The organism is Amycolatopsis iheyensis, assembly GCF_024703995.1.
GTDB lineage: Bacteria > Actinomycetota > Actinomycetes > Mycobacteriales > Pseudonocardiaceae > Amycolatopsis > Amycolatopsis iheyensis.
In genome coordinates this window covers 1-55,021 of the sequence record NZ_JAMXQV010000044.1, presented here as the reverse complement: position 1 = coordinate 55,021, position 55,021 = coordinate 1, and the positions used below count along the sequence as shown (strand labels likewise).

The following is a 55,021-nucleotide window of genomic DNA, read 5'->3' as shown; positions in this document are numbered from 1 at the left end:
TGCCGCAGGCGGCCGGGATCTACCTGCTCACCACGACGGCGTGGACCGCGGCGGAACGCGCACTGCTACGACGCGGCTCGTGAGCGGCGCCAGCCGGCGACAGCCTCTTCGACATCCACCAGCGCCACCGTGAGCGGCGGACCGGTGTGGTGGTTGAGGTAGGCCTGCCGGATCCGCGTGTTGAGGTCCTCGACGACGTCCCGCACCTGCCGTTCGGTCCGCTCCCGCGTGAGCCGCTCGGGCAGGTCCTGGACCTCGCGCTTGAGCGCGAGCGCCGGCGGCAGCAACGCCTTCGTGTCGTGGCCGCCCTTGCGGACCTCGCGCAGCACCCAGTCGGTGGCCGCGTCGTTGCCGGTGGGCTTCGGCAGCGGCTTCCCGGTGCCGGGCAGGTCGTCGAACTCGCCGCGCTCCCGGGCGTCGTCGATCTGGCGGTCCACCCACCAGCGGAAGGAGACCTTGGGTGGCTTGCGAGACGTCATCGGTGGCACCCCCTCGTCCGGTTCCCAGGGTAGTCTCCCGGGCGGAGGAGCGAGGGGAACGCATGACCGTCGAACGCACTGGCGCCGAGGACGTCGACCGGACGCTCGCGCTGCTCTGGCGCGCCCGGGGCGGATCCGCCGAACCGACCAGGGGCCGCCGCCCGACGTTGACGATCGAGCGTATCGTCGCCGCGGCGATCACCGTCGCGGACGCCGACGGCCTGGCCGCCGCCTCGATGCACCGCGTCGCCAAGGAGCTCGGCGCCGGCACGATGACGCTCTACACCTACGTGCCCGGCAAGGCCGAGCTGGTGGACCTGATGGTCGACGACGTGCTCGTCGAACGGCGGCTGCCCGGGCCGGGCGAGCCGCGGCCGGGCGACTGGCGCGAGCAGGTGGCCCTCTACGCGCTGCGGACGCGCGAGGCGTACCGGAAACACCCGTGGCTGTGCGAGGTTTCGCGCGTCCGGCCGCCGCTGGGGCCGGGCCAGCTGGCCGGGCAGGAGTACCTGCTGTCCATCATGGACGAACTGGGCCTGCCCCCGCGGCAGGCCGTCGCCGCGGCCAACGGGATCGGCACGTACGTCGACGCGAACGCCGCGCTGGGCGCGGAGAACACCCGCCTCGAGCGCAGCACCGGCCAGTCGACCGAGGCGTGGTGGCACCAGCGGTCGTCGTTCTGGGAGGACTACTTCGTCGTCGACGCGCACCCGGCGATGAACCGCATCTGGCTCGGCGGCGGCTTCGACGAAAGCGCGAAGGGCCAGGGCGAAGCGGCCTACGAGTTCGGGCTGAACCGCATGCTCGACGGCATCCAGGCGCTGGTCGGCTAGCGTCGGCTGCGCCAGCGCAGCCGACGGCGCTCCTGCCGGGGCACCGAGGGCGCCGCCGGTCCCGCGTCACCGCGCAGGATGTCCCGGCACAGCGGGTCGAACCGGCCCGGCGCCTCGATCATCGGCGCCGCGAGCACCACGTGCCCGCAGACCGCCCGGAACCGCCCGTCCCGCCGCCCGGCCGCGAACTCGTCCTCGGTGACGGCGTGGGTGTAGCCGTCGGTGTCGCACCGGATGTGCACCAGGAACGGCTCCACCGGGCTCACCCCGTCGGGCTGGTCGTCGTGGATGCGGCCGGCGTCTCGGCCGAGCCGGCCGGGGTGCTGCTCGGTGCGGTGGTGCTGGTGCTGGTGGTCGGTGTGGTGCTCGTGGTCTCCGGCGGCGGCGTCGTGGTGGACGACGGCGGCGTGGTCGTCGGGGTGGTCGTGGCCGGCGACTTCGAGGTGGTCGGCGACGTGCTGGTCGTCGGGGTCGTCGACGTGCCCGGCAGCGAAGTGCCCGGCGGGGTCGTGACCGGCGGCGCGGGCGGGGCCGGGACACCGACGGGGGCGCCGGCCGCGGCGGCGTCGGGCGCGTTGGGGGTGCCGATCGGCACCTGGCTGTCCGGCAGCTGGGCCACGCCGCTGCGGTAGGCCGACGCCCACGCCATTACAGTGTCCACATAGGACTGCGAGTTGTTGTAGCGGCGTACGGCGAGCCGCTGCCCGGCGTCCGTCGAGAGGTCGAGCCCGCCCGAGCACAGGTAGCGCGCGGTGGCCAGGGCCTCGTCGTAGATGTTGTTCGGGTTCGAGACGCCATCGCCGTTGCCGTCGGAGGCGTAGCCCTTCCACGTCGCCGGGATGAACTGCGTCGGGCCGACCGCGCGGTCCCACACCGCGTCACCGTCGTACTTGCCGCCGTCGGTGTCCGGGATGGCGGCGAACGCGCCGGCGCCGTTGAGCACCGGGCCGAGGATCGGCTCCAGGGTGTCGCCGTTCGCGTTGACGTACCCGCCGCGGGCGTGGTTCGACTCGATGCGCCCGATGCTCGCGATGAGCGCCCAGTCGAGGTGGCAGCCCGGCTGCTCCTTGGCCAGGATGTCAGCGGCGTTCTTGTACGCCTTGAGCATGCTCGCCGGGATGCCGAGCGGGCCGGAGATGCCCGCCGACCCGGCGCGCCCGCCGGGCACGACCAACGGCGTCGGCAGCGGCGGCTGGGGCAGGCTGCCGTCGACGGCGATCGGCGGCATGACGACGTTGGGCGGCTGCAGCGGCGCGGCCTGGTCCGGGAGCGAACCGCCGGCGTCGGCGATCACGACCGGCGCGGGCAAGCCCGTGGTCAGCGTGGGCAGCACGACGAGCGCCCCACCGGCGAGCGCGGCCGCGGTCCGGTGGACCGCACGCGTGCCCTTGCGACGTGGCCGGTGCTTCGGCATCCTCGTCCCCGCTTCCCTCGATCTCCGCTGATCGCCTCACCCGATCGGCCCGGCGGTACTGGCCGGTAGGAGCAAGCTATCCGATGGAACCAAACTTTGGCGAATAGCACAGCAAAATCGGAGCGACGGAGAGAAGTTCGTCCTGATGGCACAAAACCTTCGTAGGGAATCTGTCACATTCACCAGGACTTAACGGGTTCCTGAGGAGAGTTTGGCCAGCAGCGCCGCCGGGACCGCGATCCCACGCGCTCGCACGTCCGAAGAAAACCGCCGGACGAGCGAATCCGACGGCGTCGCGGTGAACATGACGACATCGCGGTGCAGCGCGGGCTTAAGCCGCCGCAGCGCACCGGCGAACGTGCGGGCCAGCGCGGTCGTCGGGACCAACGCCACCCCCAAGCCGGCCGCCGCGAGCTCGGCCGCGGTTCCCGCTTGTTTCGTCCGCATCACCGCGCCGAGCGCGCTCCCGCGTCGCGCCGCCTCCTCGTCGAGCCAGCCACCGAGTCCGTTGTCCGGGTGGTAGTGCACGACCGGCAGCCCGTCGAGGTCGGCCATCGGCACCGCCGCCCGGGTCGCGAGCGGGTGGTCCGGGGCCAGCGCCAGGACGATCTCCTCGCGCCCGACCAGCTCCACCGGCCCGGTCCAACGGCTCGGGCGCGGCCCGACCGCGACGTCCGCTTCGCTCGCCTCCAGTGCCATGACCAGCGCGTTCGCGCTCGTGGTCTCGGTCAACGCGACCAGCACGTCCGGGCGATGCCGGTGCCAAGCGCGCAGCACCGGCGCGAGCAACCCGGCGGTCATGCTCTCCGCGCACGCGACCCGGAGGCTGCCTCGTCCGCCGCCGGCGACCGCACGGCCGGTCCGGACCACCCGCTCGGCGGCGGCCAGCGCGGCCCGCGCGTCGGCCAGGACCGCCCGCCCCGCGGCGGTCGGCCGCACCCCGCGCGGCAGCCGTTCGAGCACCGGCGTGCCGAGTTCCCGCTCGAGCGCGGCGATCTGGTGCGACAGCGCGGGCTGCGAGAGGTGCAGCCGCGCGGCCGCCTCGGTGATCGAGCCGGCGTCGAGCACGGCGACCAGGCACTCGAGCGACCGCAACGTAGGCATTCGCAGATTCTATCGCAACCATAGAAAACATTCGGATCGCAAGGGGATGAATCCGCGGCCGCGGTGTGCTGAAACCGGAGTGCGAAACGGAAGGAGCACGGAAATGACGTTCGAAGGAAAACGCTTGGTCGTCGTCGGCGGCGGATCGGGGATCGCCCGCCGGATCGCGGCGGACGCGCACGCGGCGGGCGCCGAAGTCGTCTTGGCCGGCCGGAATCCGGCGCGGCTCACCGAACCCGGCGTCCGGCCCGCTTTCGCCGATCTGGCGGACGAATCGTCGCTCGAAGCGCTCGCCGAAACGGTCGGCGAACTCGACTACCTGGTCGCGCTCGGCTCGGCGCCGGCGAACGGGCCGCTCGAATCGCTGGAGCGGGACGCCGTCACCAAGGCTTTCGACGCCAAGGTGATCGGGCCCCTGTTGCTGGCCAAGCACTTCGCGCCGCGGTTCCGGGACGGTGGTGCCATCGCGTTGTTCTCGGGAATCGCCGCCTGGCGGCCGACGCGCGAGCGCGCGGTCATGGCCACCACGAACGGTGCGGTGGCGTTCCTCGCCGAGGCGCTCGCGGTCGAACTCGCCCCGATCCGCGTCGTCGCGATTTCGCCCGGCATCGTCGATTCCGGCGCGTGGGACCGCCTCGGCGACGCGAAGGACGAGTTCTTCCGGCGAACCGCGGAAGCCAATCCGGCCCGCCGCGTCGGCGGCACCGCGGACGTTTCCGCGGCGACGCTCCACGCGCTGGCGAACCCGTTCGTCACGGGATCCGTCCTGCACGTCGACGGCGGCGGCCGGCTCGCCTGAAACGCTGGGTGAACGAGCCTTTACAGCGGACTGAACCATTCCTATGATCGGCCGACCGGACGCAGCGCCCGCGCCCGGTCGGCCCATGGTGGAGGGTTTGATGGCACGCAGGGCTCCGCGCGGCGAGCAGGTCACCGTCGCCGAACTGCTGGTCCGGTCTGCGCCGGTGCCGGACCGCTACCGCACGGCGGACACACACGCACGCCACCGCGAGAAACCGCAGGTCCTGCGGTCCCTGGCCCGGCTCCGGGTGCTCTCGGTGGTCGCCGGCGCGCTGGCGTTGACCGGCGGGGTCGCCACGGCGGTGTCGATGCCGGTCCAGCGCAGCGGAGGTGCGGTCTGGCCGCCGGTCGGCTTGGAGCCACCCGCGGTCGCGCTGGTGCCGTTGCCGGCGAAAGTCTCGGTGCCGCCCGCGAAGCCGGCTCCGGAATCCGTAACACCGCCCGCCGGGAATAACGACATTCCCCCGGCTGCCGCGGTCGCGGAGCCGAATTCCGGAACCGCAGCCGTTCATCGCGGGAATCTCGCGAAGGCGGTCAAGATCATCGGCAAGGTGAAACCACTGGCGAAGCTGCCGAAGCCGCCCAACCCCGAGAAAGTCCAGAGCCCGCCGAAGAAAGCGGCACCGGTGCGCCACGAGATCCCGGACTTCGCGCTGTGGTGGCGCGGGTGGGCGGGCGGCCAGGACCGGCCGATTGCCGACCCGGGCCGCCGCGACACCGGCCACCACGGCTGCGGCGGCGGCCGGCACCGCCGGTGACGTCAGACCTCGAGCGGGATCTGGTACTGCATGAACCCCTTGTCGACGGCGACCTGGTCGTAGAGCCGCCTGGCGGTCGTGTTGGAAGTCTGCGTGTGCCAGTAGACGCGGACACATCCCCGCGCCCGCGCCCAGTCGGCGACGGCTTCGATCAGCGCGCGCCCGACCCCGCGCCCGCGGGCTTTCGCGTCGGTGAACAGGTCCTGCAGGTAGCAGACGTCGGCGGAAGTCGTGCTGACGTGCGTGAAGAAGTGCACGATGCCGACGAGTTCGCCGTCGAGCCGCGCGCCGAGCGCGTGCATCCGCTCGCCACTCGCGAACTCGCGCCACGCGCGGTCCATCAGTTCCGGCGCGAGCGTCCTGCCGTAGAAAGTGTTGTAGCCGGCGAACAGGTTCTCCCAGGCTGCGCGGTCGTCCGCGGTGAGGCCCCCAAGGGTGATCATGCGCCGAGGCTAACGCGGTGGTTGACCGGTTCGATGAACACACCGGACACAACTGGTGAGTAAGGTGACGAACCCGAATCTGATTCATAGAATCGGCAGCCGGCCCGTCCCGGCCGGCACCGATCAGCGGAGGTTCCCGATGGCGCGCACGGCGCACCGTGCCAGTGGCAAGCCCGTCACCGTGGGGGAGCTGATGCTGCGGCCGGACGTCCGCGGCAGACGTCGACCCGAAGATCTCGAAGTGCTCGAACTCGCCTACCGGATGCGCCGGCGGATCGGCCCGGAGCCGCTCGTCGCGCCGACGCCGCGCTCCCGCGCGCTCGCCGTCGTCACCGGGCTTTGGCGGCGCAAGCCGCGGTAGCCCTCCCGCGCTCTCCCCGCAGGCCACCCTCCCCGAGGGTGGCCTTTTTCGTGCGCCTCGCGCATCGCTGATGCGCGAACTTGCACACTATGACGATTGACGACGCACAAAACTGCACCTAACGTGACAGCTGTTGCGCACAACCGGCACGGATGGGGAGCTGATGAGCGGGACCTTGATGGCGGCGGAGATCGCCAGCCAGCCCGGCTGCTGGCGCCAGGCGGGCACGCTCGCCGCGGCGAACACCGGGTGGCTGCCCGCCCCGGGCACCCGGGTGGCGATCGTCGGCTGCGGGACGTCGTGGTTCATCGGCCAGGCGTACGCGGCCCTGCGGGAAAGCGCCGGGCTCGGCGAGACAGACGCCTTCGCCGCCTCCGAGTTCCCGGCCGGCCGCGGCTACGACCACGTGCTCGCGCTGAGCCGCTCGGGCACGACGACCGAGGTGCACACCCTGCTCGCGAAGCTGCGCGGCCAGGTGAAGACCACCGCGATCACCGGCGTGCCCGCCGCGATCGCGGACGCCGCCGACGCGATCGTCGACCTGTCCGCGGTGGACGAACGCTCGGTCGTGCAGACCCGGTTCGCCACGACCGCCCTCGCGATGTTGCGCGCGCACCTGGGCGAAGACCTGACCGGCGTCATCGCGCAAGCGGAAGAAGTGCTGGCCGCGCCGCTGCCCGCGGAGCTGACCGAGGCGGAGCAGATCAGCTTCCTCGGCACCGGCTGGTCGGTCGGGATCGCGAACGAGGCCGCGCTCAAGTTCCGCGAGGCGTGTCTGCTGTGGACGGAGTCGTACCCGGCGTGGGACTACCGGCACGGCCCGATCAGCATCAGCGAGCCGGGCCGGGTGACCTGGATGTTCGGTCGCGCACCGGCCGGCCTGGCCGACGACGTCCGCCGCGCGGGCGGCACGTTCGTCGAGAGCGGCCTCGACCCGCTCGCCGACCTCGTGCGCGCGCAGCTCGTGGCCGGCGCGATGGCCCGGCGCAAAGGGCTGGACCCGGACAGTCCCCGCAGCCTGACGCGATCCGTCGTCCTCACATGATCGTCACCGTGACGCCGAACACCGCGCTCGACGTCACGTACACGGTGGACGAGCTGAGGCCCGGCGCGGTGCACCGAGCGCGGGAGGTCCGGCACCGCGCGGGCGGCAAGGGCGTCAACGTCGCCCGGGTGCTGCACGCATTGGGAGTCGACGTCCGCGCGGTCGTGACGGCAGGCGGCGCGACCGGCACCGCGGTAGCGGCGGACCTCGCAGCCGCCGGCCTGGCCGCGGACGTGGTCCCGATCGCGGGCGAAACCCGCCGCACCACGACGATCCTCGGCAGCGGCGGAGCAACGCTCCTCAACGAACCGGGACCCGAGCTCGGCTCGGCCGAGTGGACGGCGCTGGCCGCGGCGGTCGCGCGGAGCCGGCCGGAGGTACTGGTGTGTTCAGGCAGCCTGCCACCCGGCGCACCAGCCGACGCCTACGGGCGACTGCTCGCGAGCTGCCCCTCGGGCTCCGGGCCGCCCGCCACGTGGTTGTCCATCTTGGACACGTCCGGGCCAGCGCTGCTCACCGGGCTGGCCGGGAAGCCGACCGTGGTCAAACCGAACATCGAAGAACTGCGCGAGGTCACCGGCCTCGAAGACCCCGTCGCGGCAGCCACCGAGCTACGGCGCGCGGGTGCCGGCGCAGTAGTCGTCTCACTCGGCGCCGAAGGGCTGCTCGCGGTCACGCCCGCGGGCACCTGGCAGGCGACACCGTCCACCGCGCTCACCGGCAACAGCACGGGCGCGGGGGACGCCGTGGTCGCGGCCCTGGCCCTCGGGCTGAGCCGCCGCGAGCCGTGGCCGGAGCTGCTGCGCCGTGCGGTCGCGCTGTCCGGCGCGGCGGTGCTCGGCCCACTCGCCGGCGATGTCGACCTCGCGCACTACCACCGGGAACGGGAGCTGGTCGCGGTGCGCGCCCAGCCGGAACGGGAGTCCTGATGCCGCTGGTGGCTACCGGCGAGATCGTTGCGGAGGCAGCGTCTGCCCGGCGGGGCTGCGGTGCCTTCAACGCGATCCAGCTCGAACACATCACCGCGATCGTGGAGGGCGCGGCACTGGCCGGCGCCCCGGTGATCGTGCAGCTCAGCCAGAACGCCGTGCGCTACCACGGCGCACTGGCGCCGATCGGCGGCGCCGCGCTGGCCGCAGCCCGCGCGGCCGAGGCCCGTGTCGCCGTGCACCTCGACCACGCTGAGTCGCGCGAGCTGGTGCGCGAAGCCGTCGCACTCGGCTTCGGCTCCGTCATGTTCGACGCGTCCAAACTGGACTACGCGGCCAACGTGCGCGAGACCCGCGAGGTCGCCGCGTTCTGCCACGACCACGGCGTCTGGGTGGAGGCCGAGCTGGGCGAGATCGGCGGCAAGGACGGTGTGCACGCACCGGGCGCCCGCACTGACCCGGACGAGGCGGCGGAGTTCGCCGCGGCCACGGGCGTCGACGCGCTCGCCGTCGCCGTCGGCAGCTCGCACGCGATGCTGACCCGGGACGCCACTTTGGACTTCGACCTGATCGCGCGGCTGCGCGCTCGCGTGCCGGTGCCGCTGGTGCTGCACGGCTCATCCGGCGTGTCCGACGAGGGGCTCGCCGAAGCCGTGCGGGCGGGGATGACGAAGGTCAACATCGCCACCCAGCTCAACAAGGTGTTCACCGCAGCCGCGGCGGGCGACTGGCGAGCCCACCCCGAGCGCGTCGACCCACGCAAGTACTTGGGCGCGGGCCGAGACGCCGTGACGGCCGAAGTGCGCCGGTTGCTGCAGGTGCTTGTGTTGACAGATGCGTGAAAGCAAACGAAACTGCGCACTAACGCGCAGAATCTGCGTGATATTCGATCTCGATCCAGGTGGTGGCGGATGCGACGAAGCAAAGTCATGGCGTGTGCGGTGGGGGCCTCACTCCTCCTGGCGGGTTGCGGCGGTGGCGCCGACGTCGGCGGCGGAACCGGCGAGAACGCACTGCCCGGCGTCGACCAGTACCTCAACGCCCCGTGTCCCGAAGCCGCCGTCAAACCGGCCACGGACAAGGAGTTCACCTACTGGGCCATGTGGACTGCCGACGAGCCCCAGGGCAAGGTCCTGCAGAAGGCGGTCAAGTGCTTCCAGGAGAAGACCGGCGTCAAGGTGAACGTCCAGTGGCTCGGACGCAAGGCCTACACGCAGAACCTGGTGCCCGCGCTGAACACCGACACGGTGCCGGATCTGTTCGACCAGGACGTCAGCAAGGTCGGCGCGGCGATCATGACCCCGGGCGGCACGCAGAGCGTCGACGACGTCTTCGCGATGAAGGTCGGTGAGGGCGACAAGACCGTCAAGGACGTGCTGTCCGCGAGCTCGTACGACTTCCCGCAGAACAAGGACCACGAGGGCCACAACTTCATGGTCCCCTACACCGTGCAGTCCAGCGCCTGGTGGTTCAACAAGGACGCCGGCGACGTCCAGCAGCCGAAGACGATGGACGAGCTGACCGCGTTGTTCGACAAGGCGAAGGCCGACGGCAAGGCGGCGATCAGCCAGGACGGCGACATCCCGTTCTACAACATGTACTTCTTCACGCAGCTCGCCGAGCGCTTCGTCGGCTCGGGTGGGCTCAACAAGGCCGCGACGGACAAGACCGGCCAGGCCTGGAAGACCGACCCCGGCTTCCTCAAAGCGGCGACCGAAACCGCGAAGCTCCCGAAGTACTTCATCGACGGCTGGGACGCGGCGAAGTTCCCGCAGGTGCAGCAACGCTGGGCCGACGGCGACTCGCGCTACCTCTACGTCGGCACCTGGGCGCCGAGCGAGACTCGCGAGTACCTGGACAAGCAGGGCGCAGGCACGAAAATCAACTACGGCTCGTTCCAGTTCCCGATGCCGACCGGTGCCACGCACGACACCGTCGAGCAGATGTCGATCGGCTTCGCGGTGACGAAGAAGGCCAAGCACGCCGAGGCCGCGAAGGCGTTCATCGCGTACTTCCTGAACAAGGACATCCTCTCGGGCATCCCGGCGGTGGCCGACAACCTCGTGCCCCGCGCGGACCTCGCCGTGCCGGACGACCTCAAGCAGGTCAAGGCCGCGATGGACGACCCGAAGAAGGAGCACGTCCTGCAGTACGACGGGCTCGACGGAATCGCCGGCGGCAAGTGGCAGACCGACGTCTTCGACCCGGCGGACACCGCGTTGTTGAAGGGTCAGATCAGCCCGCAGCAGTTCGTCGACCAGCTGGCGGCCAAGGGCGCCGAGTTCTGGAAGAGCCAAGGCTGATGGCGACACTCACGACAACGCCGGCGGCGCGGGTCGCGGAAACCCGCACCGCCGGCGGCGCGCACCTGCGCCGCAAGAAACGGCTGTTCTGGCCGTTCGCGGCGCCCGCGCTGACGCTGTACCTGGCCTTTCTGGTGTTGCCGACACTCGCCACGGTGGTGCTGAGCTTCACCAGCTGGGCCGGCGCCGGGGACACGCCGCAGCCCAACGGCGTCACGAACTACACGCGGATGTGGGCGAGCGACTCGTTCCAGTACGCCTTCCGCAACACGCTGGTGTATGTCTTCCTGGGTGGCATCGGCACGTTCGCGCTGGCGTTCCTGTTCACGATGGTGCTGCGCGACATGCGCGGCGGCAAGATCGTCCGGGCCATCCTGTTCTTCCCGAACATCGTCGCGCCGGTGGCCCTCGGGATGTTCCTCGGGTTCGTGTTCAAGTACCAGCCGGGCAAGCAGGGGCTGGCGAACTACGTCCTGGAGCACATCGGCGCCGACGCGGCGAAGTTCCTGGCCCCGGCCAACGTGACCGGCGTGGTGACGGCGTCGTTGATCTGGGCCAGCTCGGGTTTCTACATCACGATCCTGATGGCGGCGGTGGACCGCATCCCGCCATATCTGTACGAGGACGCGGAGCTCGGCGGCGCGTCACCATGGCAGAAGTTCCGCAACATCACGCTGCCGATGACCTGGGACGTCGTCGGCGTCGCCGGTGTCCTGTGGACGATCAACGCACTGAAGATCTTCGAGCTGGTGTTCGTGCTGGCTGGACCGGGCACGTACGCCCCTCCGAACCAGGCGTGGACGCTAGGGATCTACGTGTTCGACCGGACCTTCGGCTCCAACGGCACCCCGGACTTCGGGGCCGCCTGTGCTTGCGCGGTGGCGATGATCGCGCTGGTGTCCGTCCTCGTCGTGCTGCTGAGGCGGGTGATGCGCCGTGACGCTCTCCAGTTCTGAGGTCCGTGTGCGGAAGGCGCCCCGCAAACCCCGGCCGGCACCCGGCTCGCGCCGGTTCAGTCCGCTGCGCCTGGTGGGGTCGGCGATCGTCTGGCTGTTCACCGCCGGGAATGTGCTGGTGCTGTACTGGCTGGTCACGGCCGCGTTCAAGACGCCGGTGGAGATCTTCACGAAGCCGTTCGCCCTGCCGTACCAGTGGTTCCACCTCGGCAAGCCGTTCCGCAATTTCGTCTACGCATGGAACAACGCCGGGTTCGGCGACGCCGTTCTGACGACCGTGGTGCTGGTTGGGCTGGCCACCGTGGCGACGGTGGCCGTGTCGGCCCCCTGCGCGTACGCCCTGACCAGGCTCGGAGTGCGCGGGTCGGGGCCGATGACGAACGTGGTCGCGATCGGCATGGGGGTGCCGTTCCAGACGGTGATCATCCCGCTGTTCGTGGTGCTGAGCCGGATTCACCTGGACAACGAGTACGGCCTGTTCGTGCTGTACGTCGCCCTGTCGATCCCCTTCACGGTGTTCCTGCTGACCGGCTTCTTCCGGTCCTTGCCGGACGAGCTGGAGGAAGCCGCCGCTTTGGATGGTGCGTCGCCGGTCCGGACGTTCTTTTCGGTGATGCTGCCGCTGGCCCGCGGCGGCCTGATCACGGCGCTGACGTTGAACGCGATCGGCCTGTGGAACGAGACGCTGCTGGCGATCGTGTTCCTCAAGGACCAGGCGCACTTCACGCTGTCTCGCGCGCTGTTCACGTTCTACGGAGCGGCGAGCTACCAGTCGGAGTACGGCGGGCTGATCGCCGGGGTGGCGATCGTCGTGCTCCCGATGCTCGTGCTGTACCTCGTGCTCGCCCGCCGGATCATCACCGGCCTGACCCTCGGCGCCGGAAAGTAGGACACGATGGCCACGGTGACTTTCCAAGACACAACCCGGTTCTACGCAGGCGTGGAACGCCCGGCGGTCGACGGCCTCGACCTGACATTGGCCGACGGCGAGTTCGTGGTGCTGGTTGGCCCGTCTGGCTGCGGCAAGTCGACGACGCTCCGGATGCTTGCCGGCCTGGAGGGCGTCGACGACGGCTCGATCCACATCGGCGCCCGCGACGTGACCGCGTTGCCGCCCAAGGACCGGGACATCGCGATGGTGTTCCAGAACTACGCGTTGTACCCGCACATGACGGTGGGCGAGAACATCGGATTCCACCTGAAGCTGGCTCGTATGCCCGTGGCCGAACGTCGGCGTCGGGTTGCCGAGGCCGCGGCGTTGCTCGATCTGACGCCGTACTTGGACCGCAAGCCGGCTCGGCTCTCGGGTGGCCAGCGCCAGCGGGTGGCGATGGGCCGGGCGATCGTGCGCGAGCCGAGCGTCTTCTTGATGGACGAGCCGCTGTCCAATCTCGATGCTCAGTTGCGGGTCCAGACGCGGACGCAGATCGCTTCGCTGCAACGCCGCCTCGGCATCACCACCCTGTACGTCACGCACGACCAGGTCGAGGCGATGACAATGGGCGACCGGGTGGCTGTCCTGCGCGATGGGGTGTTGCAACAGTGCGACACCCCGATCGGCCTGTTCGCGCGCCCGGCGAATGTGTTCGTGGCCGGGTTCATCGGCTCACCGGCGATGAACCTGCTCGAGACCACGGTGGATGGGCCGTGGTCTGTGCCGCTGACGCCGGCCCAGCGCTCGGCGCTGACCGGACCCGGCCTGGTGGTGGGTGTCCGGCCGGAGGGTTGGGCGATCGGTGGTGAGGGCACCGACGCGGTGGTCGAGGTGGTGGAGGAGCTGGGCAGCGATCAATACCTGTATTGCCGTACTGACTCGCAGGTCTTGACGGTTCGCACTCCTGGCATGGCGCCGTGGCAGCGCGGTGAGTCGATCAAGCTGGCTCCGAAGCCGGACGCGGTCCACCTGTTCGACGCAGGTACCGGAGAACGGCTGCCGTGACTGACGAGGTGGGTGTAGATCTGTTGCCGGTGGCTTCAGACCCTTTCTCACCTGCGGTCGTTCAGGCTGCGGACGGCCGAGGCTGATCGATGTTGCTGTTCCTGGGCTTTCGACGCTTGTTCAGGAATGCCGGCGGGAGCTCCGGTAGGCCGTCAGCGGTGATGCGGACTTCCCAATCCGTGCGATCGAGGAGTCGGTGGTGGTGCAAACACATCAGGACTGGGTCGAGGTCGGTGGGGCCGTCCTCGGCCTCGAGCTGCATGTGGTGACCACGGCAATCGCGAGGTGAGCGGTGACAGCTCGGGAAGGCGCAGCCTTGGTCGCGTAGCTGCAGCGCCCGCTGCAGGCTCGTGGAGATCAACCGGCGGAGCCGGCCCGGGCTTGAGGGCTCACTGTTCCCGTCCACGACCGCGGTGATGACCGCGCTGTCGCAGGCGTGCGGTCGAGCCGAAGCCGTGGTGCCGGCGCCGCGTGCGGTGGGTTCGTCGGTGCCGCCATCGAGAGCGACCGTGGTCAGCTTGTGGGCTCGTTCTGGCAGATGTGTCGGAAAGTCGGGAGCGTCCAGGGCCAGGTCGACCGCGTCGGAGAAGGCGTCGCCGTCGCGTTGCCGAGGGGAGCGGGCGTCGTCCGGTCCGTGTTCGGCCAGCAGGTCGAGCAGGACGCGGGTGCGGGAGCCGGTCTCGTCGTCAAAGCGACCGGACAGTTCCCAAAGCCCGGATCTTTTGCGACGCAACGACAGCTCCCGGCGGAGTGCAGGGGGTTCGGTCTCTTCGGGCTCGGAGGGCTTGGGGTCGAGCTGGGTCAGGATCTGGGACCCGAACGTCGAGACCTGTTTGTACCTGGCCTCGGTGGCGTAGCTGAGCAGGCGTTGCTCGGCGTCGTCGCGGTGTTCGGACGGGGCCTCCGTCAGGACAGCGACGATGGTGTCGATCATCGGGTTGCTCAACTGTCCGGTTGCGGCCACCTTCGCGGTGGCGGGGGCGACCGCGGGCACGAGCGTGCCTTCGGGGGTGCTTCTGGAGTTGAGCGCCCGCGCCCGCTTGACCACGTGCTGGGCTGTGCCCTTGGGTACGTCGGCCAGCTGCTCGTACAATCGCGCGACCGACCGATAACCGAATAGTTTCTGTACGCCGAGATCCTCGATTTCCATGAGCAGGGAACCGATTTCCGCCTCGGCGGTACGCACGACGGCAAGCAGCGAACTGATGCGGTCGGCGAAGGCCTCCGCATCAGCTGGTCTGGCAAAGTCATTGTCCACGTGGCAAGATTACCGCCGGATGAACGTATGTTCATCACTCACGCAGGTGGAGTCGGAAAGCGATGAAACCACCATTGTGGGGGAATGGGAGCTGTGCATTGCGACAACGAGTAGCCCCTGGAGGTCGCGTATTTACCTTTCGCGACTGAGGCTGCGCTTTCACGCAGATCTCGCAGGGTTGCGCCGCTCAACCGGCGTGCCGCCTGAGACAGGACATCGTCGATGCAGCATACTGCTCGAAACGGCCGCCAACAGCGCAACGAGATGCGCGCTGGACCGCCGAGAGCAAGCTAGGGAGTACCGCCGATGGCTCGGCACGAACGGTTGAGCACCCTGCTGGACATGCTGGGGCAGCGGGAAAAGATCGACGTCGAGGACGTTGCCGCGGAGCTGAACGTCTCCGCCGCCACCATCCGGCGCGATCTGGACCATCTCGCCGAGCAGCAGCTGCTCACGCGCACCCGCGGGGGCGCGGTCGCCAACGACCTCGCCTATGACCTGCCTCTTCGCTACAAGACAGCTCGGCACGTCCCGGAGAAGCAGCGGATCAGCGCCGCCGCGGCCGCGTTCGCCGCGAAGGGGATGGTCGTCGGCTTGAACGGGGGCACGACCACCGCCGGGGTCGCGCGAGCGCTCGCCATGCGGTCCGACCTGGCCGGGCGGGGTGACGCGGCGGGGCTGACAGTCGTGACGAACGCGCTGAACATCGCGCACGAGCTCGCGGTGCGGCCGAACGTCAAGATCGTCGTCACCGGCGGGGTCGCACGGCCGCAGTCGTTCGAGCTGAGCGGGCCGCTGGCCACGCGCGTGCTCAGCGAACTGACCATCGACCTGCTGTTCCTCGGTGTCGACGCCTTCGACCCGGAGGCCGGCGCCTTCGCGCACCACGAGGGTGAGGCCAGCATCAACCGGCTGATGGTGGAACGCGCTGAGCGGGTGGTCGCGGTCGCGGACGGCTCGAAACTGGGCCGGCGCGCGTTTGCTCGGATCTGCGAGACGCCGCAGGTGCACGCGTTGGTCACCGACACCGACGCCGATCCGGAAGCGGTTCGCGCTTTCGAGGCCGTCGGCGTCGAGGTGCAGACGGTCTGACGTCGGGCGCGCGGCCGGCGTTGCCGCGCGCCCGGAACGTCAGAAGCCGATCGTCGACGGCGGTTTCGGACCCGCGATGCGGGCTTCGGGCGTGCCCGGCTCCACCGCCGCGCAGTGCGTGCCCTTGGCCGGAAGCTTGCCGGTGATCAGGTAGTCGTCGGTCGCCTTGGTGACGCACTCACTGTTCTTGAAGTACGCGCCGTGGCCCCAGCCGTCGTAGGTGAGCAGGGTGCTACCGCTCTGGCGAGCGGCGGCCTGCGACCACGCGTACGGCGTCGCCGGGTCGTGCTTGCTGCTCACCATCAGCAGCGGCGGCGCGCCGTGCACCTGCAGCGGGTGCTGCGGGTTGCTGGTCCGGTTGGGCCAGCCGATGCAGCCGGTGACGGCCTGCCAGCCCAGCGAGTTGACCTTGATGTCCGGCGCGAAAGCCGCGGCCGTCCGCCGGTAGGCCTCGAGCTCGGCGAAGTTGTGCACCGGCAGGCGCCAGTCGTCGCAGAAGACGCTCTGGAACACGGTGTTGACCGGGATTTCCTCCGCCAGCTTCGCCGATTCGGCCGGCTTGGTGCCATCCGCGAAGGACTGGAGCCGCTTCGCGAGCTGATCCCAGCTGGGGCCGTAGAACGAACTCTGGAAGATCGACGCGAGGCTCAGCGGGGTGATCGGCTCGCCGCTCTGCGGAGCCTTCAGCTCGCCGCGGGCGGCCTTGTCCTGCAGGTCACGCGTCAGTTTGGAGACGTCCCGGCCGTGCAGCGCGCAGCTCGGCGTCCGGTCGCACCAGGCCACGAACTCGCGGAACTCGGCCTGCAGCGACTGGGTTTCGCTGTTGAGAAAGTCCCACGCCGTGTACTGCGAATGGTCCATGTTGCTGTCCAGCACGAGCGCGCGGACCTTGTCCGGGAACAGCTCGGCGTACTGCTGGCCCATCAGGGTGCCGTACGAAACCCCGTAGTACGTCAGCTTCTTCTCGCCGAGTGCGGCGCGGATGGCGTCCATGTCGCGCGCGACGCTCTTGGTGTCGCCGAACTGCCCGAGCGGTCCGCTGAGCCGGTTGCAGCTCTCGCCGAGCTTGCGGTTGTACTGCGCGAGCTGCTCGAACTCGGCCTGGTTGCGCGGCACCTCCGGGTGGTCGGCTATCAGCTCGTCGAGCCCGCACTTGATCTGGGTGCTGGAGCCGACGCCGCGCGGGTCGAAGCCCACGGTGTCGAACCGCTTGGTGATCTCGGCCGAGAGCGACCAGCCGCCCTTGACCTCGCCCGCGCCCGCGCCGCCGGGGCCGCCCGGGTCCATCAGGATCGACCCGATGCGGGCCTGCGGATCCGTCGCTTTCCGCCGGGCGAGCGCGATGGTCGTGGTGCCGCCGTCCGGGTGGGCCCAGTCGACCGGGACGGTGACCGTGCCGCAGTCGACGCCGGGTGCGTCAGCGCACGGCTGCCAGTCGACCCCTTCCGCGGCCGACGCCGGCGCTGCCGCCAGCAAGCTACCCAGAACTGCCGTCGCCGCCGCGGCCGTCAGCAGCCGTTTTTGTACCCTCAACATTGCCAGCCCTTCCCCTTACCGACAGTGGTTGATCGACTCCAGGAAATCACCGTTCCGGTGATCGCGCCAGGTGCTCAGGTGAACCGTGTCGTCGTGGCTACTGTGGATTGACGCGTTCCGCGCGCCGGAGCCAGGCCGTAGCCGCCGTGCCGAACACGCACAGCAGTCCCAGCACGCCGAATGCCCAGCCGAAACCAGTAGCCGGATCCACGGCGAGGCCGCGGGACAGCACGATCACGCACAGCGCGCCGCCGATAGCGCCACCCACGCGCAGCACGATGTTCACCAACGCGGTCGCATGGCCGAGCTCGCTCGCGTCGACCGACGCGTACGCCGCTGTCGAAGCCGGCATGATCGACAGCCCGAGTCCGGCGCCGCGGACGATGAGCAACGCCTGGACCAGCCACATCGGCGTGTCCGGGCCGAGCCAGGGCAGCGGCACGGTGCTTGCGAGCACCACCAGTGACCCGGTGAGTGCGACGGCGCCGCCGCCGTGACGGTCCGTGAGCCGACCGGCCACCAGCACGAACACCGTCGTGGCCAGGCCCATCGGCGCGAGCAGGACGCCGGCTGCGGGCGGGCCGGCGCCCAGGCGGACTTGGAACCACAAGGGCAGCAGCAGGACCGCGCCGAACATCCCGGCGCCGGCGAGCAGGACGGACGCCAGCGCTGAGCCCATGACGGGCCGCGTGGCGAGACGCAGGTCCAGCACCGGGTGCTGCACGCGCAGCGAACGCCAGCCGAACAGCGCGAGCGCGAGGGCGCCGACCGCCGCGAACGGCGCGTTGAGCTCGGTGAGCGTGTAGACGAGAAGCGGCAGGCCGAGTGAGATCAAGGCCAAGCCGGGCCAGTCCACCTTCGGCGGCCGGCCGCGATCACCGCGCGGCACGTATTTGAGCGCGAGCCCGAACGCGACGAGCCCGATCGGCAGGTTCAGCCAGAACAGCACCGGCCAGGAGAAGTGCGCGAGCAGGAACCCACCGACGCTCGGCCCGACGACCGGCGCCAGCCCGACCACGAGACCGAGCGTCCCCATCGTGCGGCCGAGCCGTTCCGGCCCGACGGCCAGCCCGATCACCGTCTGCCCGGCGGTGACCAGGACGCCGGTGGCCATGCCCTGCGCCGCACGGAACGCGATCAGGGTGACGCCGTCGGGCGCCAGCGCGCAGGCCACCGACGTCAGGAGGAACGCTGCCAGCGCCCAGAGCCACAGGCGTCCGGCGCCAAGCCGCTTGACCAGCCACGGAGTCAGCGGGAGGGCGGCCGAAAGACCCAGCAGGAACGCCGTGGCCACCCATTGGATCTCGAGGAGGCTGACGCCCAGGTCGAGCCGCATCGACTCCAGCCCGACGGCGACGATCGAGCCGTCCATGTTGCCCAGGAAACCGCCGAATGCCATGACGCCGGACGCGATCCAGACGGTGCGCGGGATGGGGGGAGCAGTCATGCTGCCGACGGTAAAAGTTCGAGAAAGGTTGAAGTCAATCTCGCTTGCTGCGCCGGCTAGGGAAACTGGGAGCGAGCCTTACTGCGCGCGAGCATCGTGAAGTGCGGGACGCTCAGACGCAGTAGCGCAGCAAGGTCAGGTCCGCCTCGGCCGCCTCGAAGCTCACGCGCGGCCGAGGCGGCCAGGATGTTGCTTGATACCGGCGCCGAGGCTGAGGACGCCGACGCGTGCCATCAGCGGTTGCCCTTCGCGTACATCTCGGCGGCGTTGGCCTGGGTGACGAGCTGCGTCGGCAGCATCTGCGTCTTAGCCGGCTTCGCGCAGTCGATGAGGATGCTCTTGGCCGACGCCACGGCTTCGCGCCCGCCCGTCGGGTAGACGAACGTCGCGGCGAGGCGCCCGGCCTCGACCGCCTTGATCCCGCCGGGCGGGATCGGGAGCCCGTCGATGCCGATGAACTTGATCTTCTGGGCCAGTCCGGCGGCCTTCGCCGCGAGGTAGGCGCCTTCAGCCATCGGGTCGTTCTGCGAGTAGACGGCCTGGATCTCCGGATGCGCTTTGAACACCGCGTCGGCCTGCTGCTGGCCTTTCTCGCGCAGCCAGTCACCGTCAACGGTGGTCACGATGTCGATGCCGCGGCCCTCGATGCCCTTCGCGAAACCGTCCTGGCGCTCCTTGGCCGGGGTCGATCCGGCGAGTCCGCGGATCTCGGCGATCTTCCCGCCCTGGGGCAGGATCTTGTCGGCCATGTACTGCCCGGCCTGCCGACCGATGTCGACGTTGTCGGCGCCGATCCACTGCGTGTACGCGTCGCCGTCGACCTTGCGGTCCAGCACCAGCACCGGGATGCCCTTGTCGTAGGCCTTCTTGACGACCCCGGTCAGCGGAGTCGCCTCGTTGGGGCTGATGATCAGCAGGTCGATCCGCTGGGTCAGGAAGTTCTCGACGTCGGTGACCTGTTTCGAGTTGTCCTGCTGCGCGTCGGCGAAGTTGACCGTGAACTGCGGATACTGCTTCGCCGCGCGGGCGATGTCGTCGTTCATCTGCTTGCGGTACGGCTCGCCGACGTTGGCCTGGCTGACCCCGATGGTGTACTTGCCCTCGGCGCCCTTGCAGGCCGCGGCCGACGTCGTCGCGCCCTGCCCGGAGTTCTCGTGCGTGGTGCCGCAGGCGGTCGCGGCCAGGACGAGGACGAGCGCGGGTATGGCGAAGTGCTTTCCGGACATCTCTTTCTTCCCCTCTTCGGTGGTCACGGTGTTGGACGCAGGCGCTGCAGCCCGGCGGCGGCGACGATGACCAGGCCCTTGATCAGCAGCTGGACGTTGGATTCGACGTTGTTGAGCGTCAGGATGTTGTTGAGCATGCTCAGCAGCAGCGCCCCGGCGACGGTCCCGGACACCGAGCCGCGGCCGCCCGACAGCGCCGTGCCGCCGATCACCACCGCGGCGATGGCGTCGAGCTCGTAGCCGATGCCGTCGTTGGGACTGCCCTGGTTGAGCTGGCCGGCGTGGATGATCCCGGCCAGGGCCGCGAGCAGCCCGCTGAGCCCGTAGACCAAGACCTTGACCCGGGTGACCGCGACGCCGGAGAGGCGCGCGGCCTTCTCGTTGCCGCCGATCGCGTAGACGTGGCGGGCGAACGCGCTGGTGCGCAGGAACACGATCGCCGCGACGGCGACGATCGCGAAGATCACCACTGGGATCGGGACAAGTCCGTTGAAGGTGCGCTCGCCGAGGAGGGAGAACGTGAGGGGTGCTTCGCCGGGCCCGTCGCCGTACTCGATCTGGACGCCCTGCCCGCCCGACCAGATCCGGGCGAGCCCGCGCGCGACCTGCAGGCCCGCCAGGGTGACGATGAACGCTTGGATGCCGAACACCGCGGACGCGACACCTTGCAACAGGCCGAAGACGAACCCGGCGGCGAGCACCAGCAGCACGGCGGGCACGACGCCCAGGCCGTTCTCGACCAGCAGCACGGCCGAGCCGACGGCGGCCAGCCCGAGCACCGCGCCGACCGACAAGTCGATCCCGCCGACGAGGATCACGAACGTCATGCCGATGGCGATGATGCCGATCTCGGCGATCGCGCGGACGATGTTGAAGAGGTTCCCGCCGGTGAGGAAGTCCGGGAAGCCGTCGTGGGCGGGTGAAAACACGATGCCCGCGACGAACACAAGCACCAGGCCGAACAGGCTCTGGAAGCGGAAGAACGCGTCGGCGACGGCGGCGCGGCGCGTCGGCAGGAACTCCGTGACGGTCATCGGATCCCCTTCGTCGTGGTCTCGCCCATGGCCGCGGCCAGCAGCTCGGCCTCGCCCGCGTCGTGCGTGTCGAGCTCCTGGCTGCTGCGGCCGTCGTGCAGGACGACGACGCGGTCGCACAGCCCGACCAGCTCGGCCGGTTCGGACGACGCGAGCAGAACGCCGATGCCGCGGGCGGCTGCGGCGGCCAGGAGCTGGTAGATCTCCGCTTTCGCGCCGACGTCGACGCCGCGGGTCGGCTCGTCGAGCAGAAGCAGCTTCGGCTCGGTGAGCAGTGCCCGGCCGAGCACCACCTTCTGCTGGTTGCCGCCCGAGAGCGTGCCGACCGGGGCGGCGAGTGCGCCCTTCACCTTCAGCTCGGCGAGGATCTTCGCGGAGACGTCGTTCTCGCGGCTGCGCGTCAGGAATCCCGCCGTAGCGATCCGGTCTACAATGGACAACGCGGTGTTCGCGCGTACGGATTGGGGCAGTGCCAGGCCGGCGATGCGGCGATCTTCCGGCACCAGTGCGAGTCCGAGCCGGACGGCTTGACGCGGGCTTCGCGGGTGGATTTCCCTGCCGTTGAAGGACACGTGCCCCTGCCACCGCCCTGGTGTCCCTGCGCCGAAGAGCGTCTCCAGGAGTTCGGTGCGGCCCGAGCCGAGCAGACCGCCGAGGCCGACGATCTCCCCGGCGCCGACGGTGAGGGAGATTCCAGCGGGCTCGCGGCGTCCGGGGCGATGTCGCCGCGGGCGCAGTGCGAAGTCGTCGAGACGAAGTAGTTCGCCGCCGGTTTCGCCGTGCTTGACACGGAACAGCGCCTGGACGGGCCGGCCGATCATTGCTTCGGTGACCTGCTCGACCGTCAGGTCACGGGCGGCGAACCCGGCGGCGACGCGGCCGTTGCGCAGGATCGTGGCGCGGTCGGCGATCCGCCCGATCTCCTCGAGCCGGTGGGAGATGTAGACGATGCCGGCGCCCGCGTCGCGGAGTTCGTTGATCACCTTGAACATCCGCTCGACCTCCGCTCCGGTGAGCGCGGACGTCGGCTCATCCATGATCAGCACGCGCGCGTCGAGGGCGAGGGCCTTGGCGATGGCGACGAGCTGCTGCTCGCCGGTGCGCAGTTCGCCGACACTGCGTTTCGGGTCGAGCGCGATCCCGGTGCGCGCGAGCAGTTCGCGCGTCTCGCGGTGCATCCGTTGCCGCGCGATCGTGCCGGCTTTCGTGCGGAGTTCGCGGCCGAGGAAGATGTTGGCGGCCACCGAAAGCCCGGGCACGAGGTCGAGCTCCTGCGGGATCATGGCGATGCCGCGGCGCTGGGCGTCGGCCGGCTCGCCGAAGGTGGTTTGCTCGCCGTCGATTTCGATGGTGCCGTGGTGTCCGGTGACGTCGCCGGAAAGAATTCGCATCAGGGTCGACTTGCCGGCGCCGTTTTCCCCGAGCAGCGCGTGGACTTCGCCGCGGCGCACGGTGAAGTCCACGTGGTCGCAGGCGAGCGTGCCACCGTAGGCCTTGCTGATGCCGGTCATGACGACCAGCGGGGTACCCGGCTCTTCCATGACACCCCTCGCGTCGGCGGAAGATGGGAGTAATCGATTACCTGACGCTAGGGATGCGACGGAGATGTGTCAAGCGTCACTTCGGGGCTTGTTGTCCACAAGTGGGCGGCGATGTGGACAACCGGAGCGTGACTGCGCACATTTCCGGCTTTTGTCGGAGGGGGCCGATACGCTGGGTGCGGGGCCGGTCCCCCGGAGAGGGTGGGGGTGTTTCGGTGGGTTTCGGCGCGGTGGTCAGCGGGTAGAGCTGCCTCGGATGATCAGCTGAGCGGCCATTGTCGTTGTGGTCGTCGCGCGGGAACCGCCGTCGCTGATCCTGTCGAGCAGGAGGCGGGCTGCCAGCTGGCCCATGGCGTGCGCCGGTTGGGAGACCACGGTCAGGGCCGGGGAAATCAGCGTTGCCCACGGCGCGTCGTCGAAGGACACGATGCCGACGTCGTGGCCCGAACGCAGGCCCAGTTCGGCTAGTGCTTGCAGGACGCCGACGGACATCGTGCTGCTGGACACCAGCAGGGCGTCCGGTGGGTCGGGTCTGGTCAGTAGTTGTGTCGCGGCTTCTCGGCCGCCTGTTTCGCGGAATTCGCAGCGGCGCACCAGCTTTGCCGAATACTTCCGGCCCGCCTGGCGTAGTGCGTCGCGGTAACCGTCGAGCCGGTCGTCCGCCGTGGTGATGCCCGGCGGGCCCGCGATGCAGCCGATGCGCTCGTATCCGTTGTCCACCAGGTGCCGCACGGCTTCGCAGGCCGCCCCGCGGGAGTCGAGGAGCACCGCGTCACAGTCCGTCGAATCGAGGCGCCGGTCGACGGTCACGATGGGCGTCCGGTGCGTTGTCAGCGGTCGGACGTCGCTGTCGCCGGTGGTCGGCGACATGATCACGCCGGCGAGTCGCTCCTGTGCTGCGACCTCGACGTACCGGCGCTCCTTGGCCGTGTTTTCGTCGGAGTTGCAGAGCATCACCGAGTAGCCCGCGGCCTGCGCGGTGTCCTCGGCTCCGCGAGCGATCGCCGTGAAGAACGGGTTTTCGACGTCGGAGATGATCAGGGCCAGCACTGCGGTCTCGCGGCGGCGGAGGCTGCGCGCGAGGCCGTTCGGCGTATAGCCGAGCTCTTCCACCGCCCTGGCCACGCGTTCGGCCAGCACGGGGTCCACAGTGGACTTACCGTTGAGTGCCCGCGACACGGTCGCCGTGGACACCCCGGCCAACGCCGCCACGTCGGAGATCGTCGCCACCCGCGTCTCCGTTCGCTCTCGTCGTTGACAGTGCTCTTGGCACACCATAGCGTGGTAGTAATCGATTTCCCGCAGGTTGGTCCGTGGAGGGCGGATGACGGGACTGCTGCTCGGCGTGGACATCGGCACGGCCAGCTCGAAGGGTGTGCTGGTGGACCCCGGCGGCGCGGTGCTCGCCCGGTTCGTCCGCGAGCACGCCGTCTCGACGCCCCGGCCCGGCTGGTTCGAACACGACGCGGAAACGGTGTGGTGGGCTGACTTCGCGGGGATCGTCGCGGATCTGCTGCGCGCGGCCGCGGGCCGACCACTCGCCGGACTCGGGATCAGTGGCATCGGGCCGTGTCTCCTGCCGGCCTCCGAGAGTGGTGAGCCGTTGCGGCCGGCGATCCTCTACGGCGTCGACACCCGCGCGGGCGACGAGATCGCTGAGCTGAACGCGGAGCTCGGTGCGGCCGAGATCCTGGCGCGCGGGGGTTCGCCGCTGACGAGCCAGGCTGTCGGGCCGAAGGTGCGATGGCTGGCGCGGCACGAGCCGGACGTCTATGCGCGGACCAAGAAGCTGCTGATGGCGAGCTCGTTCCTGGTGCACCGGCTGACCGGGCGGTACGTGCTGGATCACCATTCGGCGAGCCAGTGCACGCCGCTGTACGACCTTGTCGCCGGGGAGTGGGCTGAGGACTGGGCATCGCGGGTTGCGCCGGGGCTGCCGCTACCGGACCTGTTGTGGCCGACGGAAGTGGCGGGCGAGGTCACGGCTTCCGCCGCCGCGGCGACCGGGTTGCCCGCGGGGTTGCCCGTGACGGCGGGGACGGTCGACGCCTGGGCGGAGGCCGCGAGCGTCGGCGTTCGCGAACCCGGGGACGTCATGGTCATGTACGGCACGACGATGTTCCTGATCCAGGTGCTGGAGGAACCGCGGCCGCACCCCGGTTTGTGGGGCACGCGGGGTGTCGTCCCGGGCAGTTTCACGCTCGCGGCGGGGATGGCGACGTCGGGCGCGGTGACCGACTGGCTGCGGAAGCTGGTCGGGGCGTCTTTCGAGGATCTCGTCGCGGAGGCGGCTTCGGTGCCGGCGGGGAGTCGTGGGCTTCTGCTGTTGCCGTACTTCGCGGGGGAGCGGACGCCGTTGTTCGACCCGGCCGCGCGGGGCGTGCTCGCCGGGCTGACGACCACGCACGGGCGGGCGGAGATCTATCGCGCGGCGTTGGAGGGAATCGCGTACGGCGTGCGGCACAACCTGGAGGCGATGGCCGCCGCGGGTGGTGCGGCCGGGCGGCTGGTCGCGGTCGGCGGCGGGACGAAGGGCGGGCTGTGGACGCAGATCGTCTCGGACGTGACGGGGCTCCCGCAGCAGATTCCGGCCGAGACGATCGGGGCCTGCCTGGGGGATGCGCTGCTGGCGGCGGAAGCGGTGGGGATGGAGCCGCCGCGGGGAAACCCGATCGCTGCGACCGTGACGCCGGATCCTGTGCGTGGGGAGCGGTACGAGGAGTTCTACCGGCACTACCGAGCGCTGTATGAGGCGACGGCGGAGACGGCGCATTTCTTGGCGGGGCAGCACACGGCTGGCTGAGGCGCGGCATGTGCTTAGTGGCTGGCGCGAGGCGTCACCGGCGATGTCGGACGTCGCATGCGACTGGGTGTTTCCGGGTCGCGCGGCAGCACGCGGCTCGCTGAGCGGCCCTAGCCCCACCCCCGCCCTCTCCGGGGGACCGGCCCCGCATCCAGCGTATCGGTGCCCTCCGACAGAAGCCGGAAATGGGCGTTGTCGAGGCTTGGTTGTCCACATCTCGGGTGGGCTGTGGACAACGTGGGCTGTTGTCGGCGGGGCGTGTAATGCATGAATTGAGGTTGGCGAACCTGCTCGGGGCTACCGTCCTGAACCTTTCCGACCGCATGACCAGCGCCGCCGCTGGTGCTGCCGGGGTCAGTCTCAGTGGGACCGCCGCCCTTGTTGTTCTTGCCGAGTTCTCCGGGCTTGGTGGTACCGAGCTCGGGCGGCGGATCGGGCTCAGTCAGCCCGCCTGTGCCCGGATGCTTGACCAGCTCGAAGGACGGGGGCTGGTTCGACGTCGGGAGAAAACCGGCAGGGCCGTTGCTGTTGAGCTGACCCGGGAGGGGCGGGCCGCTGCCGGGCGGGCCCTTGCCGCGCGGCAAGAAGTGCTGGTGAGGGCGTTGGGAGCGGTGGCCGAGCCGGCTGGGCTTGAACCTGTTCTGGAACAGCTGTTGCGTGGGTTGCACGCCGACGTTCAGCACGGCGACCTCATGTGTCGGCTCTGCGACCGGCCCGGTTGTGTTGCTCGCCGGCAGACCTGTCCCGTCGGGGAACTCGAGAAGGGGACCTGATGGGGAACGTTCTCGCGCTCGTTTCCGCTCTCTGCTTCGGTGTCACCCACTTCGTCAGCGGGCTTGCCTCGCGCCGGGCGTCGGGGATGACCGTCTCGCTCTATGCCCAGCTGGCCGGCACGCTTGTCTCCGTTCCGCTTGCCGTCTTCAGCGGTGCGCCCGGCGTCTCGGCGCTCGGCTGGGGGTTCCTGTCCGGGGCCGGCACCGGGGTGGGCGTCGCCTTTCTCTACCGGGCCATGGGCAAGGGGGCGATGAGCCTTGTCGTGCCCGCCAGTGATGTCGCCGCCGTGGTGCTTCCGGTCCTCTTCGGACTACTCCTGTTGGGGCAACCGCTCTCGCTCGTTGCCGTCGCCGGGGTGTGCTGTGCCGTTCCCGCGCTGTGGCTCGTGTCCCGCGGAACTCACGAGAAACGGACATCCGCCGGCATTCCGGACGCCTTTGTGGCCGGGCTGGGGTTTGCCGTGCAGTTCGTCGCGCTGTCGCGGATTCCCGCCGAGGCCGGGTTCTGGCCGGTCGTCGTCAGTCGCGCTGGTTCCGTCGTGGCCATTGCCGGGCTGGTCGCCGCCACCCGGGCGCCGTGGCGGCTGCCGTCGCGGGTGGTGGGGGCCGCCGCGCTCGCCGGTGTCTGCGGGACGGCCGCCATCGTGCTCTACCTGCTTGCCGCGCAGCGGCAGGTGCTGGCCGTCGCGACCGTGCCGGCCGCCCTCTATCCGGCGGTTCCCGTGCTGCTCGCGCTGGTCTTCCTGCGGGAACGGCTCAGCCGCGCCCAGGTCGCCGGGCTGCTCGGGGCCGGCGCGGCGATCGCGCTCGTCTCACTGGGCTGAACGGCGGCGTCGGCTCCGCCAACGGCGGCCGGCGACCACGCCTCGGTAGTGCTCCAGCGCCGCGACCGACTCGATGACCTGCTCGAAGCTGGGCAGGGCATGCACGTTGGCCACCAGCGTCATGTCCTTGCGCGGGATCTCCATGAAGCACACCTCGACACCGGACCGGGCGGCGCGGGCCGCCACCTGCTCCTGCCACGTCGGGAGGTCGTGCTCGTCGCCCAGCCATTCGTGCAGGTAGACGCACCACTTGCCGCGCTGCAGCTCACCCGCGATGTCGTCTTGGCCGACCAGGTACGGCTCCGTCACCCGATCGGCCATGACTGTTCCCCGGAACACCAAGGCACGCTTCCCTCCTGCACCCGGCGGTGACCCCTACCGCCGGAGAAAGCGCTATCCGGCGGTGGCCTCCCCGCTTCGGCCGAGCAGCGCGCACCCCGGCAACCAATGGTGGAACACCAGGGGCAGCCGTCAACTTACCGGTGGATGTGTTTCCCAGCAACCGTTTCCCGTTCATCCGATGCGGCTCGTGCACAACCCGCGTGCGGATGCACGTGCCGATCATCGCGGCCGCGCATTTGAATATTCACCGAAATAGCGCCGGGAATTCCCACGCGGGAAATCTGTGCACTTCGGACGGTCGGCTGGGTGACCGGCCGGGCGCGCAGCGTGAGATGCGACGAAGGTCGTGAGTCGGCCCGGTGAACCCGGTTCGGCGGGTGACACTGCGCGAAACCTGCGCTATACAGAGCCCATCATGCGTGTAGATGCGCGAAAGGTGTCTCGAATGAGCAGAGTTGCGCAGTCGCTCGGCTGTCTGGCCGCTGCCGCCGTCCTCGGGCTGAGTCCGACGCCGGCGTCCGCGGCGCCCGCCGGGCAGCTCGGGGACCTGACCGGGATCTCGGCCGACGGGTCCACCGTGACGCTGACGTCGGGGGCCGCGGCCGTGCGCGTCAGCTTCCCGGCCGAGGGCGCCGTCCGGGTCTGGCTCGCCCCCGACGGGACGTTCACCGATCCGGCCGGCGACAAGATCGTCCGGCCGAAGGTCCCGGTGGCGCCGAAACGCGTCGACAAGGGCCTGTACTGGGCCATTTCGACGCCGAAGGCGACGCTGCGGGCCTACAAGCACCCGTTGAAGTTCGCCCTGTACGACGGTGCCGACCGCAAGCAGCTCTGGGCGGAGTCGGCCCCGCTGGCCTGGACCGGCACCACGACCACGCAGAGCCTCGCGCGCACCGCGACCGAGCAGTTCGTCGGCGGCGGCGAGCAGAACGGGCGGTTCAGCCACCGCGACCAGACGATCCGGATCTTCGCCGACGACAACTGGAACGACGGCGGCGCGCCCAACTCGCAGCCGTTCTACGCCTCTACCTCGGGTTATGGCGTCCTGCGCAACACCTTCGCGCCGGGCAGCTACTCGTTCACGGCCCCGGTGAAGACCACCCACGACGAACGCCGGTTCGACGCCACCTACGTCGTCGGCGACACGCTCAAGGACGTCGTCGGCGGCTACACCGACCTCGTCGGCAAGCCGTTCCTGCCGCCGATCTACGGCCTGGAAACGGGCGACTCGGATTGCTATTTGCACAATGCAAATCGCGGTGAGCGGCACACGCTCGACGCGGTGAAGGTGGCCGACGGATACACCGAGAACGGCATGCCGAACGGCTGGATGCTCGTCAATGACGGATACGGCTGCGGTTACGAAAATCTGCAGCAAACCGGCGAAGGACTACGAAAAAACGGCATGCAGCTCGGTTTGTGGACCGAGGACGGCGTGCCCAACCAGGCCGAAGAGGTCAAGGCCGGGGTGCGGGTGCGGAAGCTCGACGTCGCCTGGGTCGGCCCCGGCTACCAGTTCGCGCTCGACGCCTGCGACACCGCGTACAAGGGCATCGAGGACAACAGCGACGCCCGCGGGTTCGTCTGGCAGCCGGTGAGCTGGGCCGGCGCGCAACGCTGCGGCGTGCTCTGGAGCGGCGACCAGTCCGGCTCCTACGACTACATCAAGTGGCAGATCCCGACCTACGCGGGCGCGACGACGTCCGGCATCGCCTACAACACCGGCGACATCGACGGCATCTTCGGCGGCAGCCCGCAGACCTACGTCCGCGACCTGCAGTGGAAGGCGTTCCTGCCGGCCGCGATGACGATGGACGGCTGGGCGTCTTCGGACAAGCAGCCGTGGCGCCAGGGCGAGCCGTACACCTCGATCAACCGCAAGTACCTGCTGCTCAAGGAGCGGCTGCTGCCCTACACCTACAGCTACTCGGCGCAGGCGCACCAGACCGGCGTCGGCCAGGTCCGGCCGCTCGCGCTGGAGTACCCGGACGACCCGAACGTCTGGACCGACAAGGCCAAGTACGAGTTCCTCTCCGGCACCGACTTCCTGGTCGCGCCGGTCTACGAGAAGTCGACCGTGCGCAACGGCATCTACCTGCCCAAGGGCACCTGGGTCGACTACTGGAGCGGCAAGACCTACACCGGGCCGACCACAGTGGACGGCTACGACGCGCCGCTCGACACGCTGCCGCTGTTCGTCCGTGCCGGGGCCGTCGTGCCGATGTGGGCCGAGGGCACGACGTCGTGGCAAACGCGCGACAAGTCCCGGTTGGACGTCGACGTCTACCCGCAGAGCAAGGGCAGCTTCACGCTCACCGAGGATGACGGCGTGACTCGCGGCTACCAGCGCGGTGAGCAGGCGAAGCAGACGTTCACCGTCGACGCGCCGAAGTCCGGGCCGGGCACGGTGACCGTCGGGATCGGCGCGAGCACGGGCACCTACCCCGGCAAGCCCGCGGCGCGGAACTATCAACTTTCCGTCCACACGGGTTCGAAGCCGGGCGCCGTCCAGGCCGGGACCGGGGTGCTGCGGCAGTACGGCAGCAAGGCCGAGCTGGACAAGGCGCCGTCGGGCTGGTGGTACGACCCGGCAGCGCACGGCGTGGTCCGCGTCAAGACCGGCCAGGTGGGCGCGGGTGACCGGCAGGACGTCCGGCTGTTCGGGACGAGCGCGGTCGGCGGCTTCTTTCCCGAGGACGACAACGCGGCGGTGACGCTGACGGCGCCGCCGCTGGCCGTCCCGGGGCAGACGGTGAACGGCACGCTCGGCTTCACCAACAGCACGCCGTTGCCGGTACGGGACGTGGCGTTGTCCGTTCAGGGCACGGGTTTCCGGGCCGGTGTCCCGGCCACGCCAAAGGTCGTCATGCCCGGGCAGACCGTCAAGGTGCCGGTGACCTTGACCCCGGAGGCCGGGTTGAAGCCCGCGGACTACCAGGTCACCGCCACCGCGACCTACCAAGCGCGGCTCGGCGCGCACCAGGCCGTCGACTCCGCGACCGTCACCGTCCCGTACGCCTCCTTGGCCGCGGCGTACGGGAACGTCGGGGTCACCGACGCGGCGCACGTCGCGGCCGGGGACCTCGACGGCGGCGGCAGCAGCTTCCGTGCCGAAGGACTCGCCGAAGCCGGGCTGACCGCCGGGGCGACGTTCACGGCGAACGGGGCGCGGCTGACCTGGCCGGCCGCCGGGACCGGCCAAGCGGACAACGTCGTCGCGGCCGGGCAGACGATCGCCGTGCGCGGGACCGGCTCGAAGCTCGTCCTGGCCGGCACCGGCACCGGGACGGCCAAGGGCGCCGTCGTCGTCCGGTATGCCGACGGCAGCACCAGCCAGGCCGACCTCGGCCTGCCGAACTGGTGCTGCGCCGACCCCGCCCAGTACGGCGCGACGACCGTCGCGACCGTCCTGGGCAAGAACACCCGGACCGGACCGGCCTACCCGACTACGCCGTACCGGGTGTTCGCGAACTCCGTCCCGCTGACCGCGGGCAAGGAGGTCGTGGCGGTGACGCTCCCGTCGAACGCGGCACTGCACGTGTTCGCCGCGAGCGTCGCCTGAAGGAGGTTCGGCGAGCCGCCGAAGTAGGCGCCGTCCGTGACGAACACCGTTTCGCCACGGACGGCGACCGCCGTCGGGTTCGCCAGCCCGTCCGAGGCGGACAGGATCGTGCGGACGCCGTCGCGGCCGACGGTGACCACCCGGTTCTCCTGGTTGATCGCGGCGACGACCGTGCCGCCGTGGAAGGCGAAGTCGTCGACCGGGCCGAGGCCGGTCGCGACCACCCGGCCGGGGCCGCCGCCCAGCGGGAACCGGGCCAGCGTGCCGCGGTCGAGGTTGGACACCCAGACCGCGTCGTCGTGGACCTTGATCCCGTTGGCGCCGAAGCCGCTCACCGGGGCGAGCAGTTCACCGGTCGCGAACGCGGTGGTCCGGCTGTGCGAGACACGCCAGACTGTGGAGTTGAAGGAGTCGGCGACGAAGATGTCGCCGGTGCGTGGATCTCGGGCGACGCCGTTCTGGAAGCCGGACGGCGGCAGCGCCGCGACGCGCACCGGTGCGCTGCCGGGCCGGACCCGGTAGAGGCCGGTCGCGGTGGTGCCGGTCGAGACGGCGACGTACAGGTCGCCGCCGGGCGCCCGGACGATGCCGCCGAGGAACAGCTTCTTGTGGACCACCGGGACGTCGCCGTCCGCGGGCACCGGGATCCGGGCGAGGACGCCGACCCGCCCGTCGGGCGTGACCCGGCCGATTTCGCCGGTGTAGGCGAAGGTGAGGTCGGCGGAGCCGTCGGGCTCCAGGGTGATGTTCTCCGGCTGCTGCCCGGTGGCGGGGTCGAGGGGGATGATCCTCGACGCCGCCAGCGCGGGCGCGGCCGGCCAGGCGAACACGGCGGCCGCGGCCAGCACGACGCCGATCTGCTTGATGCGCAAGAGAAACTCCGCTTCGTGGAGGGAACGGCGAAAAGAAACCCCAGATCGCCGTGCCCTCGAAGGTAGGCCTCGTGCGCCCCCGGCCACCAATAGCTCAGGCTGGGCCGGCCATCGGAAATCCGATCACAGATCGCGGGCGAAGCACCGTGAGAGCGGCTCGCCGACGTACGGTCCGTACGCCTCGATCGGCTCGTAGCCCTCGCGTTGGTAGAAGCGGATGGCGTCGGGCTGGCCGGTGCCGGTCTCCAGCAGCAGCCGGGTGATGCCGAGGCCGCGTGCCTCGTCCTCGAGCGCGCGCAGCAGGGCGGTCGCGACGCCGGCGCCGCGGACCGCCGGCTCGACGTACATGCGCTTGACCTCGCCCGAACCCGGTCCGAGCGGGCGGAGCCCGCCGCAGCCCACGGCCGTGCCGTCGGCGTCCCGGGCCACGAGGAACACCGCGACGGTGTCGGCGGTCGGCAGTGCGCCTGGCTCGTGGTCGTCGGTGCCGTAGCGCGCGTCGAGCTCGACGCGCTGGGCCGTGCGCAGGCGGACGGCGTCGGGGTCGTCCCAGGGCACGGTCGTGATCTCGATCGTGGTCGGCACGGGCGCTCCTTCCGTAACAAGTGTTACCGTAGCACTTGTTACGGAAGGAGATTCCCGTGCCGAAGCCGCGCGACGTCCGGGCGCAGCGGGAGCTGCTGTCCAACGCGACCTGGCAGGTCCTCGCCGACGACGGCTTGCCGGGGCTGACGCTGCGCGCGGTCGCCGTCCGCGCCGGGTGCACGACGGGCCTGGTGATGCACGCCTTCCCGACGAAGAAGGCGCTGCTGCTGCACGCGCGCGAGCTGCTCTACCGGCGCACCGCCGCCCGCGCCGACGCCGCCGAAGCCGCCAGCCGGAGCGCGTTCGACGCTTTGACCGCGGTGCTCGGCCAGGCCGTCGACCTGCCGCACGGCCACCACGAGGAGTCCCGGGTGTGGGTGGGCTTCCTGGCCGCGGCGCTGGCCGACGACGACCTGGCCGAACGGCACCGCGCGGCGAACCGCTCGTTCCTGACGCGGATCCTGCGGCTGGTCGCGGCCTGCCGTCCGGAGTGGGCGGACGAGCGGCTCGAGCTGACGACGAAGAGCCTGGTGGCCCTGGTCGAAGGCCTCAACGTGCTGGCCGCCGCCGATCCGGCGAGCTATCCGGCGCGGGTGCAGCAGGACGCGCTCGCGCAGGCGCTCACCGAGCTGGGACCCGCGCCGGCATGACGTCGAGGTCCTCCATCGCGAGGACCGCGCCGAGCGCCAGCAGGCCGCCGACCGCACCGACGGCGGCGATCGTCGTGCCGATCGAGCCGGCGCCGAGCAGCGCCTGCCCGACGGCGAGGCCGGTGCTGCCGCCGAGCTGCTTGAGCAGGTTCAGCCCGGCCGTCGCCGCGCCGGTGTCGCGCCGCTCGACCGACATCTGCGCGGCGATCGCGATCCCGCCCATGGCCGGCGCGGTCCCCAGCCCGATCAGCCCGGCGCACGTGATCGCCAGCCACACCGGCAGCGCGTCGATGGCCGCCAGCGACGCGGACGCCGCCGACGTCAGCATCGCGCCGGCGGCCAGCAGGCCCTTGACGTGCCCGGTCCGGAGCACGACCAGCGCCGTGAGGCGGTTGCCGATCAGCATCCCCGCCATCAGCGGGATGACCATGAGCCCGGCGGCGGTCGCGCCGAACCCGCGCACCTGCTGGAAGTAGAGCCCGAAGAAGAGGCCGACCGGCATGGAAGCGGCGGTGAACAGGAACCCGGCGACGGTCACGGCGCTGAACGTCCGGCTGCCGAACAGGCGCAGCGGCACGATCGGCACGTCCGCCCGCCGTTCGACGACCACGAACGCGACCAGCAGTGCGAGCCCGACCGGGAGCAGCGCACGCGCGTGCCCGGCGCCGAGGGCGACGAGCACCAGGGAGATCGCGGCCGTGAGCAGCAGTACGCCCGCGGTGTCGAACCGGCCGGTGTCGCGGTCTTCGGGCCGCCGGTGCGGGACCAGCGCCGTCACGACGGCGATCGCGGCGACGCCGACGGGCAGGTTGACCAGGAAGATCCAGCGCCAGCCGAGGTGGTCGGTGAGCAGGCCGCCTTCGAGCGGGCCGCCGATGAAGCCGACCACCATCAGGCCGGCCATCAGGGTCTGCATGCGGGCCAGGCCGGTGGACTGCTCGGGCGGGTAGAGGTCCCGCACCAGCGTCATGCCGACGGTCATCAGCGCGCCCGCGCCGATGCCCTGGACGGTGCGGAACGCGATGAGCTGCGACATGCTCCCGGCAGCCGCGCAGAGTGCCGAGCCGGCGAGGAAGAGCGTCAGGCCGGTGAGCAGCGGGAGCTTGCGGCCGTGCAGGTCGGCGAGCCGGCCGTAGACCGGGATGGTCACCGTCGAGGCCAGCAGGTACGCGGTGGTGACCCAGGTCAGGCTGCCCGCGCCGTGCAACTGCTCGGCGATCTTCGGCATGGCGGTGCTGGTGGCCGTGCCGTCCAGGGCGCTGAGCAGGACGCCGGCGAGGGTGGCGAGCAGGATCAGCAGTTTTCGGCGCTCAGTCATAGGTCGAGTTTGACCGGTAAAGCGTGACCTGTCAAAAATGATGAGCATGTCGCTGCGTCACGCCGTCCTCGCCACGCTCCTGCCGGGCCCGCAGAGCGGCTACGACCTGGCCAAGAAGTTCGACCAGGTGATGCGGGGCGTCTGGTACGCGCGCCGCAACCAGATGTACGGCGAGCTGGCGAAGCTCACCGAAGCCGGGTTCGCCGAGGAGGTCGCCGAGGGACCGCGCGGCCGCCGGACGTACCAGGTCACCCCGGCCGGGCGGGACGAGCTGCGCCGCTGGCTGGTGGACGTCGAGCCGGACCGGACCGTGCGTGACGAATCCACGCTGCGGGCGCTGCTGGTGTCCACCTTGGATCGAGGTGACGCGCTATCGGTGCTGGCGCGCGAGGAACGGGTCTTGACCGCCGAGCTGGAGCCGTTGCGGGCCTACCTGCGGGAGCTGGCCCGGACCGAGCGGCCGACCGACCCGCAGGCGATGGGGCTGGAGCTGCGGGCCCGCATGCTGGAGGCGATGCTCGGCTGGATCGCGGACGCGCGCCGCCGGGTGCAGGCGACCTAGGCGGCCGGGCCGAAGCGGCGGCGGTACGCGCTCGGGCTCAGCCCGGTGTGCCGCCTCAGCTGCAGGCGCAGGTTCGCCGCCGTGCCGAAGCCGCTCGCCGTGGCCACCCGGTCCAGGCGTAGTTCGCCGCGCTCGATCAGGCGACAGGCCAGCGTCACGCGCTCCGTCGTCAGCCAGGCCAGGGGTGTCGTGCCCAGCTCCGCGCGGAACTTCCGGTGCAGGGTGGCCGGGCTCGTCGCGGCGAACGCGGCCAGGTCGGCGACCGTCAGGGGCTGGTCCAGGCGGGCCAGGGCCCAGGCGAGCACCGGCGCCAGCGAGGTGTCCGGCACGTCCGGCACCGGCCGGGCGATGAACTGCTGCTGCCCGCCGTCGCGGTGGCCGGTGAACACCAGCCGGCGGCTGACCGTGTTGACGACTTCGGCGCCGTGGTCGCGCCGGATGAGGTGCAGGCCCAGGTCGAGCGCCGCCGCGCTGCCGGCCGCCGTGAGCACGTCGCCGTCGTCGACGAACAGCACGTCCGGCTCCCAGCGCACCTTCGGGAACCGCGACGCGAACTCCGCCGCCCACTGCCAGTGCGTCGTCGCGCGGCGGCCGTCCAGGACGCTCGCCTCCGCGAGGGCGAACGCGCCGGTGCAGAAGCTGACCAGCCGCGCGCCCCGGGCCGCGGCCCGGCGGATCGCCGCGATGACCGCGGGGTCCGTCGGCACGCCGGTGTCCGGGCGGGCCGGCGCGATCAGCGTGTCCGCGGTGTCGGCGGCCTCGATCCCGGCGACGCCGGTGAGGGTGAACATGCCGAGGTTCATCCGCACGTCCGGAGTCGCGGCGCAGAGCGTGAAGTCGTACCACGGCCGGTCCAGCTCGGGCCGCCGCAGCCCGAACAGCTCCGTCGCCACGCCCATCTCGAACGGGTTCGAGTGCTCGGTGACGAGGGCGACGACCCGGTGCGAGAATTCTTGCGACATGTGCAATTCCTAGCACTCGCGGCAGCGGAACACCAGGTCGACGATGGCTCCCATGAACCCGATCGACCTGAACGAAGTCCTCGCGAGCTTCGACGCCGCGTGGAGCCCGCGGATCGTCACCCGCGTCAACGACTACGACATCCGCCTCGCCCGCTTCGACGGTGAGCACGTCTGGCACGTCCACGAGGACACCGACGAGTTCTTCCTGGTCCTCGACGGCGAGATCGCGATCGGCGTGCGCGACCCGGACGAGCGCGTCGTGACGCTGTCGCGCGGACAGGTCTTCGTCGTGCCGAAGGGGACGTTCCACAAGCCGTCGTCGAAGGCGGGCGCGAGCGTGCTGCTGGTCGAGCCGGCCGGGACGCTCTCCGTCGGCGACGCGCACGACGAGGTGCCCGACCACGTCGAGGTGACCACGGGGCACCTGGTCTAGCGTCGGGGAATGCTGACTGTCGTCCCGGTCGACCAGGCGTCGTGGGCGGATCTGCAGGCGATCTTCGGTGACCGCGGCGACCCGGCCCGGTGCCGGTGCCAGTACTTCAAGGACACGCCCGCGCAGTGGCGGTCCGGCACCGCCGAAGAGCGCGCCGAACGGCTCCGGGAACAGACCGAGCACGCCACCGGGCTCGTCGCCTTCCTCGACGGCGAGCCCGCCGGCTGGTGCGCCGTCGAACCGCGCACCGCCTACCGGCGCCTGCTCGGCAGCCGGATCGTCTGGGACGGCCGCGACGAAGACAAGGCCGACGACGGAGTCTGGTCGGTGACCTGCTTCGTCACCCGCAAGGGCTTCCGCCGGCGCGGGGTGAGCGCGGCGCTGGCGAAAGCGGCCGTCGGCTTCGCCCGCGAGCGCGGCGCCCGCGCCATCGAGGGTTATCCGATCCTCGTCGACCCGGGAAAGCCCGTCGCGTGGCCCGGTGAGCTGTTCGTCGGCACCACCGGGGTGTTCGCCGCGGCGGGCTTCGAAGAGGTGAGCCGTCCGACCGCGCGGCGGGTCGTCATGCGGCTGACCTGCTGAGTCCTTCTGGAAAACGGCGTACGCTCGGCCGCATGAAACGGACATCGTTCGCGCAGTGGCCGTGCTCGATCGCGCGCACCATGGACCTGCTCGGGGACTGGTGGACCCCGCTGGTCCTGCGCGACGCCTTCTACGGCGTCCGGCGCTTCGACGAGTTCCAGCAGGCGCTCGGCATCGCCCGCAACACCCTCGCCGACCGGCTCAAGCGGCTGGTCGAGGAGGGGCTGCTGGAGAAGGTCGCCTACCAGAGCGAGCCGGTGCGCTTCGACTACGTGCTCACCGAGAAGGGCCGCGACTTCTATCCCGTGCTGCTGGCGATGACCCGCTGGGGTGACAAGTGGCTCGCCGCCGAGGCCGGCCCGCCGATCACCGTGCACCACCTCGCCTGCGGGCACGACACGCACGCCGAAATCGTTTGCGCCGAGTGCCGCGAGCCGATGACGCCGGACGACACCCGGATGCGCCGCGGCCCCGGCTTCCCGCCGCGGCTGGCGACGCGGCCGGACGTCGAGGCGCGGTTCGCCCGGCAGGAGTGACGTTGACAGGGTAGGTCTATCTACGCAACTATCGTGGTCAGCAGCGTATCCGGGAGGAGTGGCGACCACGATGGAATGGACCGGCGCGAGGTACGCGGACAAGCCGACGGCCGAGGTCTCGACCTGGATCGACGCCGCCCCGGAGGCGGTCTGGCCGGTCGTGTCGGACATCGCGTTGATGCCCTCGCTGAGCGCGGAGCTGCAGTCCGTCGAATGGCGCGAGGCCGGACGCACGTTCGTCGGCCGCAGCAAGCACGACGCGTTCGGCGAGTGGGAGACGACCTCGTTCGTCGTCGAGAACGAAGAGCCGCGCGTGTTCGCCTGGGCCGTCGCGGACCCGGCCGAGCCGAGCGCGATCTGGAAGTTCACCCTGGCGCCCGAAGGTGGCGGCACCCGGCTGAGCCAGTGGATGCAGCTGGGGCCGGGGCGGTCCGGGCTGTCGTTCGCCATCGACCGGATGCCCGAGAAGGAACAGAAGATCGTCTTCGTGCGGCTGCGGGAGTTCGAAACCGCGATGACCGGCAACCTCGCCGCGATCAAGGAGCGGGTCGAGGGCCGATGAGGACCGCGACGACCGTCGAGTTCTCGAAGGATTCACGCACGACGCTGGACTTCGTGCTCGAGGCGGAGAAGCTCGGCCTCGACGTCTGCTGGGTCGCCGAAGCCTGGGGCTCGGACGCGCCGTCCGCGCTCGGCTACCTCGCCGCCCGCACCGACCGGATCCAGCTCGGCTCGGGCATCATCCAGCTCGGCACGCGCACACCGGTCGCGATCGCCCAGGCCGCGCTGACGCTGGCCGACCTCTCCGGCGGCCGGTTCGCGCTCGGGCTCGGCCCGTCCGGGCCGCAGGTCATCGAGGGACTCCACGGCGTCCCGTTCGCGAAACCGCTGACGCGGATGCGCGAGACCGTCGAGATCATCCGCCAGGCCTTCGCCGGGGAGAAGGTTTCGTTCACCGGCCGGGCGTTCGAGATCCCGCTGCCCGGCGAAACGCGGCCGATGCGGCTGTCCACCACACCGAACCCGGACATCCCGATCTACCTGGCGACGCTGTCGCCGAAGCTCCTGGAGCTCACCGGCGAGGTCGCGGACGGCTGGCTCGGCACCAGCTTCGTGCCCGAAGGCGCCGACGCGTACTTCGCGCCGCTCGACGCCGGGCTCGCGAAGGCGGGCCGCACGCGCGCGGACATCGACGTCTGCCAGGGCGCCGAAGTCGCCTTCGCGGACAACGAGGACGAGCTGCGCGTCATGGTCGGCGGCCGGAAGAAGGAGCTCGCCTTCAGCCTCGGCGGGATGGGCTCGGCCACCACGAACTTCTACAACAACGCCTACAGCCGCCAGGGCTGGGCCGACGTCGCCGCCGAGGTCCGCGAACGCTGGCAGGCCGGCGACCGTGACGGCGCGACCGCGCTCGTCACCGACGAGATGGTCTTGGCCACGACGTTGATCGGCACGGAGGAAATGGTGCGGGAACGACTGCGCGTCTGGCGCGACACCGGCATCGACACGGTCCGGCTCTACCCGGCCGGCGAAACCCTCGAAGCGCGTCTCACGACGCTCGGCCGCGCGCTGGACCTGCTGTGACCGGCGAGTGGCAGCGCACCGCGTGCAGCCTCTGCTACCTCAACTGCGGGCTGGAGGTGCAGCTCGACGGCCGGAAGATCACCCGCGTCCGCGGGGACAAGGCACATCCGCGTTCGCAGGGTTACCTCTGCCAGAAGGCGCAACGCCTGACCTGGTACGGCGACCACGCCGATCGCCTGACGACGCCGCTGCGTCGTCGTCCGGACGGCACCCACGAGCCAATCGACTGGGACACCGCGCTCGCCGAGATCGCCGCGAAGCTGCGCGAAATCCGGGACGCCGACACCGCGGCCGGGCGGCCCGGCTCGTTCGCCTACGTTGGTGGCGGCGGCCAGGGCAACCACTCCGGCGGCGCGTACGGCGCGTCGCTGCTGAAGTGGATGAACTCGACGCGTCACTTCAACGCGCTGTCGCAGGAGAAGACCGGCGACTTCTGGGTCAACGGGCAGCTGTTCGGCTCCACCCTCGTGCACACCGCCGAGGACGTCGAACACTGCGACCTGCTGCTCGTGCTCGGCTGCAACCCCTGGCAGGCGCACGGGTTCAGCAACGCGCGGCACGCGCTCAACACGATCAAGAACGACCCCGCGCGCAAGATGATCGTCATCGACCCGCGGCGCACCGAGACCGCGGAGATCGCCGACCTGCACCTACCGCTGCGCCCCGGCACCGACGCGTACCTGCTGGGCGCGATCCTGGCGCTCGTGCTGGAACGCGGGGGCGCGGACGCGGAGTTCCTCGCCACGCGCACCGAAGGCTTCGAGGAAGTCGCCGCGGTGCTGGGGAAGATCCCGGTGGCCGAGTGGATCGCGCACGCCGAAGTGTCCCGTGCGGACGTCGAGGCGGCCGTCGACCTGATCCTGGCGGCGCGCGCCATGACCGTGCGCGTCGAGCTGGGCATCCAGCAGGGGCGGCACTCGACGCTCAACAGCTACCTCGAGAAGCTGCTGTACCTGGTCACCGGGCACTTCGGCCGGCGCGGGACGAACAACCTGCACTCGTGGCTGCTCCCGCTGTGGGGGTCTTCGAGCGGGCAGCGGTCGGAGGTCACCGGGTTCGAGTACATCGGCGGCCTCCTGCCGGCGAACACCCTCGCCGAGGAGATCCTCACCGAGCACCCGAACCGGGTGCGCGCGCTGTGGGTGGAGTCGTCGAACCCGGCCAACACGTTCGCGGGCACGCGGGAGGTCGAACGCGCGGTGCGGGCGGCCGAGCTGTCCGTGGTCGTCGACGTCGCCTACACCGAGACCGCGGCGCTGGCGGACTACGTGCTGCCGGCGGCGTCCCAGCACGAAAAGTGGGAGTTCACGCTCTTCACCTTCGAATGGCCGACGAACTACTTCCAGCTGCGCCCGCCGTTGCTCGACCCGTTGCCGGGCACGCTGGTGGAAGCCGAGATCTACACACGGCTGTTCGACGCACTCGGCGTGCTGCCGCCGTCGGACGTGCTGGCCTCGCTGGCCGCGGGACCGCGTGCGGAGCTGCAGGCGGGGATCGGCGCGCTGGTGCAGGCGATGCCGGAGCGGTCGGCGATCCTGCCGGTGCTGCTCTACCGGACGCTGGGCGCGTCGCTGCCCGACGGCGCGGCGTCGATCGCGCCGCTGTGGGCGGGGTGTCACCGGGCCGCGAAGACGATGACCGTGCCGGTGCAGCGGGCGTTGGGCAGTTCCGCGTCCGGCGCGGAACTGGGTGAGGAGCTGTTCGCGCGCGTGCTGGCCGGCCCGACGCCGTTCTCGGCGCACGAGCAGGACGAAGTGTGGAGCCTGCTGCGCCGGGCGAAGATCCGGCTGGCCGTGCCGGAGCTGCTGGACTGGCTCGGCGCGCTGGACCCGGCCGCGGAACGGCCCGATCCGGCGTTCCCGTTCTCCCTGCTCAACGGCCAGCGCCGGGCGCACAACGCGAACCAGATCCTGCGCGACCCGCGCTGGCGCCGCACCGATCCGGACGGCGCGTTGCGCGCGCGTCCCGAAGAGCTGGCTTCCATCGGCGCTTCGGCGGGTGACTGGGTGGCGGTGGTGACGCCGGCGGGGCGGGTGGTCGTCCGCGCGGAGGCCGACCCGGGGCTGCGGCCGGGACAGCTGGCGCTGCCGCACGGTTACGGCATGGCGCACCCGGACGCCCACGGCGACCGGGTGGTCAGCGGCCCGCGGATCAACCTGCTGACCGACGCGCGGGACCGCGACCCGATCGCGGGCACGCCGCACCACAAGGACGTCCCGGCGCGGCTGGAGCCGGTGACGGCGGCGGAGCGTTCGCGGGCGGAGGCCGACAGCGCGCGGGTCCGGGAGTCTGTCGCGAGTGGACGGTCGGGACCGGCCGCCGGTCTATAGTGGCCCATGCGCAAGATTGTTTCGAACCTGTTCATTTCGCTTGACGGCGTGGTGGAGGCGCCCGACAAGTGGTCGCTGCGGTACTGGAGTGACGAGATCGGCCAGGCCGTCGGGAGCGGGATGGCCGCCGCCGACGCGATGCTGCTCGGGCGGGTCACCTACGAAGGGTTCGCCGAGGCGTGGCCCGGCCGGACCGTCGAAGACGAGGGCGCCGAGTTCATGAACACCGTGCGGAAGTACGTGCTCTCGTCGACGTTGTCCGACGTGAGCTGGAACAATTCGACGCTGCTGACCGGCGACCCGGCGACGGCCGTCCGCGCGCTGAAGGCGTCTTCCGGCGGTGACATCATGACCAGCGGCAGCACGACGGCGGTGCGCTGGCTGCTGACCGAAGGCCTGGTCGACGAGCTGAACCTGCTGCTGTACCCGGTGGTCGTGGGCGAGGGCAAGCGGCTGTTCCCGCAGGCGGGGCCGGGTTTCCCGCTGGAGCTGAAGAAATCGGCCACGTTCGGGAACGGCGTCGTCCAGCTCACCTACGCGCCGGCGTGAAGCCGTTCCGGGTCGAGGTGCCCGAGGCCGATCTCGAGGACCTGCGGGCGCGGGTGCGCCGGGCCCGCTGGCCGGAGGCCGAGCCGGTGGCCGACTGGAGCCAGGGCACGCCGCTGGGGTACCTGCGTTCCCTGTGTGACTACTGGGCTTCCGGGTACGACTGGCGTTCCGTGGAAGCGCGGATCAACCGGTTTCCGCAGTACCGCACGGAAATCGACGGCCTCGGCATCCATTTCCTGCACGTGCGCTCGCCTCGGCCGGACGCGTTGCCGCTGATCCTCACGCACGGCTGGCCCGGGTCGGTCCTGGAGTTCCTGAAGGTGATTCCCCTGCTCTCGGCGGAGTTCCACCTGGTGATCCCGTCGCTGCCCGGCTACGGCTTCAGCGACAAGCCGTCGTCGCCGGGGTGGGGCATCGAGCGGATCGCGTCGGCGTGGGCCGAGCTGATGGCCCGCTTGGGCTACTCGCGCTACGGCGCCCAGGGCGGCGACTGGGGGACGTCGATCACGACGTCGCTGGCCCAGCAGGACGCGGCGCACCTGGCGGGCATCCACCTGAACCCGCCGATCGCGGCGCCGGACCCCTCGACGTTCCCGGACCTGACGGCCGCGGAGCGTGCGGCGCTGTCGGCGTTGGAGCACGCCGCGCGGTGGGAGGACGGGTATTCGGAGCTGCAGTCGACCCGGCCGCAGACGCTGGGGTATGCGTTGCTGGACTCGCCGGTGGGGTTGTGCGGCTGGCTGGTGGAGAAGTTCCACGCCTGGTCGGACGGCTTCCCCTTCACCCGCGACGAGCTCTTGGACGACGTGACGCTGTACTGGCTGACGGGGACGGCGGCGTCGGCGGCGCGGCTGTACTGGGAGAGCATCCGGAAGGTGCAGCGCTGGTTTTCGGAGTCGACCGACGACACGGTGGACGTGCCGACGGGGTGTTCGATCTTCCCGAAGGAGATGCCCCGGCCTTCACGGCGGTGGGCCGAGCGGCGGTATCCGGACATCCGGCACTGGAACGAGCTGGGGCGGGGTGGCCACTTCGCGGCTTACGAGCAGCCCGAGCTGTTCGCCGAGGAGGTGCGGACGTTCTTCCGGTTGGTGCGTTAGCGCTTGAAACCCTTCGGGTCGGCCAGGTACCGGTCCAGGTCCGGGTCCTCGTGCAGCTCGCCGAACTCGTCCGCGATCTCGTACGACGGGCCCAGCTCCGCGCGCAGCGATGCCAACGCAGCGCGCACGTCCGCGTTGAAGCGCGCGCACCGTGCCTCCCGCCAGGGACCCGGGTCCGGTGGGTAGTCCCAGTTCAGCGACGAGTCGTACTGCGCGGCCAAGTCGTCCAGCGTCGCGTGCAGGGCCGAGCTGATCGGCAGCTCGGCGAGGTCCGCCGGGCCCGGTGAACCCCACACCACCGCGCCCGACCCCGCGTCGAAGAAGAAGCGCAGGTCAGTTGACCTGGCGGGACTGGCCTTCCCAGTAGGGCTCGCGGAGCTTGAACTTCTGGATCTTGCCCGTCGCCGTGCGAGGAAGCTCATCCAGGAACTCTATGCGCTTCGGGCACTTGTACCCGGCCAAGTGCGAGCGGCAGTGCTGGATCAGCTCCTCCGAAGACACCTCAGGCACCTCCGAGGAAGTGACCACCAGCGCCGTCACCAGCTCGCCCCACTTCTCGTCCGGGATGCCGATCACCGCTGCCTCGCGGACCGCCGGGTGGGAGTTGAGCGCGTCCTCCACCTCGATCGACGAAACGTTCTCGCCACCCGAGATGATCACGTCCTTCTTGCGGTCGGCGATCGTCAGGTAGCCGTCGGTGAACGAACCGCCGTCGCCCGTGTGGAACCAGTTGCCCTCCTGCACGCGTGCGGTCTCCGCAGGGTTCTCCCAGTAGCCGTCCAGGTTGTGGTTCGACTGGGCCAGCACCTCGCCGTCCGTGTCGACGTCGATGCGGACGCCCAGCGCCGGCGTGCCCGCGCGGCCCAGCAGGCGGGCCTGCTCGTGCGGGTCCAGGTCCGCCCACTCCTCGCGCATGCGGTTGACCGTCAGCAGCGGCGCCGTCTCCGTCAACCCGTAGATCTGGATGAACTCCCAGCCCAGCTCCGCCCGGACGCGCTCGATCGTGCGCGTCGGCGGGGGCGCGCCGGCCACCACGATCCGGACGCGGTCGCGGCCCGGGATCTCGCCCTCCCACGTCGCCGCGCCGTCCAGGGCCGCGGTGACCACCGCGGGTGCCGCGCACAGGATCGTGACGCCGTGTTCCCGGATGCGGCGGAGGATCTCGGTGCCGTCCACCTTCCGCAGCACGATGTGCCGCCCGCCGAGGCCGGTCACCGCGTACGGCATGCCCCAGCCGTTGCAGTGGAACATCGGCAGCGTGTGCAGCAGGACGTCCTCGTCGCGCAACGTCGTGTGCAGGCCGAACACCACCGCGTTCAGCCAGATGTTGCGGTGCGTGAGCTGCACGCCCTTCGGCCGCGCCGTCGTGCCCGAGGTGTAGTTGATCGTCGCGGTCGCGGACTCGTCGCCGGCCCACGGTCGCGGCGTCCCCGAACCGCCCCAGATCGCTTCGTCGTCGCGGCCCAGGACGAACACGTGCTTCGCCGTCACGGTGTCGAGCAGGTGCGCCAGCTCCGGGTCGACGATCAGCACCTCGGCGCCCGAGTGCTCCACGATGTACTTGACCTCGGCGGGCGCGAGCCGGAAGTTCACCGGCACCAGGATCCGGCCCCAGCCGGACACCCCGAAGAACGACGTGAGCAGCCGCGCGGCGTTGTGCGACACCATCGCGACGCGCCCGCCCACCGGCACACCCAGCGCGTCGAGGTTCGCGGCTTGGGCCCTGGCCCGCTGCGCCACCTCGCGGTAGGTCAGCGAACCCCAGCTCGGCGCGGCCTGGTTCGGCTCGTCGACCACCGCGACCCGGTCCGGATACACCGTTTCCGCGCGGTCGAGGAAGTCCCGGACACCCAGATCGAAGAACATGCCCCCGATGATGACTCGTCGCAGGTGCTCGCACCAGTCCGATGTGGTTCGCTGGAGTGCGATGGACTTCGACACGGTGGCCGGCGAGCTCTACGGGGGTGACCTCGCGGAGTTCGTCAGCGCGCGCAACGCGGCGGCGAAGGCCGCGAAGGCCGAGGGCGACGCCGACCTCGCGGCGAAGATCCGCGAGCTGCGCAAGCCGACCACGGCCGCGGCGATCGTCAACCGCCTGGCCAGGGACGACCCGGACGAGCTGCGGGAGCTCGCCGAGCTGGGCGACGAGCTGCGCGACGCGCACAGCCGCCTCGCGGGCGACGACCTGCGTGCCCTGACCCGCCGCCGCGGCGACCTCGTCCGGCGGATCGTGCACGGGCTGCCGTCGATGAGCGACACCGTGTCCCGCGAGGTCGAGGCCACCCTGGAAGCCGTCGCGGCCGACCCCGGCACCGCGGAGCTCGCCGTCGCCGGGCGCCTGACGTCGGTGGCGCACCAGGACACCGACCAGTGGTTCACCCTCGCCGCGAGCGCGCCGCCCTCGAGTGGCAAGCGCCCGGCGAAGCTGGTGGAAAAAGCCGAACCGGCCAAGCCCAAAAAGGACCACCGGCGCGAAGAAGAGGAACGCAAACGCGCCCGCGCCGAACGCGAGCGGCTGCGCAAGGAGGCCGCCGAGCTGGCCAAGGAACGCGCGGTGGCCGAGCGCGACCTCGTCCGCACCGAGCGCGCGGCCGAGCAGGCCACCGCCCGCGTCGAGGACCTCCGCACCCGCCTCGCCGAGGCCGAGGAACGCGCCGAGCGCGCGACGGCGGAGTTCGAGCAGGCAAAGGAAACCTACGAGCAGGCCGACACGGCCGCCGAGGATGCGCGAAAGGCCGCCGAAGCCCACTGATCCTGTGCTAGCGTGAAAGCGCGCCCCGGATGGGCCTACGCACGGAGGTAGTGGCTACTCAGCCCCCTTGAATCGACACGTTCTGCCTTCCCTGGCAGAAGTGTGCCCTTCGTGCGCCCGTTCCGTGTCGCTTCACGGCCTCCGGTGATCACTTCATCGGAAAGGACCAGCTTGATCCAGCTCACCACGACCGGTGCCCGCACCGGCCGACGGCACCGCGTCACCTTGGGTGCCTTGGACATCGACGGCCGCCTGGTCGTCGTCGCGTCGGCGATGGGCTCGCCGAAGCACCCGGCCTGGTACCACAACATCCGCCACAACCCTTTGGTGACGGTGGAAACCGGCACCGAAACGTTCGAGGCGATGGCCGCCATCGTCCCTGATCGCGACGCGCTGTTCGCCACGATCGTCGAGCGGGAGCCGGGGTTCGCGGCCTACCAGGCGCGAACTCCCCGGCTCCTGCCCGTGCTCGAGCTGCACCGGCTCGACCGGGTGCGCCGCATGGGCGACTGGCTCGCCGAAGTGCACGACTGGCTCCGCGCCGAGCTGAAGGAACTGCGAGACGGCACTTCTCGGCAGCTGAGTGAGCGGTGTCTCGGCTTCTGCGCGGCGCTCACCCGCCACCACACCGGCGAGGACACGGCGATCTTCCCGATGCTGGCCCGGCAGTTCCCGGCGCTCGCGCCCACGTTGACGAAGCTGGGCGAGGAACACGTGGCCGTCGCCCGGATCCAGGAGGAGATCCGGCGGCTCGTCGACACCGAAACCGACCCCGCCCGGCTGCGTGCGGAGCTCGACCGGCTGGCGTCCCTTCTGGACACCCACTTCGCCTACGAGGAGCAGACCGTGGTCAAGGCGCTGAACGCGCTGCTGCCCGCGCCCGGCTGATCACAGCAGCACTTCGGCCAGCCGCCGGTGGTTTTCGGCCTCCACCTCGGCGGAGCGGCCGATCACCTGGACGGCGACGTGGTCGGCGCCGGCGTCCACATGCGACCGAAGCCGCTTCGCGACCTCCTCGGGGGTGCCGTGCACCGCGAGGTCGTCGATCAGCCGGTCGCTGCCGCCGCCGGCGACGTCGGCTTCGGTGTACCCGTGGCGCCGCAGGTTGTTCACGTAGTTGCGCAGCCCGAGGTAGGGGTCGCGGATGAAGGCGCGGCCGACTTCGCGCGCCTCCTCGGGCTCGCCGAGCACGACCTTCTGCTCCGGCGCGAGGATCTTGCCCGCGCCGAGCACCGACCGGGCGTGCGCGGTGTGCGCGACCGGGACGAGGTACGGGTGTGCGCCCGCGGTGCGGTCCCGGGCGAGCTTCAGCACCCGGTCGCCGAGCGCGGCGAGCACCCGGGCCTCGGCGGGCACGCCGGCCGCGTCGAGCCGGTCGAGGAAGCCGACGAGCGTGTCGTACGGGCTGTGGTACTCGCTGACGGACTCGGGGTGGCCGACGCCGATGCCCAGCAGCAAGCGCTTTCCGTAGCGGTCGGCGAGCCGGTGGTAGGACGCGGCCAGCGCCTCCGGCTCGTCGGCCCAGACGTTCACGATCGCCGTCGCCACGGTGATCCGCTCGGTCGAGGCGAGGATGTCCTCGACGAAGGCGAGGTCGCTGATCGAGGCGCGCCCGGTGCCGAGCCAGGCGGTGCCGTAGCCGAGCCGGTCCGCCGCGATGGCGTGCTGCTTGCGCGTGGGGTCGTCGCGGTGTGGGGACAGGAAGACGCCGTAGGTGCCGAGGTTCACTACATTTGTCATAGGGCTCAATGTAGCAAATGTAGCGGCGTCAGTTCGAGAGGCGGTGCAGCCACTCCCGCAGCAGGTGCCGCTCGGTGGTCGTCAGCTGCTCGACGTCGTCGGCGAGCGCGGTCGACAAAGCGACCGCGAGAGCGCTCGTGGACGAGTCCTCGGCGGGACGTCCGGTGAGCAGCCCGGCCAGGACGGCGTCCCGGACCTGCGCGGACATCGCGAGGTCCCGGGATCCCTCGGGCTGGGCGATCAGGCTGAGGGTGACGCCGCTGTTCGCCGCCGCGAACTGCCGGGCGGCTTCCGCCGCCTCGACGCGCAGCCGGCCGTCACGCGCCAGCGGCGTGAAGAGCTCCAGCAGCATCGCCTCGGCGCTCGAGGTGAGGTTGCACGGCTTGCCGGCCTCGATCTGGCCGTAGAGCAGCACGTAGAACTGCGGGTTCTCCAGGCCGTAGCCGACGTGCCGATCCCAGCCCTCGCGGATCCGCGCGACCGGGTCGCCACCCGGCGCGGGCGCCTGGACGTACTGGGTGAAGCCGTAGTTCACCACGGCGTCGAGCAGGCCCTGCTTGCTGCCGAAGTGGTGGTAGAGCGTCGGCGCCTGGACGCCCGCGCGCTCGCAGATCGCCCGCGTCGACACCGGCCCGCCATCCGCTTCGTGCAGGAGCTGCCCGGCCGCCAGCAGGAGGCGGTCGCGGGTGCTGGTGGCGTCGCTCGATCGTCCGGCCATGTAGCAATTGTAGCGCCAGGCTGTAACGCGGCACTTTCGTAGGGAAAGTGACGCTTTCAGCGGAGCCGCAGCTGGGCCTGGCGAAGCTCCGCGAAGGCCGCCAGGACGGCGCGGTCGGTCGTGGCCGCGTCCGGGCGCACCGACCGGTAGCCGTCCAGCAACGCGGCCCGCAGCTCCGCCCGCTGCGGCAGGTGCCCGAGCTCGCCGATCGTCACCGCGAGGTCGTAGGCGAAGTGCCCGAACCCGCAGTCGTCGAAGTCGATCGCCCGCACGCGGCCCCGGCGGAACAGGTAGTTGTGCTGGCGCAGGTCGCCGTGCACCAGGCCGAAGACGTCGGCGCCGCACCCCAGTTCGGCCCGCACCGCGCGGGCCCGCTCGACCGCGGCGCGGACGCGCGCGTCCCCGCCGGCCTGCGCGACCGCCCGCTCGAGCACCGCGTCGGAGAAGCCGTCGACCTGCGAGCGGCCGAACTCGGTCAGGTCGTCGACGCGGCCGCGGTCGAGGCCGTTCATTCGCGCGCCGTGCAGGTGCAGCCGGCCGGTGAACTCGCCCAGCGCGTAGAGCTGCGGCGGGCTGAGCCGCTCGTCGACGAACCGGCCTTCGACCCAGTGGCAGAGCACGCAGGCGCGGGGCTCGGGCACCGCCGGGTCGGCGACGACGGTGACCAGGTCGCGCGCCCGCGTCGGCACCGGCCGCGGCACCACGAGATCGGTCTCGCGGCAGAGCGTGGCGAGCCAGGCCATCTCCGACCGGACCTGCGCGGCGCTCGGCCCGTCCGGGCGCTGCACCCGCAGCACGTACCGGTGGCCGTCCGCGCCGTCGACGCGGAACGTCGTGTTGTGCCCGTGGCCGAGCGGGGTCAGCCGGGCCACCGGGACGTCGTAGTCGGTCAACGCCGCTTCGGCGAGCCGGCGCAGGCGGCGGGTGCGGCCGGACCGGTCGAGCGCGGCGAACGGCCGGTCGTTCGCCGTCGAGCCGGCCATGGCCCAGGTGCTCAGCTGATCGACCGTTCCGGCTCGCGGGAGTGCGAGACCAGCTCGATGGTCGGCGTGGTGTGCCGGCCGCCGCCGAGGCGCTCGACCCCGCGCAGGCCTTCGACCAGCCGCTCGACTTCGGTGTCCGGCCGCACCCCGAAGCGCATGAACTGGCTGGTCATGCCGATCTTGTTGCCGCACTGGCGCACCAGCAGGTGGTGCTCGGCGAGCAGGTAGTCGCACAGCTCGGCGCCGTCGACGGCGTTCGGCAGCTTCACGAGCAGGAAGTTCGCCTGCGACGGGAACACCGTCAGCTCCGGGAACTGGTTCAGCTGCGAGTTCATCATGAACCGGTCGAGCGCGAGCTTCTTGAGGCTGTCCTCGTACTCCGCGCGGTGCCCGGCGAGCATGAAGATCACGGTCTCGGCGAGCGAGTTCAGGTTCCACTTCGGCAGCGCGCCCGACAGCTTGCGGGTCAGCGCCGGGTTCGAGACCTGGTAGCCGAACCGGATGCCGTGCAGCCCGAAGTTCTTGCCGAGGCTCTTCAGCACGATGACGTTCGGCCGCACCACGGCTTCGGCGGCCACCGACGGGTTCAGCTCGACCTCGACGAAGTCGATGAACGACTCGTCGATCACCACGAGGTCGAGGTCCTCCAGGGCGTCCATGAACCGGACCACCTCGCGGCGCGGCAGGTAGCCGCCGTCGGGGTTGTTCGGGTTGCACAGGACGGCGACCCGGGAGCCGCGGCGCTTGATGAACTCGACGTACTCGTCGACGCGGAGCTCGAAGTTGTCGGACTCCTTGAGCAGGAACATGTCGACGCGCTTGCCGGTCTCCAGCGGCTGGTCGGTCCAGCGGCCGAACGTCGGGATCGGCACGGCGACGCTGGCGTCGACCAGCAGCCGGTCGATCCAGGTGATCAGCTCGGTCGAGCCGTTGGCCAGCGAGATCGTCGACGGGTTGAGCCGCAACACGCTCGCCAGCTGCGCGGTGATCGCGCCGGCGTCGCTCGGGTAGAACTTGAGGATCGTGCGGAGGTTGCGCTCCAGCTCGCCGAACATCTCGTCGGTGGGGAAGTACGGGTTGCAGGGGATGCAGAAGTCCGCCAGGTCGTCCGCGTGCTGGCCCATCGCCCTGGCCACGGAGAAGAACGACGGGCTGTGGGCGGCGCTCTGCTGGAAAAGGCCGCTGGTGGTCATACCGTGCCGCACGCGTGGTCTCCGTCCGCCGCTTTACCGGCCCCTTGCCTTCCCGCTGGGGACACGTGCGAATCGGACGGCCGGTTCAACACCGGTCAAGGCGTACAACCCGCAGCCCGCCAGCGCCGCGGCGGCGAGCGCCGACAAGCCCAGGACCGGCAGCGGCGCGGCGAGCGGGTCGACGCCGGTGAAGGACTCGATCCCGATCACGGCGGTGAGCACGGCGTCGGCGACGACGGCGAGCACCACGACCCGCAGCCGGTGCGCCTCCGGCCAGCGGCTGAACCGCAGCACCCAGGCCAGCGCGGGCAGCACGAGGATCGCGTGCATCGCGACCGCGTGCAGTGGCTTGAGCGAGCCGGCGGTGGTGTAGGCGCCCTGCGGGTCGCCGCCGCGCGCCAGCACTACCCCGCGCGCGATCATCACCGCGCCGGTGGCCAGCGCGACCAGCAGCACGACCAGCCCGGCCCGGACGGCCAAGCGCAGGCTCGGCGCGTCCGGGCCCGGCTCGACCAGCGCGGCGGCGGTGAAGCCGATGACGGTCAGGATGATCACCCCGCCGCCCGCGGCGAGCGTCATCGACACGACGTTGTCGAACGGCGTCTCGAAGTTGAAGTGCGACGGCACCCCGCGCCAGGTCTGCATGCTGACGAGCACGACTTCGGCGACGCTCGCGGCGGTGAACGCGCCGAGGAGGATCGTGCGCAGCCGGGCGCGGAGGGTGAGGAACGACGTCGCCCAGGCGACCGAAGCGAGCGTCAGGCCGAAGGACAGGCCGAACGTGACGGCCTTGCGCATCGACAGCGGGCCCAGCCACGAGCCGCCGGTGGCGAGGAGCACGATCGCGTGCACGAGGCCGCTCACGAACAACGCCGCGCCGACGGCGTAGGCGGCGCGTTCGGCGCGCCGGCCGTCGTGCCAGATGCGGGTCACTGCGTTCATGACCCGAAGTGTCGCCCGTGGACCGGAGTCACCGCGTCGGCCCGAGGGCGGTACCGCGGCGTACGACGACAGGCGTACGGCGGTGTTGTGCGGCAAGGAAGGAGAAGATCGAAAAAGCAAACGTAAAGAATAAGCCGATTTTCTTGACCCGGATATTGTGTTCCGGGCGCCACACGCCAGGCGGATGCGGTGGGACCGAAAGAGTTCTACCATCACAGCATGTACATAGCCCTGCTGGCCTACACGGCCCCGGACACAGAAGTCGACTACGCGCTCCCGGATCATTCCGAATGGTTGCGCAAACAATTCACGAAGGGAATCTTCCTGGTTTCCGGAAAGGGAACCGGCGCCGCCGACCACGTGATCCTCACCCGGTCGATGCTGCGCGGCAAGCTCGACGCGGTGCTCGCCAGTGACCCGTTCGTGGTCCAGCGGCTCGCCCGGTACGACGTCATCGAATTCACCGCCACGCGCACCGCTCAGGAGCTGCTGGCGATCAACGAGGCCATCGCCTCCTGAGGAGTCCGCCACGGGTCGGGTGGCCCGGCGACGATGCCCCGCCACCTGCCGGCGAAGAGCGCTCACCTGCCGGTCCGCTTATGATCGCGACGTCCGGGACGTCCAGCGGGGAGAGTGCGATGCACGCGGCGAAGGCCCTGTCATGGGCGTGATCCGGCAGATCTGGCCGGTCGAGCGGGGCCTGGACGACCACGAACTCGAACAGCTCTACACCTACCCGGCCGACCCCAAGTGGCTCGCGGTCAACTTCGTCTCCAGCACCGACGGCGCGATCGCCGTCGAAGGGCGGTCGGCGAGCCTGTCGACCCCGGCCGACCGGATCGTCTACCGGCTCGGCAACGACCTCGCGGACGTGGTGCTGCTCGGCGCGGGCACCGCGGTGGCCGAGGGGTTCGAAGGCATGCGCCCGGACGAGCCGTCGGCCGACCGGCGGCGCCGGTTCGGGCTGGCGCCGATCGCGCCGGTCGCGGTCGTGACGACCGGGCGGTCGCTGCCCCCGGACGCGCCCGTGATCACCAAGGCGGCGGTCCCCACGATCGTCTTCACCTGCGCGGCCGCCCCGGTGGAGCTGCGCAACGCGTGGGCGGCGAACGGCGCGCGGGTGTTCGTGGTCGGCGAAACCGAGGTGTCGGCCGAACTGGCCGTCGCGACTCTGGTCGCCGAAGGCCTGGGGCGGATCGACTGCGAAGGCGGGCCGCGGTTGTTCGGGTCGTTGATCGCGGCCGGCGTGGTCGACGAATTCCGGCTCACGGTGGCGCCGTTCCTGGTGTCCGGAACCGCGAGCCGGGCCGCGCTGGGCGGCGCGATCGATCCCGCGAAGCTGGAGCTGGCTTCCGTGCTGACGGACGGTTCGAGCGTGCTCCTGCGGTATCTGAACCCTCAGTAGGCCGGTAATCGGCGGAAGTGCGCCGCCATGTCGACATCGGCCGCTTCCGCGGGGGTCAGCCAGGCGAAATCGTCGTGCTCGCCGGGGTTGAGCACCACGTCACCTTCGCCATTTTCTTCGGCGGTGTAAAAGAAAGCGTGGATTTCGAGCGCGCGGCCCGCGACGTCCGGCCACGAATCGCGCGAGAGCTCCCCAGTGACGCGGACGCTCAACCCGGTCTCCTCCGCCACTTCCCGGACCGCCGTCTCCTCGAACGGCTCACCCGGCTCGACCGTGCCGCCGGGCAGCTCCCACCGGCCGGCGAGGAACACACCGGGCGCGCGGCGCAGGAACAGCACCCGGCCGTCCCGGACGATCCGGCAGTAGGCCAGGTCCTTTCGTCGCGTCATGCGCGTGATTCTCGCTCAGTTGGTCTTCGACGTCGGCAGGTGGGCGCCGAGGTATCCGATGTATACGGTGCCCGTGCCGTCGGTGTCGTCGAGGAAGTGCAGCCGCGGCGCCGGCGACTTGAAGCGCTCCAAGGCGATGTGCGCGCCGAAGTAGTCGCGGCCCGCCGGGTTCGTCCGCGGGTCGACGCGGAACGTGCGGGCCTGCCGGAGCCGCTCGTTCGTCGTCACGGTGTCGGACTCGGCCAGCGCGATGATGTTGGCGCTGATCAGCGAACCCGGCTGGCCGGTGCGGGCGAACGCGAGCACGTCCGACAGCTCCGGCCCGGGGTCCTGGCCCGCGTCGAGCAGCGACGTCCTCGCGCACGCGTAGGCGTCGAGGGTGCGCAGCGCGTCCCACGCCTTGCGGCGCCACGCGGCGGCTTTCGGGTGGTGGTCGAGGATCGCGGCCGGGGCCGGCTCGGCGGTGATCGCGAGCCGGGTGAGCGTCGCTGTGGCGGACGCGATCAGCTCGGCGAAGCTCGGGAACTCGGCCGGCGGGCGTTCGGCGGCGGCGACCTCGTCGTCGGCGCCGTGGCAGCGGACCAGCGTGCCGGCCAGCAGGCCGTTGACGCGTCTGAGCTCGTCGCGCTCGGCTTCGGTCTCCTCGAACGCGCGCGCGTAGTCGTCCGCCTCTTCCTGCAGCCGCGCGAGCTGCGCCCGCAGGCACCCGACGTCGACCGCGGTCAGCTCCGCCAGCCGGTCGCGGAGCACCTTCACCTCACCGGCCTGCCGATCCCGCTCGGCCGTCGCGATCTTGACCTTCTTGCGCAGGATGGTGAGCACGCCCCGCGCCTCGGCGAGCTCGCGCTGGGCCCGGCCGAGCTTCGCGGCCAGCTCGGCGTCGGGCTCCCGCTTCGGCGAGGCGAACGGATCGCCGTCGTAGAAGGCACGCACGCTCGGCACGTCCGCCCACTCCTCGGGCAGCGGGGTGCGGCCGCGGGTCTGGATGAGCCGCGTGATGGCGCCTTCGAGCGCCTCGCCGGACACCGGGCCGCCGGTTTCGACGAAGTCGGGCAGCTGGTCGCACGGCGCCGCGTACAGCCGCGCGCCCAGCGGGACCACGCAGCCGAGCGGCAGGTGCTGGTTGAGCGTGCGACGGAAGCGGTCGTCGACGTCGAAGACGTTGACCAGCCCGGGCCAGCCTTCGACCGGCACGGTCGGCGGTTCGGTGAGCAGCAGCACCGCCGACGTCCGCCAGGACGCCATGAGTGCCTCGCCGAGCAGCTCGGCGACGCGGTCGCACTCCTCGCGGGACCAGCCGCGCATCGCGAGCACGGGTGCCTCGATCGGGATCTCGTCATTGCCGCTGGCGCCGAGCTCCTCCAAGCCGATCCGGTGCGCGGGCGCTTCGTGGCAGCTGCGCCACGGCCGCGTGCACGCCGCCGCCAGCAACCACGTCACGCGGTCCTCACCCGCGTGGTAGCACAGGGAAAGCAATACCTGAACGGAGTAGCGGCCTTCGCCGCCGGTCCACGCGAACTTCAGGTCCGCGCGGCGCGAGCCGCCGTCGTCGGAGGAGCCGAGATCGGTGAGCGTGTAGTCGCCGCGCTGCCGCTGACGCGTGATCAGCCTGCTGCGCAAGGCATCCAGGGGGCGTTTCCCCTCGGTGGGGACCAGTCCGTGGTGCCAGATCCGGTGCACCCCCACAGGACTCACTCCGTTCGCCGGAAACAGGACCTCAGCCGAACATAGCGGATCCTGTGACCGATCGAACGCGGGGCGTCACGTCATTCACGAGTCCAGAGGCAGAAGGGATGTCCGGGGGGTGTCCCTATCTGGTTGTCAAGCCGCTGTGGTGGCCGGTTCGGGTTGGCGGTAGTGGGTGCCGTTGCGAAGCATGGCGTAGAGGACGTCGCAGCGGCGGCGAGCCAGGCAGATCAGGGCGGCGTTGTGTTTCTTGCCCTCAGCCCGTTTGCGGTCGTAGTAAGCCCTGCTGGTCGGATCCGACAGCGCCGCGAAGGCGGCGAGGAAGAACGCGCGTTTGAGCTGGCGGT

Annotated in this window: 56 protein-coding genes and 2 pseudogenes (1 of these 58 cut by a window edge); 31 read left to right on the top strand and 27 right to left on the bottom strand. The window is 70.7% G+C overall.

Annotation, left to right across the window (positions count from 1 at the left end; translation table 11 throughout):
• On the top strand, positions 1-83 hold the final stretch of the coding sequence (locus tag M8542_RS47085; RefSeq protein WP_257926948.1) for a YidC/Oxa1 family membrane protein insertase. It extends 574 nt beyond the left edge of the window; 83 of the gene's 657 nt are visible here — the last part of the coding sequence; the start codon falls outside the window, past its left edge; the stop codon is at positions 81-83.
• Here M8542_RS47085 and M8542_RS47080 read toward each other — a convergent pair.
• Positions 66-479, bottom strand: coding sequence for a DnaJ family domain-containing protein (locus M8542_RS47080; RefSeq protein WP_257926947.1), 414 nt, complete (start codon positions 477-479; stop codon positions 66-68). The two genes, M8542_RS47085 and M8542_RS47080, sit on opposite strands and share 18 nt — an antisense overlap.
• Positions 480-541: 62 nt before the next feature.
• Here M8542_RS47080 and M8542_RS47075 point away from each other — a divergent pair, with 62 nt between their 5' ends.
• A complete protein-coding gene (locus tag M8542_RS47075; protein ID WP_257926946.1) occupies positions 542-1,312 on the top strand; it encodes a TetR/AcrR family transcriptional regulator in 771 nt (256 codons plus the stop codon).
• Here the strand turns inward: M8542_RS47075 and M8542_RS47070 are convergent.
• The 3 genes from M8542_RS47070 to M8542_RS47060 form a co-directional block, all read right to left on the bottom strand.
• Positions 1,309-1,569 carry a hypothetical protein gene (locus M8542_RS47070; RefSeq protein ID WP_257926945.1) on the bottom strand — a complete coding sequence of 87 codons (261 nt, stop codon included), beginning with the start codon at positions 1,567-1,569 and terminating at the stop codon, positions 1,309-1,311. The genes M8542_RS47075 and M8542_RS47070 overlap by 4 nt on opposite strands.
• Before the next feature lie 5 nt (positions 1,570-1,574).
• Positions 1,575-2,726 (bottom strand): lytic transglycosylase domain-containing protein, encoded by a 1,152-nt coding sequence (locus tag M8542_RS47065; protein WP_257926944.1) that lies wholly within the window; start codon positions 2,724-2,726, stop codon positions 1,575-1,577.
• A 189-nt stretch (positions 2,727-2,915) separates the two neighbouring features.
• Positions 2,916-3,830, bottom strand: coding sequence for a LysR family transcriptional regulator (locus M8542_RS47060; RefSeq protein WP_257926943.1), 915 nt, complete (start codon positions 3,828-3,830; stop codon positions 2,916-2,918).
• A gap of 103 nt (positions 3,831-3,933) precedes the next feature.
• On the opposite strand from M8542_RS47060, the gene M8542_RS47055 reads away from it, so the two are divergent.
• Positions 3,934-4,629, top strand: a complete 696-nt coding sequence (locus M8542_RS47055; RefSeq protein ID WP_257926941.1) for an SDR family oxidoreductase — start codon at positions 3,934-3,936, stop codon at positions 4,627-4,629.
• 100 nt (positions 4,630-4,729) lie between these two features.
• The gene (locus M8542_RS47050) at positions 4,730-5,389 is read left to right on the top strand and encodes a hypothetical protein (protein ID WP_257926940.1); all 660 of its coding nucleotides are present in this window, start codon (positions 4,730-4,732) and stop codon (positions 5,387-5,389) included.
• Positions 5,390-5,391: 2 nt separating this feature from the next.
• Here M8542_RS47050 and M8542_RS47045 read toward each other — a convergent pair whose 3' ends face one another.
• Entirely contained in the window at positions 5,392-5,832 is a 441-nt protein-coding gene (locus tag M8542_RS47045; RefSeq protein ID WP_257926939.1) for a GNAT family N-acetyltransferase, read from the bottom strand.
• A gap of 139 nt (positions 5,833-5,971) precedes the next feature.
• Here M8542_RS47045 and M8542_RS47040 point away from each other — a divergent pair, with 139 nt between their 5' ends.
• The 8 genes from M8542_RS47040 to M8542_RS47005 all read left to right on the top strand — a co-directional run bounded on the left by M8542_RS47040 (position 5,972) and on the right by M8542_RS47005 (position 13,365).
• Entirely contained in the window at positions 5,972-6,193 is a 222-nt protein-coding gene (locus M8542_RS47040; protein WP_257926938.1) for a hypothetical protein, read from the top strand.
• Positions 6,194-6,356: 163 nt separating this feature from the next.
• Positions 6,357-7,238, top strand: a complete 882-nt coding sequence (locus M8542_RS47035; RefSeq protein ID WP_257926937.1) for an SIS domain-containing protein — start codon at positions 6,357-6,359, stop codon at positions 7,236-7,238.
• On the top strand, positions 7,235-8,167 hold the full coding sequence (locus tag M8542_RS47030; protein ID WP_257926936.1) for a 1-phosphofructokinase family hexose kinase: 933 nt from the start codon (positions 7,235-7,237) through the stop codon (positions 8,165-8,167). Before M8542_RS47035 ends, M8542_RS47030 begins: the two co-directional genes overlap by 4 nt.
• Positions 8,167-9,009 carry a class II fructose-bisphosphate aldolase gene (locus M8542_RS47025; RefSeq protein WP_257926935.1) on the top strand — a complete coding sequence of 281 codons (843 nt, stop codon included), beginning with the start codon at positions 8,167-8,169 and terminating at the stop codon, positions 9,007-9,009. Before M8542_RS47030 ends, M8542_RS47025 begins: the two co-directional genes overlap by 1 nt.
• Before the next feature lie 69 nt (positions 9,010-9,078).
• Positions 9,079-10,470: an ABC transporter substrate-binding protein gene (locus M8542_RS47020; RefSeq protein WP_257926934.1), complete on the top strand. Its 1,392-nt coding sequence runs from the start codon at positions 9,079-9,081 to the stop codon at positions 10,468-10,470.
• Positions 10,470-11,426, top strand: a complete 957-nt coding sequence (locus tag M8542_RS47015; protein WP_257926933.1) for a carbohydrate ABC transporter permease — start codon at positions 10,470-10,472, stop codon at positions 11,424-11,426. Before M8542_RS47020 ends, M8542_RS47015 begins: the two co-directional genes overlap by 1 nt.
• 73 nt (positions 11,427-11,499) lie before the next feature.
• The gene (locus tag M8542_RS47010; protein WP_257926932.1) at positions 11,500-12,315 is read left to right on the top strand and encodes a carbohydrate ABC transporter permease; all 816 of its coding nucleotides are present in this window, start codon (positions 11,500-11,502) and stop codon (positions 12,313-12,315) included.
• A 6-nt stretch (positions 12,316-12,321) separates the two neighbouring features.
• The gene (locus M8542_RS47005) at positions 12,322-13,365 is read left to right on the top strand and encodes an ABC transporter ATP-binding protein (RefSeq protein WP_257926931.1); all 1,044 of its coding nucleotides are present in this window, start codon (positions 12,322-12,324) and stop codon (positions 13,363-13,365) included.
• Between the two features lie 61 nt (positions 13,366-13,426).
• Here the strand turns inward: M8542_RS47005 and M8542_RS47000 are convergent, their stop codons facing one another.
• Entirely contained in the window at positions 13,427-14,623 is a 1,197-nt protein-coding gene (locus M8542_RS47000) for a DUF222 domain-containing protein (RefSeq protein ID WP_257926930.1), read from the bottom strand.
• 306 nt (positions 14,624-14,929) lie between these two features.
• Between M8542_RS47000 and M8542_RS46995 the strand changes: the two genes are divergently transcribed.
• Complete coding sequence (locus tag M8542_RS46995; RefSeq protein ID WP_257926929.1) at positions 14,930-15,715, top strand: DeoR/GlpR family DNA-binding transcription regulator; 786 nt, start codon at positions 14,930-14,932, stop codon at positions 15,713-15,715.
• Between the two features lie 39 nt (positions 15,716-15,754).
• Here M8542_RS46995 and M8542_RS46990 read toward each other — a convergent pair whose 3' ends face one another.
• The 6 genes from M8542_RS46990 to M8542_RS46965 all read right to left on the bottom strand — a co-directional run bounded on the left by M8542_RS46990 (position 15,755) and on the right by M8542_RS46965 (position 23,729).
• A complete protein-coding gene (locus tag M8542_RS46990; RefSeq protein ID WP_257926928.1) occupies positions 15,755-17,251 on the bottom strand; it encodes an alpha/beta hydrolase in 1,497 nt (498 codons plus the stop codon).
• 97 nt (positions 17,252-17,348) lie between these two features.
• Positions 17,349-18,698: an MDR family MFS transporter gene (locus M8542_RS46985; RefSeq protein WP_257926927.1), complete on the bottom strand. Its 1,350-nt coding sequence runs from the start codon at positions 18,696-18,698 to the stop codon at positions 17,349-17,351.
• A gap of 233 nt (positions 18,699-18,931) precedes the next feature.
• A complete protein-coding gene (locus tag M8542_RS46980) occupies positions 18,932-19,924 on the bottom strand; it encodes a substrate-binding domain-containing protein (RefSeq protein ID WP_257926926.1) in 993 nt (330 codons plus the stop codon).
• Between the two features lie 23 nt (positions 19,925-19,947).
• Positions 19,948-20,958, bottom strand: a complete 1,011-nt coding sequence (locus tag M8542_RS46975; protein WP_257926925.1) for an ABC transporter permease — start codon at positions 20,956-20,958, stop codon at positions 19,948-19,950.
• Complete coding sequence (locus M8542_RS46970; protein ID WP_257926924.1) at positions 20,955-22,499, bottom strand: sugar ABC transporter ATP-binding protein; 1,545 nt, start codon at positions 22,497-22,499, stop codon at positions 20,955-20,957. Before M8542_RS46970 ends, M8542_RS46975 begins: the two co-directional genes overlap by 4 nt.
• Before the next feature lie 234 nt (positions 22,500-22,733).
• Entirely contained in the window at positions 22,734-23,729 is a 996-nt protein-coding gene (locus M8542_RS46965) for a LacI family DNA-binding transcriptional regulator (protein ID WP_257926957.1), read from the bottom strand.
• Positions 23,730-23,823: 94 nt separating this feature from the next.
• Between M8542_RS46965 and M8542_RS46960 the strand changes: the two genes are divergently transcribed.
• From M8542_RS46960 to M8542_RS46950, 3 genes are all read left to right on the top strand, one after another.
• Entirely contained in the window at positions 23,824-25,302 is a 1,479-nt protein-coding gene (locus tag M8542_RS46960; protein WP_257926923.1) for an FGGY-family carbohydrate kinase, read from the top strand.
• Between the two features lie 278 nt (positions 25,303-25,580).
• The gene (locus tag M8542_RS46955; protein ID WP_257926922.1) at positions 25,581-26,075 is read left to right on the top strand and encodes a MarR family transcriptional regulator; all 495 of its coding nucleotides are present in this window, start codon (positions 25,581-25,583) and stop codon (positions 26,073-26,075) included.
• Positions 26,075-26,899 carry an EamA family transporter gene (locus M8542_RS46950; RefSeq protein ID WP_257926921.1) on the top strand — a complete coding sequence of 275 codons (825 nt, stop codon included), beginning with the start codon at positions 26,075-26,077 and terminating at the stop codon, positions 26,897-26,899. The genes M8542_RS46955 and M8542_RS46950 overlap by 1 nt, the downstream gene beginning before the upstream one ends.
• Here M8542_RS46950 and M8542_RS46945 read toward each other — a convergent pair.
• Positions 26,888-27,220 carry a hypothetical protein gene (locus M8542_RS46945; protein ID WP_257926920.1) on the bottom strand — a complete coding sequence of 111 codons (333 nt, stop codon included), beginning with the start codon at positions 27,218-27,220 and terminating at the stop codon, positions 26,888-26,890. The genes M8542_RS46950 and M8542_RS46945 overlap by 12 nt on opposite strands.
• A 436-nt stretch (positions 27,221-27,656) precedes the next feature.
• Between M8542_RS46945 and M8542_RS46940 the strand changes: the two are divergent.
• Positions 27,657-30,191: pseudogene (locus M8542_RS46940) on the top strand (glycoside hydrolase family 31 family protein); the annotation flags it as partial.
• Between the two features lie 488 nt (positions 30,192-30,679).
• Here M8542_RS46940 and M8542_RS50820 read toward each other — a convergent pair.
• Positions 30,680-31,675 carry an NHL repeat-containing protein gene (locus tag M8542_RS50820; protein ID WP_504970540.1) on the bottom strand — a complete coding sequence of 332 codons (996 nt, stop codon included), beginning with the start codon at positions 31,673-31,675 and terminating at the stop codon, positions 30,680-30,682.
• Positions 31,676-31,798: 123 nt separating this feature from the next.
• Positions 31,799-32,260, bottom strand: coding sequence for a GNAT family N-acetyltransferase (locus M8542_RS46935; protein ID WP_257926918.1), 462 nt, complete (start codon positions 32,258-32,260; stop codon positions 31,799-31,801).
• A 56-nt stretch (positions 32,261-32,316) separates the two neighbouring features.
• Between M8542_RS46935 and M8542_RS46930 the strand changes: the two genes are divergently transcribed.
• Complete coding sequence (locus tag M8542_RS46930; protein ID WP_257926917.1) at positions 32,317-32,910, top strand: TetR/AcrR family transcriptional regulator; 594 nt, start codon at positions 32,317-32,319, stop codon at positions 32,908-32,910.
• Here M8542_RS46930 and M8542_RS46925 read toward each other — a convergent pair.
• Positions 32,882-34,228, bottom strand: a complete 1,347-nt coding sequence (locus M8542_RS46925; protein WP_257926916.1) for an MFS transporter — start codon at positions 34,226-34,228, stop codon at positions 32,882-32,884. The two genes, M8542_RS46930 and M8542_RS46925, sit on opposite strands and share 29 nt — an antisense overlap.
• A gap of 46 nt (positions 34,229-34,274) precedes the next feature.
• On the opposite strand from M8542_RS46925, the gene M8542_RS46920 reads away from it, so the two are divergent.
• The gene (locus M8542_RS46920; protein WP_257926915.1) at positions 34,275-34,790 is read left to right on the top strand and encodes a PadR family transcriptional regulator; all 516 of its coding nucleotides are present in this window, start codon (positions 34,275-34,277) and stop codon (positions 34,788-34,790) included.
• Here the strand turns inward: M8542_RS46920 and M8542_RS46915 are convergent.
• Entirely contained in the window at positions 34,787-35,752 is a 966-nt protein-coding gene (locus tag M8542_RS46915) for a GlxA family transcriptional regulator (protein ID WP_257926914.1), read from the bottom strand. The genes M8542_RS46920 and M8542_RS46915 overlap by 4 nt on opposite strands.
• 43 nt (positions 35,753-35,795) lie before the next feature.
• On the opposite strand from M8542_RS46915, the gene M8542_RS46910 reads away from it, so the two are divergent.
• The 8 genes from M8542_RS46910 (at position 35,796) to M8542_RS46875 (ending at position 42,866) form a co-directional block, all read left to right on the top strand.
• Positions 35,796-36,185: a cupin domain-containing protein gene (locus M8542_RS46910; protein WP_257926913.1), complete on the top strand. Its 390-nt coding sequence runs from the start codon at positions 35,796-35,798 to the stop codon at positions 36,183-36,185.
• A 9-nt stretch (positions 36,186-36,194) separates the two neighbouring features.
• Positions 36,195-36,767, top strand: a complete 573-nt coding sequence (locus M8542_RS46905) for a GNAT family N-acetyltransferase (RefSeq protein WP_257926912.1) — start codon at positions 36,195-36,197, stop codon at positions 36,765-36,767.
• Between the two features lie 32 nt (positions 36,768-36,799).
• Entirely contained in the window at positions 36,800-37,303 is a 504-nt protein-coding gene (locus M8542_RS46900) for a winged helix-turn-helix transcriptional regulator (protein WP_257926911.1), read from the top strand.
• Positions 37,304-37,373: 70 nt separating this feature from the next.
• Positions 37,374-37,865 (top strand): SRPBCC family protein, encoded by a 492-nt coding sequence (locus M8542_RS46895; protein WP_257926910.1) that lies wholly within the window; start codon positions 37,374-37,376, stop codon positions 37,863-37,865.
• Entirely contained in the window at positions 37,862-38,887 is a 1,026-nt protein-coding gene (locus M8542_RS46890; RefSeq protein WP_257926909.1) for an LLM class flavin-dependent oxidoreductase, read from the top strand. Before M8542_RS46895 ends, M8542_RS46890 begins: the two co-directional genes overlap by 4 nt.
• On the top strand, positions 38,884-41,217 hold the full coding sequence (locus M8542_RS46885) for a molybdopterin-dependent oxidoreductase (RefSeq protein WP_257926908.1): 2,334 nt from the start codon (positions 38,884-38,886) through the stop codon (positions 41,215-41,217). The genes M8542_RS46890 and M8542_RS46885 overlap by 4 nt, the downstream gene beginning before the upstream one ends.
• Before the next feature lie 6 nt (positions 41,218-41,223).
• On the top strand, positions 41,224-41,766 hold the full coding sequence (locus M8542_RS46880) for a dihydrofolate reductase family protein (protein WP_257926907.1): 543 nt from the start codon (positions 41,224-41,226) through the stop codon (positions 41,764-41,766).
• Complete coding sequence (locus M8542_RS46875; protein WP_257926906.1) at positions 41,763-42,866, top strand: epoxide hydrolase family protein; 1,104 nt, start codon at positions 41,763-41,765, stop codon at positions 42,864-42,866. Before M8542_RS46880 ends, M8542_RS46875 begins: the two co-directional genes overlap by 4 nt.
• Here M8542_RS46875 and M8542_RS46870 read toward each other — a convergent pair.
• Positions 42,863-43,165 carry an immunity protein CdiI family protein gene (locus M8542_RS46870; protein WP_257926905.1) on the bottom strand — a complete coding sequence of 101 codons (303 nt, stop codon included), beginning with the start codon at positions 43,163-43,165 and terminating at the stop codon, positions 42,863-42,865. The genes M8542_RS46875 and M8542_RS46870 overlap by 4 nt on opposite strands.
• A 34-nt stretch (positions 43,166-43,199) precedes the next feature.
• Entirely contained in the window at positions 43,200-44,732 is a 1,533-nt protein-coding gene (locus M8542_RS46865) for an AMP-binding protein (RefSeq protein WP_257926904.1), read from the bottom strand.
• A 61-nt stretch (positions 44,733-44,793) separates the two neighbouring features.
• Between M8542_RS46865 and M8542_RS46860 the strand changes: the two genes are divergently transcribed.
• On the top strand, positions 44,794-45,618 hold the full coding sequence (locus M8542_RS46860) for a hypothetical protein (RefSeq protein ID WP_257926903.1): 825 nt from the start codon (positions 44,794-44,796) through the stop codon (positions 45,616-45,618).
• 171 nt (positions 45,619-45,789) lie between these two features.
• Positions 45,790-46,506 (top strand): nitroreductase/quinone reductase family protein, encoded by a 717-nt coding sequence (locus M8542_RS46855; protein ID WP_257926902.1) that lies wholly within the window; start codon positions 45,790-45,792, stop codon positions 46,504-46,506.
• On the opposite strand, the gene M8542_RS46850 is transcribed toward M8542_RS46855, so the two are convergent.
• The 5 genes from M8542_RS46850 to M8542_RS46830 are packed head-to-tail and all read right to left on the bottom strand — an operon-like array spanning position 46,507 to position 51,194.
• Positions 46,507-47,358, bottom strand: coding sequence for an LLM class F420-dependent oxidoreductase (locus tag M8542_RS46850; protein ID WP_257926901.1), 852 nt, complete (start codon positions 47,356-47,358; stop codon positions 46,507-46,509).
• A 28-nt stretch (positions 47,359-47,386) separates the two neighbouring features.
• Positions 47,387-48,076, bottom strand: coding sequence for a TetR/AcrR family transcriptional regulator (locus M8542_RS46845; protein ID WP_257926900.1), 690 nt, complete (start codon positions 48,074-48,076; stop codon positions 47,387-47,389).
• A gap of 56 nt (positions 48,077-48,132) precedes the next feature.
• Complete coding sequence (locus M8542_RS46840) at positions 48,133-49,059, bottom strand: phosphotransferase enzyme family protein (RefSeq protein WP_257926899.1); 927 nt, start codon at positions 49,057-49,059, stop codon at positions 48,133-48,135.
• An 11-nt stretch (positions 49,060-49,070) separates the two neighbouring features.
• Positions 49,071-50,252: a pyridoxal phosphate-dependent aminotransferase gene (locus M8542_RS46835; RefSeq protein ID WP_257926898.1), complete on the bottom strand. Its 1,182-nt coding sequence runs from the start codon at positions 50,250-50,252 to the stop codon at positions 49,071-49,073.
• 33 nt (positions 50,253-50,285) lie between these two features.
• Complete coding sequence (locus M8542_RS46830; protein WP_257926897.1) at positions 50,286-51,194, bottom strand: hypothetical protein; 909 nt, start codon at positions 51,192-51,194, stop codon at positions 50,286-50,288.
• Positions 51,195-51,413: 219 nt separating this feature from the next.
• Between M8542_RS46830 and M8542_RS46825 the strand changes: the two genes are divergently transcribed.
• Positions 51,414-51,713: a YciI family protein gene (locus tag M8542_RS46825; protein ID WP_257926896.1), complete on the top strand. Its 300-nt coding sequence runs from the start codon at positions 51,414-51,416 to the stop codon at positions 51,711-51,713.
• 148 nt (positions 51,714-51,861) lie between these two features.
• Positions 51,862-52,599 carry a dihydrofolate reductase family protein gene (locus tag M8542_RS46820; protein ID WP_257926956.1) on the top strand — a complete coding sequence of 246 codons (738 nt, stop codon included), beginning with the start codon at positions 51,862-51,864 and terminating at the stop codon, positions 52,597-52,599.
• Here M8542_RS46820 and M8542_RS46815 read toward each other — a convergent pair.
• The 3 genes and pseudogenes from M8542_RS46815 to M8542_RS46805 all read right to left on the bottom strand — a co-directional run.
• Positions 52,593-52,988: an NUDIX domain-containing protein gene (locus M8542_RS46815; RefSeq protein ID WP_257926895.1), complete on the bottom strand. Its 396-nt coding sequence runs from the start codon at positions 52,986-52,988 to the stop codon at positions 52,593-52,595. The genes M8542_RS46820 and M8542_RS46815 overlap by 7 nt on opposite strands.
• A 15-nt stretch (positions 52,989-53,003) precedes the next feature.
• The gene (locus tag M8542_RS46810) at positions 53,004-54,608 is read right to left on the bottom strand and encodes a GAS domain-containing protein (RefSeq protein ID WP_257926894.1); all 1,605 of its coding nucleotides are present in this window, start codon (positions 54,606-54,608) and stop codon (positions 53,004-53,006) included.
• Between the two features lie 201 nt (positions 54,609-54,809).
• Positions 54,810-55,021: pseudogene (locus M8542_RS46805) on the bottom strand (IS110 family transposase); the annotation flags it as partial.

Excerpts from the sequence above, each read along its gene's own strand:
- M8542_RS47025 (WP_257926935.1), top strand. The coding sequence starts at position 8,167 with ATGCCGCTGGTGGCTACCGGCGAGATCGTTGCGGAGGCAGCGTCTGCC.
- M8542_RS46995 (WP_257926929.1), top strand. The coding sequence starts at position 14,930 with ATGGCTCGGCACGAACGGTTGAGCACCCTGCTGGACATGCTGGGGCAG.
- M8542_RS46815 (WP_257926895.1), bottom strand. The coding sequence starts at position 52,988 with ATGACGCGACGAAAGGACCTGGCCTACTGCCGGATCGTCCGGGACGGC.
- M8542_RS46895 (WP_257926910.1), top strand. The coding sequence starts at position 37,374 with ATGGAATGGACCGGCGCGAGGTACGCGGACAAGCCGACGGCCGAGGTC.
- M8542_RS46985 (WP_257926927.1), bottom strand. The coding sequence starts at position 18,698 with ATGACTGCTCCCCCCATCCCGCGCACCGTCTGGATCGCGTCCGGCGTC.
- M8542_RS46865 (WP_257926904.1), bottom strand. The coding sequence starts at position 44,732 with ATGTTCTTCGATCTGGGTGTCCGGGACTTCCTCGACCGCGCGGAAACG.
- M8542_RS47005 (WP_257926931.1), top strand. The coding sequence starts at position 12,322 with ATGGCCACGGTGACTTTCCAAGACACAACCCGGTTCTACGCAGGCGTG.
- M8542_RS47045 (WP_257926939.1), bottom strand. The coding sequence starts at position 5,832 with ATGATCACCCTTGGGGGCCTCACCGCGGACGACCGCGCAGCCTGGGAG.
- M8542_RS46830 (WP_257926897.1), bottom strand. The coding sequence starts at position 51,194 with ATGAACGCAGTGACCCGCATCTGGCACGACGGCCGGCGCGCCGAACGC.
- M8542_RS46945 (WP_257926920.1), bottom strand. The coding sequence starts at position 27,220 with ATGGCCGATCGGGTGACGGAGCCGTACCTGGTCGGCCAAGACGACATC.
- M8542_RS47015 (WP_257926933.1), top strand. The coding sequence starts at position 10,470 with ATGGCGACACTCACGACAACGCCGGCGGCGCGGGTCGCGGAAACCCGC.
- M8542_RS47055 (WP_257926941.1), top strand. The coding sequence starts at position 3,934 with ATGACGTTCGAAGGAAAACGCTTGGTCGTCGTCGGCGGCGGATCGGGG.
- M8542_RS47035 (WP_257926937.1), top strand. The coding sequence starts at position 6,357 with ATGAGCGGGACCTTGATGGCGGCGGAGATCGCCAGCCAGCCCGGCTGC.
- M8542_RS47020 (WP_257926934.1), top strand. The coding sequence starts at position 9,079 with ATGCGACGAAGCAAAGTCATGGCGTGTGCGGTGGGGGCCTCACTCCTC.
- M8542_RS46825 (WP_257926896.1), top strand. The coding sequence starts at position 51,414 with ATGTACATAGCCCTGCTGGCCTACACGGCCCCGGACACAGAAGTCGAC.
- M8542_RS46890 (WP_257926909.1), top strand. The coding sequence starts at position 37,862 with ATGAGGACCGCGACGACCGTCGAGTTCTCGAAGGATTCACGCACGACG.
- M8542_RS46915 (WP_257926914.1), bottom strand. The coding sequence starts at position 35,752 with ATGTCGCAAGAATTCTCGCACCGGGTCGTCGCCCTCGTCACCGAGCAC.
- M8542_RS47050 (WP_257926940.1), top strand. The coding sequence starts at position 4,730 with ATGGCACGCAGGGCTCCGCGCGGCGAGCAGGTCACCGTCGCCGAACTG.
- M8542_RS46975 (WP_257926925.1), bottom strand. The coding sequence starts at position 20,958 with ATGACCGTCACGGAGTTCCTGCCGACGCGCCGCGCCGCCGTCGCCGAC.
- M8542_RS46845 (WP_257926900.1), bottom strand. The coding sequence starts at position 48,076 with ATGGCCGGACGATCGAGCGACGCCACCAGCACCCGCGACCGCCTCCTG.
- M8542_RS46910 (WP_257926913.1), top strand. The coding sequence starts at position 35,796 with ATGGCTCCCATGAACCCGATCGACCTGAACGAAGTCCTCGCGAGCTTC.
- M8542_RS47030 (WP_257926936.1), top strand. The coding sequence starts at position 7,235 with ATGATCGTCACCGTGACGCCGAACACCGCGCTCGACGTCACGTACACG.
- M8542_RS47080 (WP_257926947.1), bottom strand. The coding sequence starts at position 479 with ATGACGTCTCGCAAGCCACCCAAGGTCTCCTTCCGCTGGTGGGTGGAC.
- M8542_RS46960 (WP_257926923.1), top strand. The coding sequence starts at position 23,824 with ATGACGGGACTGCTGCTCGGCGTGGACATCGGCACGGCCAGCTCGAAG.
- M8542_RS46950 (WP_257926921.1), top strand. The coding sequence starts at position 26,075 with ATGGGGAACGTTCTCGCGCTCGTTTCCGCTCTCTGCTTCGGTGTCACC.
- M8542_RS47040 (WP_257926938.1), top strand. The coding sequence starts at position 5,972 with ATGGCGCGCACGGCGCACCGTGCCAGTGGCAAGCCCGTCACCGTGGGG.
- M8542_RS47075 (WP_257926946.1), top strand. The coding sequence starts at position 542 with ATGACCGTCGAACGCACTGGCGCCGAGGACGTCGACCGGACGCTCGCG.
- M8542_RS46880 (WP_257926907.1), top strand. The coding sequence starts at position 41,224 with ATGCGCAAGATTGTTTCGAACCTGTTCATTTCGCTTGACGGCGTGGTG.
- M8542_RS46980 (WP_257926926.1), bottom strand. The coding sequence starts at position 19,924 with ATGTCCGGAAAGCACTTCGCCATACCCGCGCTCGTCCTCGTCCTGGCC.
- M8542_RS46850 (WP_257926901.1), bottom strand. The coding sequence starts at position 47,358 with ATGACAAATGTAGTGAACCTCGGCACCTACGGCGTCTTCCTGTCCCCA.
- M8542_RS46835 (WP_257926898.1), bottom strand. The coding sequence starts at position 50,252 with ATGACCACCAGCGGCCTTTTCCAGCAGAGCGCCGCCCACAGCCCGTCG.
- M8542_RS46905 (WP_257926912.1), top strand. The coding sequence starts at position 36,195 with ATGCTGACTGTCGTCCCGGTCGACCAGGCGTCGTGGGCGGATCTGCAG.
- M8542_RS46840 (WP_257926899.1), bottom strand. The coding sequence starts at position 49,059 with ATGGCCGGCTCGACGGCGAACGACCGGCCGTTCGCCGCGCTCGACCGG.
- M8542_RS46990 (WP_257926928.1), bottom strand. The coding sequence starts at position 17,251 with ATGTTGAGGGTACAAAAACGGCTGCTGACGGCCGCGGCGGCGACGGCA.
- M8542_RS46920 (WP_257926915.1), top strand. The coding sequence starts at position 34,275 with ATGTCGCTGCGTCACGCCGTCCTCGCCACGCTCCTGCCGGGCCCGCAG.
- M8542_RS46900 (WP_257926911.1), top strand. The coding sequence starts at position 36,800 with ATGAAACGGACATCGTTCGCGCAGTGGCCGTGCTCGATCGCGCGCACC.
- M8542_RS46970 (WP_257926924.1), bottom strand. The coding sequence starts at position 22,499 with ATGGAAGAGCCGGGTACCCCGCTGGTCGTCATGACCGGCATCAGCAAG.
- M8542_RS46925 (WP_257926916.1), bottom strand. The coding sequence starts at position 34,228 with ATGACTGAGCGCCGAAAACTGCTGATCCTGCTCGCCACCCTCGCCGGC.
- M8542_RS47060 (WP_257926943.1), bottom strand. The coding sequence starts at position 3,830 with ATGCCTACGTTGCGGTCGCTCGAGTGCCTGGTCGCCGTGCTCGACGCC.
- M8542_RS46860 (WP_257926903.1), top strand. The coding sequence starts at position 44,794 with ATGGACTTCGACACGGTGGCCGGCGAGCTCTACGGGGGTGACCTCGCG.
- M8542_RS47065 (WP_257926944.1), bottom strand. The coding sequence starts at position 2,726 with ATGCCGAAGCACCGGCCACGTCGCAAGGGCACGCGTGCGGTCCACCGG.